Origin of the sequence: Streptomyces yatensis (assembly GCF_018069625.1) — a bacterium.
Lineage (GTDB): Bacteria > Actinomycetota > Actinomycetes > Streptomycetales > Streptomycetaceae > Streptomyces > Streptomyces yatensis.
The window spans coordinates 4,071,737-4,129,053 of sequence record NZ_CP072941.1 but is presented as its reverse complement, the minus strand read 5'-3'; the positions used below and the strand labels follow the sequence as shown (position 1 = coordinate 4,129,053).

General features: G+C 70.5%; 52 protein-coding genes (2 of these 52 running past the window's edge). 34 read left to right on the top strand and 18 right to left on the bottom strand.

The window, feature by feature from the left end; genetic code table 11:
• The 12 genes from J8403_RS16835 to J8403_RS16780 all read left to right on the top strand — a co-directional run.
• Positions 1-753, top strand: partial view of a sugar kinase gene (locus tag J8403_RS16835; RefSeq protein WP_211123905.1) — the 3' portion only. It extends 438 nt beyond the left edge of the window; 753 of the gene's 1,191 nt are visible here — the last part of the coding sequence; the start codon falls outside the window, past its left edge; its stop codon occupies positions 751-753.
• Positions 750-1,583: an IclR family transcriptional regulator gene (locus J8403_RS16830; protein WP_211123904.1), complete on the top strand. Its 834-nt coding sequence runs from the start codon at positions 750-752 to the stop codon at positions 1,581-1,583. The genes J8403_RS16835 and J8403_RS16830 overlap by 4 nt, the downstream gene beginning before the upstream one ends.
• Positions 1,580-1,993 carry a RidA family protein gene (locus J8403_RS16825; protein ID WP_211123903.1) on the top strand — a complete coding sequence of 138 codons (414 nt, stop codon included), beginning with the start codon at positions 1,580-1,582 and terminating at the stop codon, positions 1,991-1,993. Before J8403_RS16830 ends, J8403_RS16825 begins: the two co-directional genes overlap by 4 nt.
• A gap of 180 nt (positions 1,994-2,173) precedes the next feature.
• Positions 2,174-3,646 (top strand): GntP family permease, encoded by a 1,473-nt coding sequence (locus tag J8403_RS16820; RefSeq protein WP_211123902.1) that lies wholly within the window; start codon positions 2,174-2,176, stop codon positions 3,644-3,646.
• A 316-nt stretch (positions 3,647-3,962) separates the two neighbouring features.
• Positions 3,963-4,904, top strand: a complete 942-nt coding sequence (locus tag J8403_RS16815; protein WP_211123901.1) for an ABC transporter ATP-binding protein — start codon at positions 3,963-3,965, stop codon at positions 4,902-4,904.
• Entirely contained in the window at positions 4,901-6,277 is a 1,377-nt protein-coding gene (locus J8403_RS16810; RefSeq protein WP_211123900.1) for an ABC transporter permease, read from the top strand. The genes J8403_RS16815 and J8403_RS16810 overlap by 4 nt, the downstream gene beginning before the upstream one ends.
• A 6-nt stretch (positions 6,278-6,283) precedes the next feature.
• The gene (locus tag J8403_RS16805) at positions 6,284-9,034 is read left to right on the top strand and encodes a bifunctional YncE/alkaline phosphatase family protein (protein ID WP_211123899.1); all 2,751 of its coding nucleotides are present in this window, start codon (positions 6,284-6,286) and stop codon (positions 9,032-9,034) included.
• A 935-nt stretch (positions 9,035-9,969) separates the two neighbouring features.
• Positions 9,970-10,308 (top strand): MerR family transcriptional regulator, encoded by a 339-nt coding sequence (locus J8403_RS16800; RefSeq protein ID WP_100806344.1) that lies wholly within the window; start codon positions 9,970-9,972, stop codon positions 10,306-10,308.
• Positions 10,309-10,724: 416 nt separating this feature from the next.
• Complete coding sequence (locus tag J8403_RS16795) at positions 10,725-10,928, top strand: cold-shock protein (RefSeq protein ID WP_020868774.1); 204 nt, start codon at positions 10,725-10,727, stop codon at positions 10,926-10,928.
• 326 nt (positions 10,929-11,254) lie between these two features.
• The gene (locus J8403_RS16790) at positions 11,255-12,766 is read left to right on the top strand and encodes a DEAD/DEAH box helicase (protein ID WP_211123898.1); all 1,512 of its coding nucleotides are present in this window, start codon (positions 11,255-11,257) and stop codon (positions 12,764-12,766) included.
• A 46-nt stretch (positions 12,767-12,812) separates the two neighbouring features.
• Positions 12,813-13,211, top strand: a complete 399-nt coding sequence (locus tag J8403_RS16785) for a CBS domain-containing protein (RefSeq protein WP_211123897.1) — start codon at positions 12,813-12,815, stop codon at positions 13,209-13,211.
• A 49-nt stretch (positions 13,212-13,260) separates the two neighbouring features.
• Positions 13,261-13,572, top strand: coding sequence for an SCO5918 family protein (locus J8403_RS16780; protein ID WP_211123896.1), 312 nt, complete (start codon positions 13,261-13,263; stop codon positions 13,570-13,572).
• A gap of 343 nt (positions 13,573-13,915) precedes the next feature.
• On the opposite strand, the gene J8403_RS16775 is transcribed toward J8403_RS16780, so the two are convergent.
• Both J8403_RS16775 and J8403_RS16770 read right to left on the bottom strand, forming a co-directional pair.
• On the bottom strand, positions 13,916-14,149 hold the full coding sequence (locus J8403_RS16775; protein ID WP_211123895.1) for a DUF397 domain-containing protein: 234 nt from the start codon (positions 14,147-14,149) through the stop codon (positions 13,916-13,918).
• Positions 14,136-14,960, bottom strand: a complete 825-nt coding sequence (locus J8403_RS16770; protein ID WP_211123894.1) for a helix-turn-helix domain-containing protein — start codon at positions 14,958-14,960, stop codon at positions 14,136-14,138. Before J8403_RS16770 ends, J8403_RS16775 begins: the two co-directional genes overlap by 14 nt.
• Positions 14,961-15,128: 168 nt before the next feature.
• Between J8403_RS16770 and J8403_RS16765 the strand changes: the two genes are divergently transcribed.
• Positions 15,129-15,446 (top strand): hypothetical protein, encoded by a 318-nt coding sequence (locus tag J8403_RS16765; protein ID WP_211123893.1) that lies wholly within the window; start codon positions 15,129-15,131, stop codon positions 15,444-15,446.
• 61 nt (positions 15,447-15,507) lie between these two features.
• Here J8403_RS16765 and J8403_RS16760 read toward each other — a convergent pair whose 3' ends face one another.
• Complete coding sequence (locus J8403_RS16760) at positions 15,508-16,860, bottom strand: M14 family metallopeptidase (protein ID WP_211123892.1); 1,353 nt, start codon at positions 16,858-16,860, stop codon at positions 15,508-15,510.
• A 126-nt stretch (positions 16,861-16,986) separates the two neighbouring features.
• Between J8403_RS16760 and J8403_RS16755 the strand changes: the two genes are divergently transcribed.
• Positions 16,987-17,859, top strand: coding sequence for a S1 family peptidase (locus J8403_RS16755; protein ID WP_211123891.1), 873 nt, complete (start codon positions 16,987-16,989; stop codon positions 17,857-17,859).
• An 84-nt stretch (positions 17,860-17,943) separates the two neighbouring features.
• Here J8403_RS16755 and J8403_RS16750 read toward each other — a convergent pair whose 3' ends face one another.
• Positions 17,944-18,954: a chitinase gene (locus J8403_RS16750; RefSeq protein ID WP_211123890.1), complete on the bottom strand. Its 1,011-nt coding sequence runs from the start codon at positions 18,952-18,954 to the stop codon at positions 17,944-17,946.
• 270 nt (positions 18,955-19,224) lie between these two features.
• Positions 19,225-20,937, bottom strand: coding sequence for a chitinase (locus tag J8403_RS16745; protein ID WP_211123889.1), 1,713 nt, complete (start codon positions 20,935-20,937; stop codon positions 19,225-19,227).
• A gap of 281 nt (positions 20,938-21,218) precedes the next feature.
• Here J8403_RS16745 and J8403_RS16740 point away from each other — a divergent pair, with 281 nt between their 5' ends.
• The 12 genes from J8403_RS16740 (at position 21,219) to J8403_RS16685 (ending at position 33,113) form a co-directional block, all read left to right on the top strand.
• Positions 21,219-22,121: a hypothetical protein gene (locus tag J8403_RS16740; RefSeq protein ID WP_211123888.1), complete on the top strand. Its 903-nt coding sequence runs from the start codon at positions 21,219-21,221 to the stop codon at positions 22,119-22,121.
• Between the two features lie 26 nt (positions 22,122-22,147).
• Positions 22,148-22,852 (top strand): Flp pilus assembly protein CpaB, encoded by a 705-nt coding sequence (gene cpaB, locus J8403_RS16735; RefSeq protein WP_211123887.1) that lies wholly within the window; start codon positions 22,148-22,150, stop codon positions 22,850-22,852.
• A gap of 16 nt (positions 22,853-22,868) precedes the next feature.
• On the top strand, positions 22,869-24,611 hold the full coding sequence (locus tag J8403_RS16730) for an AAA family ATPase (RefSeq protein ID WP_211123886.1): 1,743 nt from the start codon (positions 22,869-22,871) through the stop codon (positions 24,609-24,611).
• A 589-nt stretch (positions 24,612-25,200) separates the two neighbouring features.
• Positions 25,201-25,812, top strand: coding sequence for a TadE/TadG family type IV pilus assembly protein (locus J8403_RS44585; protein WP_343245300.1), 612 nt, complete (start codon positions 25,201-25,203; stop codon positions 25,810-25,812).
• Complete coding sequence (locus J8403_RS16720) at positions 25,809-27,320, top strand: TadA family conjugal transfer-associated ATPase (RefSeq protein WP_211123885.1); 1,512 nt, start codon at positions 25,809-25,811, stop codon at positions 27,318-27,320. Before J8403_RS44585 ends, J8403_RS16720 begins: the two co-directional genes overlap by 4 nt.
• Positions 27,321-27,328: 8 nt before the next feature.
• Positions 27,329-28,267 (top strand): type II secretion system F family protein, encoded by a 939-nt coding sequence (locus J8403_RS16715; RefSeq protein ID WP_211123884.1) that lies wholly within the window; start codon positions 27,329-27,331, stop codon positions 28,265-28,267.
• Between the two features lie 70 nt (positions 28,268-28,337).
• On the top strand, positions 28,338-29,225 hold the full coding sequence (locus tag J8403_RS16710) for a DUF5936 domain-containing protein (protein ID WP_211123883.1): 888 nt from the start codon (positions 28,338-28,340) through the stop codon (positions 29,223-29,225).
• 290 nt (positions 29,226-29,515) lie between these two features.
• Positions 29,516-29,665, top strand: a complete 150-nt coding sequence (locus J8403_RS16705) for a hypothetical protein (protein ID WP_211128724.1) — start codon at positions 29,516-29,518, stop codon at positions 29,663-29,665.
• A gap of 8 nt (positions 29,666-29,673) precedes the next feature.
• Complete coding sequence (locus J8403_RS16700; protein ID WP_211123882.1) at positions 29,674-30,411, top strand: pilus assembly protein TadG-related protein; 738 nt, start codon at positions 29,674-29,676, stop codon at positions 30,409-30,411.
• A gap of 42 nt (positions 30,412-30,453) precedes the next feature.
• Positions 30,454-31,041 carry a hypothetical protein gene (locus tag J8403_RS16695; protein ID WP_211123881.1) on the top strand — a complete coding sequence of 196 codons (588 nt, stop codon included), beginning with the start codon at positions 30,454-30,456 and terminating at the stop codon, positions 31,039-31,041.
• A gap of 8 nt (positions 31,042-31,049) precedes the next feature.
• Positions 31,050-31,685 (top strand): OmpA family protein, encoded by a 636-nt coding sequence (locus J8403_RS16690; RefSeq protein WP_211123880.1) that lies wholly within the window; start codon positions 31,050-31,052, stop codon positions 31,683-31,685.
• A 165-nt stretch (positions 31,686-31,850) separates the two neighbouring features.
• A complete protein-coding gene (locus tag J8403_RS16685; protein WP_211128283.1) occupies positions 31,851-33,113 on the top strand; it encodes an SLC13 family permease in 1,263 nt (420 codons plus the stop codon).
• A 50-nt stretch (positions 33,114-33,163) separates the two neighbouring features.
• Here the strand turns inward: J8403_RS16685 and J8403_RS16680 are convergent, their stop codons facing one another.
• Entirely contained in the window at positions 33,164-33,571 is a 408-nt protein-coding gene (locus J8403_RS16680; protein ID WP_211123879.1) for a cold shock domain-containing protein, read from the bottom strand.
• 102 nt (positions 33,572-33,673) lie between these two features.
• Entirely contained in the window at positions 33,674-34,147 is a 474-nt protein-coding gene (locus tag J8403_RS16675; protein ID WP_211123878.1) for a DUF192 domain-containing protein, read from the bottom strand.
• Positions 34,148-34,230: 83 nt separating this feature from the next.
• Between J8403_RS16675 and J8403_RS16670 the strand changes: the two genes are divergently transcribed.
• From J8403_RS16670 to J8403_RS16650, 5 genes are all read left to right on the top strand, one after another.
• Positions 34,231-34,974, top strand: a complete 744-nt coding sequence (locus tag J8403_RS16670; RefSeq protein WP_211123877.1) for a prepilin peptidase — start codon at positions 34,231-34,233, stop codon at positions 34,972-34,974.
• Between the two features lie 283 nt (positions 34,975-35,257).
• A complete protein-coding gene (locus J8403_RS16665) occupies positions 35,258-36,019 on the top strand; it encodes an isoprenyl transferase (RefSeq protein ID WP_211123876.1) in 762 nt (253 codons plus the stop codon).
• 395 nt (positions 36,020-36,414) lie between these two features.
• A complete protein-coding gene (phoH2, locus tag J8403_RS16660; protein WP_137967222.1) occupies positions 36,415-37,749 on the top strand; it encodes an RNA 5'-3' helicase PhoH2 in 1,335 nt (444 codons plus the stop codon).
• 430 nt (positions 37,750-38,179) lie between these two features.
• Positions 38,180-38,893 carry an aggregation-promoting factor C-terminal-like domain-containing protein gene (locus J8403_RS16655; protein WP_211123875.1) on the top strand — a complete coding sequence of 238 codons (714 nt, stop codon included), beginning with the start codon at positions 38,180-38,182 and terminating at the stop codon, positions 38,891-38,893.
• 146 nt (positions 38,894-39,039) lie between these two features.
• On the top strand, positions 39,040-40,704 hold the full coding sequence (locus J8403_RS16650) for an AI-2E family transporter (RefSeq protein WP_211123874.1): 1,665 nt from the start codon (positions 39,040-39,042) through the stop codon (positions 40,702-40,704).
• 151 nt (positions 40,705-40,855) lie between these two features.
• Here J8403_RS16650 and J8403_RS16645 read toward each other — a convergent pair whose 3' ends face one another.
• Together J8403_RS16645 and J8403_RS16640 are read right to left on the bottom strand one after the other, a co-directional pair.
• Complete coding sequence (locus J8403_RS16645) at positions 40,856-41,395, bottom strand: alkyl hydroperoxide reductase (protein WP_014054603.1); 540 nt, start codon at positions 41,393-41,395, stop codon at positions 40,856-40,858.
• A gap of 11 nt (positions 41,396-41,406) precedes the next feature.
• Positions 41,407-41,961, bottom strand: a complete 555-nt coding sequence (locus J8403_RS16640; protein WP_093464336.1) for a peroxiredoxin — start codon at positions 41,959-41,961, stop codon at positions 41,407-41,409.
• Between the two features lie 139 nt (positions 41,962-42,100).
• Between J8403_RS16640 and J8403_RS16635 the strand changes: the two genes are divergently transcribed.
• Entirely contained in the window at positions 42,101-43,066 is a 966-nt protein-coding gene (locus tag J8403_RS16635; protein ID WP_211123873.1) for a hydrogen peroxide-inducible genes activator, read from the top strand.
• Positions 43,067-43,187: 121 nt separating this feature from the next.
• Here the strand turns inward: J8403_RS16635 and J8403_RS16630 are convergent, their stop codons facing one another.
• From J8403_RS16630 to J8403_RS16610, 5 genes are all read right to left on the bottom strand, one after another.
• Positions 43,188-45,602: an ABC transporter permease gene (locus J8403_RS16630; protein WP_211123872.1), complete on the bottom strand. Its 2,415-nt coding sequence runs from the start codon at positions 45,600-45,602 to the stop codon at positions 43,188-43,190.
• The gene (locus J8403_RS16625) at positions 45,599-46,285 is read right to left on the bottom strand and encodes an ABC transporter ATP-binding protein (protein ID WP_211123871.1); all 687 of its coding nucleotides are present in this window, start codon (positions 46,283-46,285) and stop codon (positions 45,599-45,601) included. Before J8403_RS16625 ends, J8403_RS16630 begins: the two co-directional genes overlap by 4 nt.
• Positions 46,282-46,806 (bottom strand): PadR family transcriptional regulator, encoded by a 525-nt coding sequence (locus J8403_RS16620; protein WP_211123870.1) that lies wholly within the window; start codon positions 46,804-46,806, stop codon positions 46,282-46,284. The genes J8403_RS16625 and J8403_RS16620 overlap by 4 nt, the downstream gene beginning before the upstream one ends.
• Before the next feature lie 128 nt (positions 46,807-46,934).
• The gene (locus J8403_RS16615) at positions 46,935-47,255 is read right to left on the bottom strand and encodes a type II toxin-antitoxin system antitoxin (protein WP_425519897.1); all 321 of its coding nucleotides are present in this window, start codon (positions 47,253-47,255) and stop codon (positions 46,935-46,937) included.
• Complete coding sequence (locus J8403_RS16610) at positions 47,201-48,157, bottom strand: SPFH domain-containing protein (RefSeq protein ID WP_211123868.1); 957 nt, start codon at positions 48,155-48,157, stop codon at positions 47,201-47,203. The genes J8403_RS16615 and J8403_RS16610 overlap by 55 nt, the downstream gene beginning before the upstream one ends.
• 231 nt (positions 48,158-48,388) lie before the next feature.
• Here J8403_RS16610 and J8403_RS16605 point away from each other — a divergent pair, with 231 nt between their 5' ends.
• On the top strand, positions 48,389-50,617 hold the full coding sequence (locus J8403_RS16605) for a transglycosylase domain-containing protein (protein WP_211123867.1): 2,229 nt from the start codon (positions 48,389-48,391) through the stop codon (positions 50,615-50,617).
• A gap of 82 nt (positions 50,618-50,699) precedes the next feature.
• Here J8403_RS16605 and J8403_RS16600 read toward each other — a convergent pair whose 3' ends face one another.
• The 3 genes from J8403_RS16600 to J8403_RS16590 all read right to left on the bottom strand — a co-directional run bounded on the left by J8403_RS16600 (position 50,700) and on the right by J8403_RS16590 (position 54,942).
• Positions 50,700-52,142, bottom strand: coding sequence for an Nramp family divalent metal transporter (locus J8403_RS16600; protein ID WP_211123866.1), 1,443 nt, complete (start codon positions 52,140-52,142; stop codon positions 50,700-50,702).
• A 92-nt stretch (positions 52,143-52,234) separates the two neighbouring features.
• Positions 52,235-54,031: a bifunctional sugar phosphate isomerase/epimerase/4-hydroxyphenylpyruvate dioxygenase family protein gene (locus J8403_RS16595; protein WP_211123865.1), complete on the bottom strand. Its 1,797-nt coding sequence runs from the start codon at positions 54,029-54,031 to the stop codon at positions 52,235-52,237.
• A 2-nt stretch (positions 54,032-54,033) separates the two neighbouring features.
• Positions 54,034-54,942, bottom strand: a complete 909-nt coding sequence (locus J8403_RS16590) for a shikimate dehydrogenase (RefSeq protein WP_211123864.1) — start codon at positions 54,940-54,942, stop codon at positions 54,034-54,036.
• A 114-nt stretch (positions 54,943-55,056) separates the two neighbouring features.
• On the opposite strand from J8403_RS16590, the gene J8403_RS16585 reads away from it, so the two are divergent.
• Positions 55,057-55,704, top strand: a complete 648-nt coding sequence (locus J8403_RS16585) for a TetR/AcrR family transcriptional regulator (protein WP_211123863.1) — start codon at positions 55,057-55,059, stop codon at positions 55,702-55,704.
• Positions 55,705-55,759: 55 nt separating this feature from the next.
• Here J8403_RS16585 and J8403_RS16580 read toward each other — a convergent pair whose 3' ends face one another.
• Positions 55,760-57,317, bottom strand: partial view of a SpoIIE family protein phosphatase gene (locus J8403_RS16580; RefSeq protein WP_211123862.1) — the 3' portion only. It continues 899 nt past the right edge of the window; only the last 1,558 of its 2,457 coding nucleotides appear in the window; the start codon falls outside the window, past its right edge; it ends in the stop codon at positions 55,760-55,762.

Below are 57,317 nucleotides of genomic sequence, written 5' to 3'. Positions count from 1 at the left end.
GCCGGATCCGCCGCCGCGGCCATGTCCCCGGCGCTCATCCCCCGGGAGCGGGCCTGGTCCGGCCGGGTGCTCCATCTGACCGGGATCACCCCCGCCCTCTCCGCCGACTGCCGGGCGCTGATGCGTGAGCTGACCGCCCGCGCCCCCGGCCGCCCCCTCGTCTCCTTCGACCTCAACTACCGGGTCTCCCTCTGGCAGCGGGAGCAGCGGGAGCAGCGGGAGGGCGACGCAGAAGAGGGCCCGGCCGTCCTGCTCGGCCTCGCCCGCGGCTGCGACCTCGTCTTCGTCGGCGAGGACGAGGCCGAGGCGGTCTGGGGGCTGCGCGGCCCGGCGGCGATCCGGGCGGCGCTGCCCGAACCCGAGATGCTGGTCGTCAAGCAGGGCGGCGCCGGGGCCACCGCCTACGCCCGCCGCCCGGACGGCACCGACGCCGTCACCTTCGAACCGGCCCCGCGCGTCGAGGTCGTCGCCCCCGTCGGCGCGGGCGACGCCTTCGCCGCCGGTTTCCTCTCCGGCACCCTGCGCGGACTGCCCATCGCCGAACGGCTGCGCCACGGCCACCTCATGGCCGCCGCCGCCCTCACCGTCCCCGGCGACCTCGGCACCCCGCCCTCCCGCGAACAGGCCGACCAATTGGTGGCACTCGATGCCACGCGGTGGGGCACACTGCGGTTCGGCCCCGGTTGGACAGATCTGCCGACTCCCGCCGAAAAGTGGGCCGAGACCGCAGTGGTGGAGGTATGCGACCCATGAGCCAGACCGTCGACCGAGCGCTGAGCATCCTGCCGTTGCTGGCGGAGGGCCCGGCCAATCTGGAGCAGGTCGCCACGCGGCTGGGCGTGCACAAGTCGACCGCGCTGCGGCTGCTGCGCACCCTCCATGAGCACGGCATGGTCTACCGCCAGCAGGACCAGCGCTACCGCCTCGGCGCCCGCCTCTTCGCACTCGCGCAGGAGGCGGTGGAGAACCTCGACGTCCGCGAGATCGCCCACCCGCATCTGATGGCGCTCAACGAGCGGTGCGGGCACACCGTCCATCTCGCGGTGTACGAGGAGAACGAGGTGCTCTACATCGACAAGGTGGAGAGCCGCTACCCGGTGCGGATGTACTCGCGGATCGGCAAGCCCGTCGCCATCACCGTCGCCGCCGTGGCCAAGCTGCTGCTGGCCGATCTGCCCGAGCCCGAGCTGCGGACGCTGGCCGAGCGGCTCACCTACCCCGCGTACACGTCCCGTTCGACGCCGAACGCCGCCGCGTTCCTCAAGGAGCTGGCGACCGTGCGCGAACAGGGCTGGGCCACCGACTTCGGCGGCCACGAGGAGTCGATCAACTGCGTCGGGGCGCCGATCCGGGGAACGGACGGGCGGGTCGTCGCCGCCTGCTCGGTCTCGGCGCCCAACGTCGTCGTCAGCGCCGAGGAACTCCTCTCCCTGCTGCCGCTGGTGCGCCGCACGGCGGACGAGATCAGCCGGGAATACTCGGGCGGCGCCCCGGTGTCCGCATCGGTGTCCCACGCCTCGCAGAACCCCTCCCAAGTAACAGCGGAAACACCCGAGAAGAAAGCCGAGGAGCCCTCCTCATGACCGAGAAGCCGCAGAAGACCCCGATCACCCCGGCCACCCACACCACCCCGCCCGCCAAGTTCTCCCACGGCGTGAAGAAGGGGAACATCCTCCAGGTCGCCGGTCAGGTCGGCTTCGGCCCCGCCGTCCCGGGCCAGGCCCCCACCCCCGTCGGACCGACCCTGCGCGAGCAGACCCTGCAGACCCTGCGCAATGTGCAGGCCGTGCTGGAGGAGGGCGGCGCGAGCTGGGAGGACGCCATGATGGTGCGCGTCTACCTCACCGACACCGGCCACTTCGCCGAGTTCAACGAGATCTACAACGAGTTCTTCGCCGACCTCAAGGAGGCCCCGGCCGCTCGTACGACGGTCTACGTCGGCCTCCCCGCCGGTCTGCTCGTCGAGATCGACGCCCTCGCCGTCCTGGGCTGACCCCGAAACCCCGCGGCGGGCGGGAGCGCCTTCCGCCCGCCGCGGGTTCCACCCCTGACTCGTCCTCACCGTCCCCGTCGCCGGAAGCTCGAGCCCTGATCAACCGCACCCACCACGCTCACCCAGCGCGCGGCCCCCCGCCGTGCGGCGGTACCCCCTACCCACAACCCGGAGTTCCCCATGCTGCTCGCGGCCGCTCCCGCTGCCGAGACACCACCCCACACCGGTGGTCTGCTCGCGCTCATCGACGGCACCGCCGGTCTGCTGACCGTCGCCGCCCTCGGCATCGCGCTACTGCTCTACCTGATCATCAAGGTCCGGCTGCAGCCCTTCGTGGCGCTGCTCGGCGTCTCCATCGCGGTCGGTCTGGCCGCCGGTCTCTCGGTCACCGAACTCTTCGGCACGGTCCAGAAGTCGGACGCCGTCTCGCTCATCGAATCCGGGATGGGCGGCATTCTCGGCCACATAGCCATCATCATCGGCCTGGGCACCATGCTCGGCGCGATACTCGAGGTCTCCGGCGGCGCGGAGGCCCTCAGCGCCCGGCTGCTCGGCATCTTCGGGGAGAAGCGCTCACCGCTCGCGATGGGTCTGACCGGCCTGATCTTCGGCATACCCGTCTTCTTCGACGTCGGCATCTTCGTCCTCGCACCGATCGTCTACGCGGCCGCCAAGCGCAGCGGCAAGTCCATCCTGCTCTACGCGATGCCGCTGCTCGCGGGCCTGTCCATGACCCACGCCTTCCTGCCGCCGCACCCCGGCCCGGTGGCCGCGGCCGGGCTGTTCCATGTCGACCTGGGCTGGGTCATCCTGATGGGCATCGTGGTCGGCATCCCGTCGGTGCTCGCCGCCTGGGGCTACGCCGCCTGGATCGGCAAGCGCATCTTCGTCCCCGTACCGCAGGACATGGTCGAGGCGGCCGAGGAGTCCCGGGAGGCGGTCGCGGCCGAGCAGCGCTCCTCCGGCGTCACCCCGGCCGAGCGGCCGGTCTCGGTGGCCACGGTGCTCGCCATCATCGGCACCCCGCTCGTCCTGATCCTCTGCGCCACCTTCTCCTCCGTCGCGCTGGACCCGAGCACCGGCCGCTCGGTCATCGAGTTCTTCGGCCACCCCTTCGTGGCGCTGACGATCGCCCTGCTCCTCGCGTACTACCTGCTGGGCATCCGGCGCGGCTGGTCCCGCAAGTCCCTGGAGACCGTCTCCACCGCCTCCCTCAAGCCCGTCGGCAACATCCTCCTGGTCGTCGGCGCGGGCGGGGTCTTCGGCGCGGTCCTCAAGGGCAGCGGTGTCGCCCAGGCCCTGGCCGACGCCTTCGACAGCGCGGGCCTGCCGGTCATCGTGCTGGCCTGGCTGATCTCGGTGGTGCTCCGGGTGGCCCAGGGCTCGGCGACGGTCGCGATCGTCACCACGGCGGGCATCGTCACCCCGATGCTCTCCGAGGGCCACTACTCCCAGGCCCATCTGGCGCTGGTCATCATGGCCATCTCGGCGGGCTCGATCTTCGCCTCGCATGTGAACGACGGCGGCTTCTGGATGGTGGCGAAGTACTTCGGCATCTCCGAGAGCGACACGCTGAAGTCCTGGACGGTGCTGGAGACGGTGCTGTCGGTGGCCGGTTTCGTGGTGGCGGCCCTGCTGAGCATCGTCATCTAGCGGACGGCGCCCGCATCACGACGGCCCCCGAATCCCGGTCGAAACCGCCGGGATTCGGGGGTCGTCGCTTCCAGCTCAATTCCGCTCCGCGCCCCGTTGGCATTCACCGCAGCATTCACCATGGCAACTCATTCATGGGAGCATCCGATTTTGATCAAATGATGGCAAAGAATGCCGGCCAAAAGGGAGAGCCGGCACTCGGCGTCGATGTTACGAATGCCAAGTCGTTTCATGTTCTACGTAGATTCAACTCTCCACCCTCACGCTCGGCATGATCAATCCATAGGGTCCTTGAAGCATGTGAAGGAAGGGACCCATGGAAGAACTCCGCGCGATCCGGGCTCGCGGTATCACGAAGAGCTTCGGTGATGTCGTCGCCCTGGACGGCATCGATATCGATGTGACGCCGGGTCGGATCCACGGCCTGGTCGGACCGAACGGCGCCGGAAAGACGACGTTGCTCGGCCTTCTGCTGGGGCTCGCGGTGGCCGACAGCGGTCGCCTGGAGGTCCTGGGTGCACCGGTCGAGCGGGCACTCGACGCTCCCGACGGTGTCGCCGGCTTCGTGGACGGCCCCGCCCTCTACCCCTCGTTGACCCCACGGCAGAACCTCGCCGCGCTGGCCGCACTCCGCGGCCACGACGCGCGCACGGCGGGGATCGACGACGTACTCGCCGAGGTCGGTCTCACCGACGTCGCCGACGACCGTACCCGCGGCTTCTCCCTCGGCATGCGCCAGCGGCTCGGGCTCGCCGCCGCCCTGCTGACCAAGCCCCGGCTGCTCGTGCTCGACGAACCGTCCAACGGCCTCGACCCGGCGGGCAAGAAGCACGTGCACGGTGTCCTCAGCCGGCTCGCGGCCGACGGAACCGCCGTCGTGCTCTCCAGCCACAACATGGACGACCTCGAGGCGCTGTGCTCCGAGGTGACCATCCTCGCCGCCGGACGCGTCGCCTTCTCCGGCCCGCTGTCCAAGCTGGCCACCGAGAACCGTGAACTCGACTACCGGCTGCTCACCTCCGACCCGCGGGCCGCGCGCCGGCTGGCGGACGACGCGCCGGGCATCCAGGTCGTCGACGGCGCCGGGGCACGTCAGGACACCGAACCGCTCGTCGTACGCGCCCTGATGCCGGCCCTCGACCAACTCGTGGTGCGGCTCGTGGAGAGGGGTGTCGCGCTGCGCGAGCTCACTCCCGTGGTGTCGCCGCTCGAAGCCGCGTTCCTCGCCCTCACCGATCAGCAGGAGGCGGGCAGATGACCGCGGCCCTCACCCGGAGCACGGAACGGGAACCCGAGCAGGTGACCGGGGGCCGTCGCGTCCCCCTCACCCGCGCCTGTCGCTTCGAGCTCGTCAAGCTCGTCTCCCAGTGGCGGATCCGCCTGCTGGTCCTCGCCTGCTGGATCGCTCCCGCCCTCTTCGTCGCCGGGGTGAGCCAGCAGAGCACGCTTCCCGTCGACACCCTCTTCGGGCGCTGGATGCTCGCCTCCGGGTGGGCCGGGCCGCTGGTGATGCTCGGTTTCGCGGGGACCTGGGCGCTCCCGCTGCTGACCTCGGTGGTGGCCGGTGACGTGTTCGCCTCCGAGGACCGGCTCGGCACCTGGCGCCATCTGCTCGTCGCGGTCCGCTCGCCCCGGCGGATCTTCGTGGCGAAGACGGTGGCCAGTCTCACCGTCCTGCTGCTGCTCGTGGCCGGGCTCGCGGTCTCCAGCACCGTCGGCGGCCTCCTCGCGGTCGGCGACCAGCCGCTGGTCGGTCTCGACGGCCATCTCCTGGCACCGTCGGACGCCGCCGCCTCGGTCCTGCTCTCCTGGGTCTGCGTCCTCGCCCCGACCCTGGCGCTCGCCGCACTCGGCCTTCTCGGGTCGGTCACGCTGGGACGGTCCCCGATGGGGCTGCTGGTGCCCGTGCTCGTCTCGCTCGCGATGGCGGTCGCCCAGATGCTGCCGCTTCCGGTGGCCGTGCGCGTCGCCCTGCCGAGCTACGCCTTCATCTCCTGGAACGGTCTGTTCACCAGCCCCCGGCAACTCGGCCCGCTGCTGATCGGCATCGTTGTCAGCCTCGTCTGGGCCATGGTCGCGACGGCGCTGGCGTATGTGCTGTTCGTACGGCGCGACTTCACCAACCTGGCCCACGACGGTTCCGGCCGCCGCGCCATCACCATCGGAGTCCTGCCGCTCGTCGGGGTGGCCGCCGCGTCGTTCGCGGTCGTCGCCGCGACGACCTCGGCGACGGGCTCCGGGATCGAGCAGGACAAGGTGCAGCGCTCGCTCGCCACGGCGTTCGCGCACCTGTACCGCATGCAGACCGACCAGCTCAACCGGCCTGCCGTCACCGAGGACCGGTTGAAGGCCACGGCGTCGTGCAACAAGGGAAGCGTCAGGGTCGCGGCACAAGGCCCGGGCAACGACTGGCGCTGCGTCGTGACCTGGCACCTTCCCGGCGTCGAGGCCACCGGACAGGCCATCTACCAACTCGACGTGACTCCGGACGGGCGGTTCATGGCCGATGGCGATGGACCGAAGGAAGTGAACGGCTACTTCCTGGTGAGGACCCCCGACGGGGACGCACCGAACCCGCTGTGGCAGTTCGACGGCAACGTCGAACTGCTCGACACCACCCCGAAGGGATAACCCTCAATGCAGGTGACTCGCCGCCGCAAACTCGTCGAGGAAGCCCGGATCAACCTCATCCGCAGACGCATCGGCCGCCGGATACCGCTGCTGACGGCGGGCACCACCGCTGTCGCCCTCGTGGCCGCCGGCACGGCGCTCGCGCAGACCCACCAGTTCGGCACGGAGCAGGTCGGTCAGGTCACCAAGAACGGCCAGGTCGTCTCCAGCAACCAGTACATCGCCCCGTACGGCGACCGTCTCGTCATCAACCAGGGCAAGATCATGTCGTCCTCGGTCAGCCCGGACGGCACGCACATGGCCGCCTCGGTCACCGACGGTGGCGCGGCCCTGGCCATCGTGGACCTGAAGAGCTGGAAGACGCAGCAGCTCGTCAGCAACGCCGCGTCGTCCAACCCCCGCATCAGCAGCAACAACGTGGGCCAGGAAGGCCCGACGTACTCGCCCGACGGCAAGCAGCTGTGGCTGGGCCAGCCGGACGGCTACACCGTATTCACCGTGAACGCGGACGGCGGCGTCTCCAGCCCGCGGACCGTCAGCATCCCGGCGGACGGCTCCAAGCGCGCCCTGGTGGGCGCGGCCGTGTTCTCGGCCGACGGCAAGACCGTGTACTCCGCGGTCAACGGCCAGAACCGGGTCGTCTCCATCGACGCCGCGACCGGGACCATCAAGCGGAGCTGGGCGGTGGGCAACGCCCCGCGGGGCATGGCCGTCGTCGGCGACAAGCTCTACGTCAGCAACGAGGGTGGCCGCCCGGCCAAGCCCGGCGAGCCCACGATCAACTCGTACGGCACGCAGGTACTCGCCGACCAGAAGACCGCTGCCACCACCAGCGGCACGGTCAGCGTCATCGACCTGGCGAACCAGGACGCCGCGGTCGCCGGCATCGAGGTCGGTCTGCACCCGACCGCCGTCTACGCCAAGCACGGCGTGGTGTTCGTCACCAACACCGCCGACAACAACGTGTCGGTCATCGACACGGCGAAGGACAAGGTCGTCCAGACCATCTCCACCCAGCCGTGGGCCAAGGCCCGGGTGGGCTACGAGCCCAACGCGGTGACCCTCACCGACGACGGCCACCTGCTGGTGACCCTCGGCCGCGCCAACGCCGTCGCCGTCTACAAGTTCACCTCCGCGCAGGAGCCGGTCAGCTACGTCGGTCTGCTCCCCACGGACTACTTCCCCTCGGAGATCACCACCTCCGGCAACCAGGTGTACGTCTCCAACACCCGTGGCATCGACGCCCGCCGTAAGGCCACCGGCGGTCACGGCACCCACGACACGACCTCGAGCGTGCAGAAGTTCACGCTGCCTGGCGACAGCGTGATCAGGTCCTACACCGGCAAGGTCTTCAAGCAGAACGGCTGGAACGGCGAGTCCCTCAAGAAGGCAGACGGCACCCCGGCCAAGCCGGTGCCGGTCCCGGTCAAGCTCGGCGACCGCTCGACGATCAAGCACGTCTTCCTGCTCGTCAAGGAGAACCGGACCTACGACCAGGTCTTCGGTGACCTGCCGGAGGGCAACGGCGACCCGTCGCTGACCGAGTTCGGCGAGAACGTCACGCCGAACCAGCACGCCCTGGCCAAGCAGTTCGGCCTGTACGACAACACGTACGACATCGGCACCAACTCCGCCGAGGGCCACAACTGGCTGATGCAGGCCGACGACCCGGAGTACACCGAGTCCTCGGCCGGTGAGTACACCCGCAGCTACGACACCGAGGACGACGCCCTCGGCCACCAGAAGACCGGCTTCATCTGGACCGGTGCGCAGGCGGCCCGCAAGTCCGTCCGGAACTTCGGTGAGTTCCAGCAGTTCCTGACCAAGCCGTCGGACGCCAGCTGGCAGAACCTGTACTGCGACAGCAAGAACATGGCGGCGACCGGTCAGGACACCGCCTACCCGCTGAACTCGACCTCGCCGATCCCGTCGCTCAACGACGTGTCGGTGCACGGCTTCCCGAAGTTCGACACCAGCGTCCCGGACGTCTACCGGGCACAGATCTGGAAGAAGGACTTCAAGAAGAACGGTCCGGCGAACCTGAACATGTTCTGGCTCTCCAGCGACCACACCGGTGGCCCGGTGAGCCCTGCCTCCCAGGTCGCGGACAACGACCTCGCCGTGGGCCAGATCGTCGACGAGATCTCGCACAGCACGTACTGGAAGGACTCGGCGATCTTCGTCGTCGAGGACGACTCCCAGGCGGGTCTCGACCATGTCGACGGCCACCGTGCCCCGGTCCAGATCATCAGCCCCTGGGCCAAGCACGGCGTGGTGGACAGCCACTACTACTCGCAGATCAACATGATGCGGACCATCGAGCAGATCCTCGGGATCCAGCCGATGAACCAGAAGGACACCGCGGCCACCCCGATGGCCTCGGCGTTCACCCAGCGCCCGGACTTCAGGCCGTTCAAGGCGCTGCCCAACCGGACCTCGCTGACCGACGGGGTGAAGACCCCGCCGTCCTGTGGTCTGGACACCCCCGCGGCGCAGAGCCCGAAGGCGGCGGCCGTGCCGTCGGCCAAGGTGCCGACCGACATGAGATACGTCGCCACCCAGTGGAACCAGTGGAAGTCGAAGCAGCGGCTGACCGGTCCCAACGCCGTTCCGGACTACGCTCCCCCCGCCCAGATGAACCACCTCACGTGGTACGAGACACACAACTGGGCGAAGCCGTACCCGGGTGAGAAGAAGATCTACGCTCCTCGGGACGTACCGGGTGCCTACATCCCGTCGGCGGAGAACGACGGCTGACGCCAGCTCATGTGACAGGTGGCCCCTGGCCGGCATCATCGCCGGTCAGGGGCCACCTAGGTGATGGCCCGCACCCTCTGCGACGAGGCCGGCGCCTGGTCACACCACGCAACCCTCACCGCCCGAGATGGTTGACCATGGGCCAGCCGAAACCTCCGGTGCCACCGTGCAGGTTGGCGCCGGGCCTGGCTGTAGCGGGACCGCCGGGCACCCGTCCCGTGGCCCGTGCCGACTATCTCTCCACCTGGGTCACGAAAATCTATCCTGGCTGGAGTAGACATTGGGCGGTGGCGTGGTTATGGTTTCTCTCGTAGCCAGAGAGACAGCAGGGCCCGGAGACACGAACTGCCGGGCAGGGTTAACCGCAGTTGCAGTACGCAGGACGGTGCGGCGGTGGAGTTTCGAAGCCAGGGTTGTTGCAGGACGGCGACGGGACTGGCGGCCGGACCGGGTGGCCCGCAGTGATCAGGAGCCGCCGCGAGCAGTACCGCAGTTCACGCAGTAGCAGTACTCAGCAGTGAGGCGTCGGCTGCGGACGCGCGCACTGGGAGGTTCGGCAGCGGGGTTCTAAGCCAGAGCAAACGCAGGACGGGCAACGGGGCTGGCTGCCGAAGAGTGGTGCTGTGACAGGCCACCGAGCAATGCGCAGGACAGTAGTAGGTAAGTGATTGATCCCAGAGGGAAGAACGGAGGGGCCAGGCGCCATCAGGATCGCCCGGGCGGAGTCTTGAGCCCGGGTACCGTAGGACATCGATAGTGAGGTGGTCTCCGGTCAAGCAACCGCGATCCCCGCAGCCCCGACAACTTCCAGGTCGGGTCGGCGGACACAGAAGGCCGGCGCAGTACCAGGGCCGGCAGATGGTGTAGCAGTTCCTTCGGGGCCCGGGTGCCGTACGGCACCCGGGCCCCTCCACCCGTTCCACAGAGAGGTGCAAATGACAGCAGGCGAATCGTTCGACCGTCTCGACGACGACGACTATCCCGCCTACACGATGGGCCGGGCCGCCGAGATGCTCGGCACCACGCAGGGCTTTCTCCGCGCCGTCGGCGAAGCCCGCCTCATCACCCCGCTGCGTTCCGAGGGCGGCCACCGCCGCTACTCCCGCTACCAGCTGCGCATCGCCGCCCGCGCCCGGGAGCTCGTCGACCAGGGCACCCCCATCGAGGCCGCCTGCCGCATCGTCATCCTCGAAGACCAGCTCGAAGAAGCCCAGCGCATCAACGCCGAATACCGCCGCGCCGCCGCTTCAGAGAACCCGACGACCGCAGGCTGAGGTGGCCCGGTCCCGCCTGCGCGCGGAGCATACTGAGGGCCGGCCCCCGGGCGGAGGAGGGCGCCGCCGCAGTAGTCGCGCCCGCCGAGCCGTATATGACGACCGCTCTTGCTGGAACACTGTGTCGCGTGTGGGTCAATATCTATTGCCGCGAGACGAGGGTTAAATATGTCGCGCGGGCAGCGTGTTTATCGCAGCGAACGAATTTGCTCCATCGGCCGTACGCGGGCCACTGCCGCATGCTACTGTCGATCTCAGTTGCAGTTGTGGTTCCCAAAAACTTCAACGCTTGCGCCAGCATTTAGCTGCGGGAAGCGTTTTGTATTTCCGGTTGTTCTCCGGGCGGGGCATCATTGCGGCGACCCGGTGTCCGTGGATCGCGGGTACCGGCGTACTGCCCCACAAGGAGATATGACATGGCGTCTGGCACTGTGAAGTGGTTCAACGCGGCCAAGGGCTTCGGCTTCATCGAGCAGGACGGTGGAGGTCCTGACGTGTTCGCCCACTTCTCGAACATCGCCGCCCAGGGCTTCCGCGAGTTGCTCGAAGGCCAGAAGGTCACCTTCGACATCGCCCCGGGCCAGAAGGGCCCGACGGCCGAGAACATCGTTCCCGCCTGACGCTGACGCGCACTTCGTAGCTGGGGCCCGCATCCCTCGGGGTGCGGGCCCCAGCTACGGGGATTTCCCTCAGTGATGCCTCCTGTGGGACAGAACCGCTCCCAGCTCTTCTCCAGGAGTGCGCGCCTCTCCCGGGCCGCACCCATCGACGTCCGGCATCTCACGCCGATATTACGTCACCCATTTCATCACCTGCGTCCCACAGCGGATTCACTGCATGGCGTCTTCGCTTTCGCATTCCCTTTCGGCCCGTTCTCGTGATTCCCCGCACTGCACTTCCGCTGCGGGAATTCCTTGATACGTGCCGTATCAAGGAAGGTTCTCAAATGAACCCCACACGTACGAACGACCGCTCCTCCCGGACCCGCCGCACCAGCGGCCCCGCTTTCCACTCCGGCACTGGTTCGGGCCGGGGCAGTCGCTTCGGCTCGCCCGTCCCGAGCCGTTCGGGTGGCCCGAGCCGTTCGGGTGGCCACGGTCGGCGGTCCGCCGCGGCCTCGGGCGAGTTCGCCCTGCCGGAGACGATCACTCCCGCGCTGCCCGCGGTCGAGGCGTTCGCCGACCTCGACATGCCCGCCCAGCTGCTGGCCGCGCTGACCGCGCAGGGCATGAGCGTCCCGTTCCCGATCCAGGGTGCGACCCTGCCCAACACTCTCGCGGGCCGCGACGCCCTGGGACGCGGACGCACCGGATCCGGTAAGACCCTCGCCTTCGGCCTGGCTCTGCTGGCCCGCACCGCCGGACAGCGTGCCGAGCCCCGCCAGCCGCTGGCCCTGGTCCTCGTACCGACGCGTGAGCTGGCCCAGCAGGTGACCGACGCACTCACCCCCTACGCCCGCACGGTGAAGCTGCGCCTGGCCACCGTCGTCGGCGGAATGCCGATCGGCAGGCAGGCAGGCGCGTTGCGGGGCGGTGCCGAAGTCGTCGTCGCCACGCCGGGCCGGCTCAAGGATCTCATCGACCGCGGTGACTGCCGGCTGAACCAGGTCGCGATCACCGTCCTGGACGAGGCCGACCAGATGGCCGACATGGGCTTCATGCCCCAGGTCACCGCGCTCCTGGACCAGGTGCGCCCCGAGGGCCAGCGGATGCTGTTCTCCGCCACCCTCGACCGCAACGTCGACCGCCTGGTCCGCCGCTACCTCACCGACCCCGTCGTCCACTCCGTCGACCCGTCGGCGGGCGCCGTCGCCACGATGGAGCACCACGTGCTCCACGTGCAGGGCGCGGACAAGCACCGCACGACCATCGAGATCGCGGCCCGCGACGGCCGGGTGATCATGTTCCTGGACACCAAGCACGGCGTCGACCGGCTCACGCAGGACCTGCTGAACAGCGGAGTGCGGGCCGCCGCCCTGCACGGCGGCAAGTCGCAGCCCCAGCGCACCCGGACCCTGGCCCAGTTCAAGACCGGACACGTCACCGTGCTCGTGGCCACGAACGTCGCCGCCCGCGGTATCCACGTCGACGACCTCGACCTCGTCGTCAATATCGACCCGCCGACCGACCACAAGGACTACCTCCACCGCGGCGGCCGCACCGCGCGGGCCGGCGAGTCGGGCAGCGTCGTCACCCTGGTCACCCCCAACCAGCGCCGCGACATGACCCGCCTCATGACCGCCGCCGGCATCGTGCCCCAGACCACCCAGATCCGCGTCGGCGAAGAGGCCCTCAGTCAGATCACCGGCGCCCAGGCACCCTCCGGCATCCCCGTCACGATCACCGCGCCGGCGGCCGAGAAGCGCAAGCGCAGCGCATCCACACGCGGTCGACGCAGCCCCGCCTCGGCTGCCCGACGCAGGACCGTACGGCAGACCTCCTTCGACGCGGCGGCCTAGAAACTCCGTGATCAGGAAACTGACCCACCACTGCCGGAGGCACCTTTTGACGCTGGTTCAGATGCAGCCCCGCTCGACGAACGTCACCCAAGCACACCAGACTGCGGCGGACGCCGTGGACACGGGCCCACTGCAAGTCAGCGACGACATGACCATCGAAGTCGCCCTGTCCGTCATGGCCGGCGCCCGCACCGGGCAGCTGTTCGTCTGCGACAACGACGGCCTGTGCACCCAACTGGTCACCCAGGCCCAGCTCACCGCGGTCCGTGACAGCCCCGCGTACACGGACCGGGTCCAACTGCGCGACATCCTCAGCGGCGGTGGGCCGTCCACCTCACCCGTGACCACGACCGCCGAAGCCGAGTACGCAGCCCTGGACCGCCGACACGCCGCACTGCCGGTCGTCGAAGACCGGGACAGCGCTCGGGGCGTCCTCGCCCACTGAACCGCCTTACCGCGGTAGAACTATCCCCTTCTTCTCCCTGTGAGGCATCATGCGCTGTATCATCGCCCGCTTCCCGTTCGACCTCACCAAGAGCGGCGTTCTGGAATCCATGAAGGGCATCAAGCCCGAACAGGTCATCGGCGAGTCCGTGATCATCGGCCGCCGCACCTACCCGGTCAAGCAGGTCGGGCAGGCCATCACGCGCCAGGACCGCCGCGATTTCAGCGCCGGTGAAGTTCTCCGGGCCATGACTCAGCTCGGCTTCACCTGCCCCGGCCTCCGCCAGACAGCCGCGCCCACGCGTGTCCCCAGCCCACTCCAGCAGGCTTCCGCGATGCTCGGCGCACCTGCCACCGTCTGACCGACGAGGGGGTGCGAGCCGCCACCGGAACAACAGTGAGGGTCCGACCGACACGTGCCGGTCGGACCCTCGCCGCGTTGCCGCGCGGTCCGTTAACTCGCAGCGCCGCTTCGGGAGCCAGCCGCCCCGTGATGACAGCACCACCGGCGACCACAGTCAGAGTCATCTGGTTGCTGTGCCCGGACTCCACCAAGGCCGCGACATCAACAAGCAGTGCGTCAGGCTTCGACATGAGAAGCGATTCTCATCAACGCCGCTCGGTCCGCCTGAGTGGTGGCGCTGGTGCGAAATGCAAGATCGAACTGCGCAGACGAGGACGGCGCGAACCACACTGTTGGGTGGCTCAGGTGGTGGGGAACTCCCCGCGCTTGACGGCGGAGACGAACGCCGCCCACGCGGACGGCTCGAAGATGAGCGCCGGGCCGTGTGGGTCCTTGCTGTCGCGGACGGGTATGTCGGCGTGGCCACGGGCTACTTCGAGGCATTCGCCCTGGGGCGTACTTCCTCCGCTGTAGCTGGACTTGTGCCACCCGGCGAGGGTGGACGCGTCTGAGACGGTGTGCTCACTGCTGACCATGTGCGTGTTCCTCCGCTGCCGCCTTGATGAGGGCCAGTGACTCCTGCTGTGACAACGCGTCGCTCAGGGCCAGAGAGTAGGCGGTCTGGCTGGCGGCCACCAGCGCAGGATCGTCCATCAAGTTGCCGGTGAGAAAGCCTTCGACGTAACCCACCGGAGCGGAGTCCGGGAAGCTCATGAGCGTGAGCAGACTTTCCAGGAGCGCATGCGCCCCCACGTCGTACGGCAGTACGTGCAGCCGGATTCGTCCCGCCTCGGCCATGTCCCCGATCCTGCGCAACTGCTCGGCCATGACCTGTGAGCCGCCGACGCGCCGCCGGATGACGGCCTCGTCGAGCAGCGTCCAGACGACGGGCTGAGCGGGTCCGTCGAGCATACGGCGGCGTTTAGTCCGGATGACGACCGCCTCGTCAAGTTCCTCGGCCGTGTAGTTCGGCCGATAGGCGCGGAAGAGAGCGCGCGCGTAGTCGTCGGTCTGAAGCACGCCCGGAACCAGCGACAGCGCGAACTGCTGGATCACTGTGGCTTGCTGCTCCAGGTCGGCCACGGCCGCGAAGTGGTCGGCGAACTTCGACTCCAGATCCTCCAGCCACCGCGCGAAGAACCCGTCCGTTCCCAGCGCCTGGTCGATCCGCGCCGCGTCGTCGGGTTTCGGTAACCGCCTGCCCGCCTCGAAGTGGCTGATCAGCGTGGGCGAGCAGACCACGCGCTCACTCAGCGCTTCCTGCGTCAGGTCGGCCGCTGTGCGCCGGATCCGCAACTCCTCCCCGTACTTCTCCCTCGGGGTGCGGGGCCTCCGATCCATCTCCATGGCTGACTCCCTGAGTTGAAACCTGTGCTGTCAGACCCGCCCTCCTAGCAGCGTAGCCAGAACGCCCCCACTCTGTGAGGGAGCCGCCACACAGCGTGAAGAAACGCAAGACCCTCGCGACCGGGGTGCACCGGCCCGAGGGCGTGGCCCACCAGCTGAACGGAGCTGATGAGCGTGATGACCGGGCTGCGCCTGCTGCCGTGGACCGACCCCGAGGGGAAGCCGTGTTATCTGGCGTCGGACGACGGGAACAGCCCGCTGAGCCGACGTGCGGACGCGATCGAGGCCGTACAGATGTCCATGGGGACCGAACTCCTCCGGCACGCCCGAGCACTGCTGGACGCCCCCAAGGCGGACAGACGAGAACTGCGCTACCTCGCGGAGCGGTTGTGTGAGGCGCTGCGCGATGTGCTGCGGGTCGCCGAGAGCAGGGGCGCCCGCCTGCCCTCGTACGGCGGGGACGACGTCCCGGACGGGGGGTCGTGAGGGGTGCCGTCCCGGCGGGGCTACCGCCGGGACGGCGCCTGGCGTGCCATACGGCCCCGGCTCAGGCGCAGTACTGCGCCGCCTTGCCGATCGACCGGTACATGCAGTCCGCGTTCTCCACGAGTTGGAGCACCGCGTCGCGGTTGCGGCTGGTTTCGCGGTCGATGACCTCGTCGGGCGGGTAGAAGCCGCCGTCGCCGGAGTCGGTCGGGTACATCTCGAAGGTGTAGGCGAAGACCTTCTGGGTGCCCCACAGATAGTCGTCGATCGCCCCGTCGGTGATGTACAGCTCGCTGGACTGCTCGGGGGTGTAGCCGTTGCTCGCGGCCATCTTCCTGCCGACCGCCGCGAAGGCGTCGTAGTCGTCCCGCGTCATGCCGGTGGTGGTCTCGTCGTCCGTCCAGCCGAAGGGCCACAGCACCAGTTCGCTGTAGGTGTGGAAGTCGATCGCGGCCTTGATCTGCTGCTTGCCGCCGACGACGCGGCTGCGGGCGAAGTCGGCGACGACCTTCACCTCGGGGGCGGAGCCGGCCTTGGGGCCGCGGTAGGTCTCCGAGCCGGGGGAGCCGGAGGAGCCGCCGCAGCAGCCCCATTTGAAGTCCCAGTTGCGGTTGAGATCGGTGCCGACGGAGGAGGAGCCGGAGTTGGGCTGGCGGTTCTTGCGCCAGCTGCGGTAGGAGCCGGTGGCGATGTCGTACTCGCCGCCGTCCGGGTTCACATCCGGGACGATCCAGATTTCCCGGCCGTTGACGGCATTGGTGATCCGGGAGTCGCTGCCGTAGCCCTCGGTGAACTGCCGCACCAGATAGAGCGCCATCTCCACGGTCAGGTGCTCACGCGCGTGCTGATGGGCGGTGAAGAGAACCTCGGGCTCGTTCTCGTCCGTGGCCACATTGTCGCTGATCTTGAGGGCGACGATGTCCCGGCCCTCGTACGACTTTCCGATGACACGCTTGCTGAGGATCGACGGATACTTCGCCACCGCCGCGTTGATCTCGGCGTTCGCTTCGGCGTAGTTGTGGTACTTCGCATCGGCCGAGGGGAAGTCGAAGGGCTTGGCCGACCTGCCCTGGCTGCGGTCGGGCGGGCCCTGGAGCGCGGTGAGCCGGTAGCCGAGCGCGCGCAGCTGTTTGGCCTGCGCCGCGTCGGCGGTGACGACCAGGGAGCGGGCGTCCACCTCGTCGATGGACACGCCGGTGGCGGCGACGGCCGAGCGGTCGGCCCGGGTGGCGGGGCCGGAGACCTCGTACTGCCGCACGCTCTCGTCGGCGCTCCGGGCGGTGGATGACGCGGTGCGATCGGTGCCGGGCCGTGGAGCGGGATCGTCGGCCTGAGCTGCCATGGGGGCGGCGAGTGCGAGGGTGAGCAAGGCGGTGAGGGCGGTGGCCCGTCTACCGCTGATGCGACGTCGCATGACATCTCCTGGGGGGTGAAGGGAGGGCGACTGCTGCGCCAGTGTTCGGCCATGCGCATGACATGCGCAAGGGTGGGAAATGGTCGAAGCCGAAGGAATCTCTCATCGAGGGAAGGAACCCCCCGCATGAACAGATCTCTCGTCGGTGCGTTCTCGGCCCTGTTACTGGGCGGCGCGACCCTCGTCGGCGCGGGTGCGGCGCCCGCGGCGGCCGCATCCCCCGCCAAGGCCCCGGCCCCCGTCAAGGTCTCCACCAAGGCCCCGAAGGCCGTCACCTTCGCGGGCACGGTGGCGCTCAGCAACTGCTCCGGCTCCGTCGTCCGGACGCCGGGATCGGCTGACACCGACCCCGCGCTCGTGCTCTCCAACGGCCACTGCCTGGAGAGCGGCTTCCCCGGCGCGGGAGAGGTGATCGTCGACCAGCCGTCGAGCCGGAGCTTCACCCTGCTGACCGCTTCGGGTGGCAGCGCCGGCACCGTGCGCGCGAACAAGGTCGCGTACGCGACGATGACCGACACCGACATCTCGCTGTACCGGCTGACGTCCACGTACGCCCAGATCCAGTCGTCGTACGGCATCAAGGCGCTGACGCTGTCGGACAGCCACCCGACCCAGGGCTCCGCCATCAATGTGGTCTCCGGCTACTGGAAGAAGATCTACTCCTGCAATATCGACGGATTTGCATACCGGCTTAAGGAGGGGGACTGGACCTGGAAGGACTCGGTCCGCTACACCTCCGCCTGTAACACGATCGGCGGAACGTCGGGCTCTCCCGTCGTCGACCCGGCGTCCGGCAAGGTCGTGGCCGTCAACAACACGGGCAACGAGGACGGCGGCCGCTGCACCCTGAACAATCCGTGCGAGGTGGACGAGAACGGCACGGTGACGGTGCGCCAGGGCATCAACTACGCCCAGGAGACCTACGGCATCACCAAGTGCGTGACCACCGGCAACAAGATTGACCTGAACCTGGCGGGATGTGCGCTGCCCAAGCCGTAGCGAACACCAGTACGCCGGTGCGCCCCGCATGGTGTGGGCGGGGCGCACCGGCGTACGTCGAACTGTCGTTCGCGCCTTGAGGGTCTACAGCCCGTGGACGTGCGCGCCGACCGCCTTGGACCAGGCGTTCCCGCCGGCCGCGTCCCAGTTGGTGGACCAGGTCATCGCGCCGCGGATGCCGGGGTAGGTCTTGGACGGCTTGAAGGAGCCGCAGCCGGTGCCCTTGGCGAGGCAGTCGAGAGCGTCGTTGACCACACCCGGCTCGACATAGCCGGAGCCGGCGCCGCTGGTGGAGGCGGGCACGCCGATGCCGACCTGGGACGGGTCGAGGCCGTTCTCCAACTGGATGCAGGCGAGAGCGGTGAGGAAGTCGACCGAGCCCTGGGAGTAGACCTTGCCGTCACAGCCCAGCATCGAGCCGCTGTTGTAGTACTGCATGTTGACCACGGTCAGGAAGTCCTTGATCCCCAGGGCGGTCTTGAAGTACTCGGTGGACGCCGACTGCATGTCGATCGTCTGCGGCGCCATGGTGACCACGACATCGCTCTTCTTGTCGTGGACGGCCTTGAGGGCCTTGGTCATGTAGGTGGAGTTGACGCCGTTCTCCAGGTCGATGTCGACCCCGTTGAAGCCGTACTTGTCCATCAGCCCGGTGATGGAGGAGGCGAAGGCGTCGGCCGAGGCGTCGTCGCTGACCGAGATGGTGCCCTTCTCGCCGCCGACGGAGATGATCACGGACTTCCCGGCCGCCTGCTTGGCCTTGATGTCGTCCTTGAACTGCTGCTCGTCGCTGTAGCCGGTGGCGGGGTCGAGCTTGAAGTCGACTGCCCCGGGGGAGCCGGTGGCGTCCGCGAAGGCGACCGCGATGATGTCGTAGTCGTCCGGGACGTCCGAGAGCTTCTGCTTCGTCGCGCCGTTGTCGAAGTTCTGCCAGTACCCGGTGACGGCGTGTTCGGGGACGGCGGCCGCGTGCTGCTTGGCGTCGGGGTGGTCCTCCGACGCGTTGGCCGAGCCGGCGGATATCAGCCCTCCGGCGGCGATGGCGACGACTGCGGCGGCTCCGAGCAGCCGCTTGGTGAACTGTGCGCGTACCACGACAGCCTCCGTACGTGGGGGGAGAGGTGTGGGGGTGGTGTTGCGAATGCGCGTTCAGGGGCCCCTGTGGCGTGCGTATAAGGTGGTCCAGACCAATGCCGTTGTCAACCCCAGGCGTCATCTTCGCTGCCCGTGCGGGTGATAAATGCGGATGAGGGGGCCGAGCGCTTGCGCCCCGGCCCCCTTGGCCCATCCCCCCGGGAGGGATATCCCCCCGGGAGGGGCACCCCCTCCCGGGAGGGACATCCCCCCGGGAGGGGCCGCGTCACGCTACGGCAGACCGTGCACCTTGGGGCCCACCGCGTTCGACCACGCGTTGCCCGCGGTCGCGTCCCAGTTGGTGGACCAGGTCATCGCGCCGCGCAGCCCCGGGTAGGTCCGCGCCGGTTTGAAGGAGCCGCAGTTCGTGCCGCGGGCCAGGCAGTCCAGGGCGTTGTTCACGACCGCCGGGGAGACATAGCCGCTGCCCGCGCCGCGGGTCGAGGCGGGCAGGCCGAGGCCGACCTGGGACGGCGACAGACCACCCTCCAGCTGGATGCAGGCGAGGGCGGTGAGGAAGTCGACCGACCCCTGGGAGTACACCTTGCCGTCGCAGCCCAGCATCGAGCCGCTGTTGTAGTACTGCATATTGACCACCGTCAGGATGTCCTTGATGTTCAGCGCCGTCTGGAAGTAGGCGCCCGAGGTGGACTGCATGTCGATGGTCTGCGGGGCCATGGTGATCACCAGGCCGGATCCGGCCTTCGCCGACAGGGAGCGCAGCGCCTGGGTCATATAGGTCGGGTTGAGGCCGTTCTCCAGGTCGATGTCGACGCCGTTGAAACCGTACTCGCGCATCAGGGCGTAGACCGAGTTGGCGAAGTTGTTCGCGGAGGCCGAGTCGTTGATGGACACCGTGCCGTTCTGGCCGCCGATCGAGATCACGACAGACTTCCCGGCCGCCTGCTTGGCCTTGATGTCGTCCTTGAACTGCTGCTCGCTGCCGTAGCCGACGGCCGGGTCGAGGGTGAAGTCGACGGCTCCGGGGGTGCCGGTGGCGTCGGCGAAGGCGACCGCGATGATGTCGTACTGGTCCTGGACGTCACGCAGCTTCTGCACGGCAGCGCCGTTGTTGAAGTTCTGCCAGTAGCCGGTGACCGCGTGCTTGGGCACGGTGCCGTCGCCCCCGCCGCCCCCGGCCGTCGTCGTGCCCGTGACGGCGGACGACCTGGGCGACTCGCCCGCCGCGTTGGTCGCGGTGACCTGGAACTGGTACGAGGTGGCGGCCGCCAGACCCGTCACGGTCGCCGAAGCGCCGCTCACCGACTGCACCCTGGAGCCGTCGCGGTAGACGTTGTAGCCGGTCGCGCCGGTCACCGGGGACCAGGACAGATCGATGGAGGACGAGGTGGCGCCCGCGGTCCGCAGTCCGCTGGGCGCGCCCGGCACCGGGTCGCCGGGGTCGCCGCCGGGGCCGGCCAGGCTGATGTCGTCGGCGTAGTAGGCGGGCTGGCCGTACCAGCCGTGGGTGTAGACGGTCACCGAGGTGGTGGCCGCGCCGGTGGTGAAGCTGGTGCTGAGCTGCTGCCAGCCGGGCGCCGACGGCGTCCACGTCGAGACGTCGGTGGTGCCGGTGCCGCCGGCGCCGAGGTAGACATAGCTGCCCTGGACCCAGGCGCTCAGCGTGTACGAGGAGTTGGGCTTGACGGCCACGGTCTGGGCGCAGCGGGCGTTGTCGGTGCCCGCCGGGGTGGCTTTGAGCGCGGCCGAGCCGCCGTGGACGGGGCTCGCGACCGTGGTGCCGCTCCCGGCGGAACAGGTCCAGCCGCTGAGGCCGGACTCGAAGCCGGGGTTCTGGGCGAGGTTGGCGGCGGCGGCGCCCTCGGCGGTGCCGCCGAGGGCGACCAGTCCGGTGGCGCCCAGGGCGATGGTGGCGAACGCGCTGGTCAGCCGGGCGAGGGTGCGTCTGAGTCGGGTGGGGCGGGGGTGTGGGGCACGGTCCATGACTGCCTCCGTGGGGGAATCCGTTGGGAAGCCGGTGTGAAGGAGGAGGTTGCGGACGGTGGCCACCGTATGAACGTAAAGTGGTCCAGACCAATAACCTTGTCAAGGGGATGCGCGGACTCCGCATCGGACCCGGGGTGCGTAACCCAGAGGAACTGTTCTCTCACGCCGTTTTCGTGGATAAAGTGACGACGCACCAGGACAGGGGCAGTAATGAGACAGGGGCAGTAGAGACCTGTGGCCGCCGCCGCTCGGCGCCGATGTGAGACGGGGTAGCCGACGTGCCCACCGCGATAGCAGTCACCGGCCGTGAGCTGGTGCTTCCGCCGCCCGACGGGCAGACCCCGTCGGCCGTCGTGCTCCGCCCGCCGGACGCACAGTCACTCGACGACGCCCTCGCCGAGGTCGGGACCCTCCTCGACCAGCAGGGCTATCTCGTCGTGCTCTATCCCGCCGCGACCCCTGCGGCCGTGGTCCGCCGCCTCCATATCGTGCGCTCCGTCCTGGAGAGCGACCGGATGGCGCTGCTGCCGCTCGAACTGCCCCCGCTGGCCGTGGCCGTACTGGCCCGTCAGCTGCGCCAGCTGTCCATATCCGACTTCAGCCCCGGCGTTCTGGCGTGCGCCGCCCGGCTGCTCTCCCACTACGTCCACGCGGGCGCCCTGCTGGGCAGCGTCGCCCGGCTGGACCGGGTCCCGGTCAGCCTCACCTCGCACGTCAAGTCCTGGGTGCCCGGCGCCCACTTCGGGGTGCTCGCCCACCCCACTCCGCAGTTGGTCAAGGTCGGCGGCGCGGCCGAGCTGCCCGCCCCCGGGTACGTCACCTCCATGACCGTCGCCCGGGGCCAGCTCAACAGCCATGGCTACGGGGGCGGCGCGGGCCACGACGACTGGGTCACCGGCGCCCTCGCCCCCGCCTGGGGCGTCCGGGGCGTGGAGGAGGTGCCGCTGCCCGCCGAGTCGGGGCGCTGGTGGGGCACCCCGAAGCTGATCGAGTTCGCCGCGGCCATCCCCGACCTCTCGGTCCTCTACCAGCTCGTGGCCTCCGTAAGGAGAGAGGAATGCCACTGGTGCGGTTTCGAACTCATCGGTGACCGCTGTGCCTTCTGCTCCTGCCCGGTGGCCCGCGGCGATGAGATCCCCGCACTGCTCACGTCCCAACGTCCCGCCCTGACCAGCCGGTAACGTCCCCGAACGAGGTTGTGCGTCCCATGAATTCACGCCAGCGCCGCGGAGTCATCCTGCTGCTCCTGTCGGTCCTGTGCGCCGTCGGCGCCTTCGCCGGAGTGCTCTCCGTCGTCAACGACGTGGAGTCGAAGGTCGGCCCCGAGACCACCGCCTACAAGCTCACCTCGGACGTCCAGCCCTACAAGGCGCTGGACGCGGGGGAGTTCGAGAAGGTCTCGATGCCCAAGCGCTATGTGCCCTCCACCGCCGTCACCGATCTCGACGAGCTACGCGGGAAGATCGCGGTGGCCCAGCTCGCCAAGGGGTCGCTGCTGCAACGGGACATGATCGCGAACCGGCCCGCCCTGAAGCCCGGGCAGCAGGAGATCGCCATCATGATCGACGCGGCCACCGGCGTCGCGGGCAAGATCACCCCGGGTGCGAAGGTCAACATCTACGCGACCTTCGAGGGCAAGTCCCAGGGCGAGGAGTCGGTCTCCAAGCTGATCGTCGCGGGCGCCGAGGTGCTCGACCTCGGCAAGATCACCGCCCTGGAGCCCAACCAGGACGACAAGCGGCGGATCAACGAGGCCGTCCCGATCACCTTCGCGCTCGACACCAAGAACGCACAGCGCGTGGCCTACGCCGAGTCCTTCGCCTCCCATGTGCGACTCGCGCTGGTCGCCCCCGGCGGAGGCACCTCCATAGGGCCCGGCGACCGCACCTACACCCTCGACGGCGACAAATGAGTGAGGAGGTGCCGCGGTGACGATCAGGATTCTGCCGGCCGTCGGCGACCCCGACGCCGCCCGCTCCCTGAGCGGGCTGCTCGGCCAGCTGCCCGGTGTCGAACCGTCGGCGCCGGTCGGCGACTCGACCCAACTGCTCGACACCCTCGCCTCGCTGGCCGCCGCCTCCCTGGAGGAGCTGCCGGAGGTCGTCCTCGTCCATGAGCGCATCGCCCCGGCCCCCGCGCTGGAGCTGATCCGCGAGATCGCGCTGCGCTTCCCGGCGGTGGGCGTGGTGCTGGTGACCGCCGACGCGGGGCCCGCGCTGTACTCGGCCGCCATGGACGCCGGGGCCCGCGGCATCGCCGGGATACCGCTGTCGTACGACGAACTGGCGGCCCGCGTCCAGGGCGCCGCCCAGTGGGCCACGGGCGTGCGGCGCCATCTGGGGGGCGGCGGCGATCCGTTGGCCGCCGGACCCGGCGGCAAGCTGGTCGCGGTCGCGGGCGCCAAGGGCGGGGTGGGCACCACCGTGACCGCCGTACAGCTCGCGCTCGCCGCGCGGGCCGCGGGCCGTAAGGTCGCGCTCGTCGACCTGGACCTGCAGTCCGGGGACATCGCGTCCTACCTCGACGTCCAGTTCCGGCGCTCGATCGCCGACCTGGCGCAGATCAGCGACATCTCGCCCCGGGTGCTCCAGGACGCCGTATTCACCCACCAGACCGGGCTCGGGCTGCTGCTCGCGCCGGGCGAGGGCGAGCGCGGCGAGGAGGTGACCGACCGCACCGCCCGCCAGGTCATCGGCGCGCTGCGGTCGCGCTTCGAGCTCGTGGTCGTCGACTGCGGTACGCAGATGACCTCCGCGGGCGCGGCCGCCGTGGAGATCGCGGACATCGCGCTGCTGGTGACCACCCCGGACGTGGTCGCGGTGCGCGCCGCCAAGCGCATGGTGCGGCTGTGGGACCGGCTCCAGATCCGCAAGGCGGAGGAGACCGTGACCGTGGTCAACCGGCACACCCGCAGCGCGGAGATCCAGCCGCAGCTCGTCCAGCGGGCCACCGGGACGACCGTGGCGCGCACGGCGATCCCGGCCGGCTTCAAGGAGCTGCAGCCCGCCGTCGACTCGGGACGGATGCAGGACCTGGACGCCAAGTCGGCCGTCAAACAGGCGCTGTGGGGGCTGGCCGGTGAGCTGGGCCTGGTGGAGGCCGCGCCCCCGGGCGGCGGCCGCCGCGCCGCCCACCGGGGCGGCCACGCGGCCCAGGGCGGCGGCGAGCGCGTCCTGCCGGGGCTGCGGCGGCGCCATGCCATAGAGGCGGGCGGCGACCCGGCGCAGGGCAGCGTGGGCGACGGCACCGACGCGCTCAACGAGATCGCCCCGCCGTCCACCAAGGGCTTCCTGCGCAAGCGGGGCGGCGACCGCGGCCAGGTGACGGTCGAGTTCCTCGGCGTCCTGCCGCTGGCGCTGATCGTGCTCGCGGTCGTCTGGCAGGTGGTGCTGGTCGGCTACACGTACTCGCTGGCGGGCAACTCGGCCGACAAGGGAGCCCGCGCGGGCGCCACCCAGGGCGCGGGCGCCTGCCAGGACGCGGCGAGCAAGGACATCCCCGGCTCCTGGAGCGCCGACATCAGCTGCTCCGGCGGCGACGGCTCGGTCTACAAGGCCACGGTCAAGCTCCACGTCCCGATCCTCTTCCCGGGCGCCGCCGACTTCCCCTGGACGGTCACGGGGACGGCGGGCGCGGCGGACGAGAGCGACCTGGCGGGCGGAGGGGAGTGACATGAGCCGTCGTCACCCCGCCCACACGCGCACCGACTCCGGCAACCCCGCGATGACCGACCACCGCCCCAGCCGCCCGGTGGCGGCCACCGCGCCGGGCGACGGCCCCGCGGCCCCGGGGGACGGGCGCACGCCGCCGAGCGGCGGCCCCTCCGGCCATCCGGCGACGCCCGGACCCACCGCGGCGCCGGACGCAGAGCTCACCGCGACGGCCGCCGCGCGGCGATGCGGTGGGGCGGTGGACGTGCCGCGGCCGCGCGGGATGACCGCTCACATGTCGCCGCTTCGCGCCGTCGCCGTGCCACGGGGCGGGGCGACGGACCGGCGGGGAGCCCGCCTCTCGCCCGCCGCCGCGCGGCCCGGGGGCCAGGGCTCGGCATCGGTGGGACTGCGCGGTGCGGCGGAGGCCGCCGGACGGTGGGGCCGTTGGGTCGTGTCACGAGGCGTCCGGGGTGCGGCCGGAGCGGCGGTGCGCCCCCTGGGCCCCGGCTCTGCGCGTGCGCGTGGGCGCGCGGCTGACCGCCCGGGGTCAAGGGCGCCGTTGGGCGAACGGGCGGGGGGACAGCGGCTGCCCGGGGGGAGCTTCGGGTTGGCGGGCCGGCGCCCCACCGCGGCGCGCCGGGGCGGGGCGACGGCTTGGCTGGGCGACGGCCGCTTGCCCGCCGCCGCGCGGCCCGGGGGCCGGGGCTCGGCATCGGTGGGACTGCGCGGTGCGGCGGAGGCCGCCAGGCCGCGCGGCCGCCCGGCTGCGGGCTCGGGCCGGGCGGGGGGCCGGCGCCCCGGCGCGTCGCGCCGGTGGCGGGGCGACGCGGGTTCGGCGTCCATCGAGTTCCTGGGGTTCCTGCCGATCCTCATCCTCGTCGCGCTCGCCGCCGTGCAGCTCGGCATCGCCGCGTACGCCGCCCAGCAGGCCGGGACCGCGGCGCGGGCGGCGGCGCGTACGGCGTCACTGGACGAGCCGCGGACCAGCCCGCAGGCCGCCGGGGAGGCCGCGATAAGCGGGTGGCTGGCGGACGGCACCGGTATCAGCAGCGGCGGCTGTGGCGGCGGGCAGGCACAGGCCACCGCGACCGTCGAGATCCCCTCCGTCATCCCCGGCTTCCACTTCGGCAGCGCCGAGAAGAGCGCCACGATGCCCTGCGACGACGGAGACGGCGGTACGGACAGTCCGGGGGCGGCCGCGATGGGAGGCGACCGATGAGCCTGCGGGCCCGTATCACCGCGCCCGAGGGGCCCGGCGAGGGAAGCGGCGGACGCCAGGACGGCCATCTGGTCTCCGCCTACCGCGCCAAGCTGCTCGAGGAGATCGACCTCGCGGAGATGTCCTCGCTCTCCACCGCCGAGCGCCGCTCCCGGCTGGAGCGCGTGCTCGGCCACATCATCAGCCGCGAGGGCCCGGTGCTCTCGACCACCGAGCGTTCCCAGCTGATCCGCCGGGTGGTGGACGAGGCGCTCGGCCTCGGGGTGCTCGAACCCCTCCTCGAAGACGCCTCCATCACCGAGATCATGGTCAACGGCCCGGATCAGATCTTCGTGGAGCGCTCCGGCCGGGTCGAGCAGGTCCCCGTCCGCTTCGCCTCCGAAGAGCAGCTCATGCAGACCATCGAGCGCATCGTCTCCACGGTCAACCGCCGGGTGGACGAGTCGAATCCGATGGTCGACGCCCGGCTCCCGTCCGGCGAGCGCGTCAACGTGATCATCCCGCCGCTCGCCCTCACCGGCGCCACGCTCACCATCCGCCGCTTCCCCCGCGCCTACACCCTCCATGAGCTGATCGGCATGGGCACGCTGGACGAGCAGATGCTGATGCTGCTCGCGGCGCTGGTGCGGGCCAAGTTCAACGTGGTGGTCTCCGGCCCCACCGGCTCCGGCAAGACCACGCTGCTCAACGCCCTCTCCGGGCTGATCCCCGACGGGGAGCGCATCATCACCGTCGAGGACGCCGCCGAGCTGCAGCTGCAGCAGACCCATGTCATCCGGCTGGAGTCCCGGCCGCCCAACGTCGAGGGCAAGGGCCGTATCACCATCCGTGACCTGGTCCGCAACTCGCTGCGGATGCGCCCCGACCGCATCATCGTCGGCGAGGTGCGCGGCGGTGAGACCCTCGACATGCTGCAGGCCATGTCCACCGGCCATGACGGCTCGCTGGCCACCGTCCACGCCAACAGCGCCGAGGACGCGCTGATGCGGCTGCAGACGCTCGCCTCCATGTCGGAGGTGGCGATCCCCTACGAGGCGCTGCGGGACCAGATCAACAGCGCCGTGGACTGCATCGTCCAGCTCGTCCGCAACGCCGACGGCTCCCGGCGGATCAGCGAGATCGCGCTGCTCGACAGCCACGGCCACGAGGCGTACCGCATCGCCACCGTCTGCCGCTTCGACGCCCAGCCCATGGGCGCGGACCGGGTGGTGCACGGACGGTTCGGCTACTTCCCGCTGCCGGAGCGGGTCGCGGAGCGGCTGCGGTTGGCGAGCGAATCGGTGCCGCCGGCCTTCGGCGTGGCCGCCTTCCCGGCGCAACTGGCCACCCGCGCGGCCGGATACGACCCGTACGACCGGCCGCCGCACGACCGGCCCCCGCATGACCGGCCGCCGTTCGGTCGGCACCCGAACGACCGACCCTCGTTCGACCGACCCTCGGTCGACCCACCCCCGTTCGAGCCACCCCCATTCGATCCACCCCCGTTCGACCCCAGGGACCGGAGGTAGCAGGGCCCATGGACCATCTCGCGACGGCCGCCCTCGGCGCGACGCTGGTGTGCGGCGCGCTGGGCGTCGTGGGCGTGCACACTTACGTCCGCGGCAAGGAGCAGCAGCGCGCGCTGATCGACCGGCTCTCGGAGACCGGCCCGCTGCCGGGCACCGGCCGGGCGCGCCGCTTCTCCGGGGTCGACCGGCGGCTGCGCGCCACCTCGCCGGGCCGGAAGCTGGAGCTGCGGCTGGCGGCGACGGGCCTGGAGATCACCCCGGGGGAGTTCTTCGTCTACACGGCGGGGGCGGCGGCCGGGCTGTGGCTGATCGCGGCGTCCTTCCTCGCGGCGTTCTTCGGTCCGATAGCGGCGGTGGTCGCCGTCTGGGGGGCCTTCGCGTTCCTCAACTGGCAGCGGCAGAAGCGGATAGAGCGCTTCATCAACCAACTGCCCGAGCTGTCACGGATCCTGGCCAACGCCACCCAGGCCGGGCTGGCGCTGCGCACCGCGCTCGGCATGGCGGCGGACGAGATGGAGGCGCCGGCGGGCGAGGAGCTGGCCAAGGTCGCGGCCAAGCTGGCCGTCGGCCACTCGATCGACGACACGCTGGAGGAGCTGGCCGAGCGGCTGCCCTCCCGGGAGCTGGTGGTGCTGGTCACCACGCTGGTGCTGTCCAACCGCGCGGGCGGGACCGTGGTCAGCTCGCTGCGCAACCTCACCCAGACGCTGGAGGAGCGCAAGGAGACCCGGCGGGAGGTGCGCACCCAGCTCTCGCAGGTGACCGTCACCGCCTATGTCGTACCGCTGCTGGGGATCGGGACGCTGCTGCTGATGAACCGGATCTCGGCCGGTTCGCTGGACCGGATGACCTCGTCCTTCTGGGGGCAGGCGGCGGTGGTCGTGGCCTTCTGCCTGTACGGGATCGGCTTCTTCCTCATCCGCCGCATGTCCAAGATCGATGTCTGAGAGCGTCCGCGACCGTCCGAGACCGACGCACGAGCGAATCCAGGTAGACAGGTAAAGGGGACTCAGGGAGATGGCACTGCTGCTGGCGCTGGCGGCCGGTCTCGCGGTGGCGGGCATCGCCTACGGCATCGCGCTGTACCGCAGCGAGGCCAAGCTGCCCAGCGACCTGGCGGTGGCCCTGGAGTCCGGCTCCAGCCGGACGACCGCGGTCGGCTCGGCGGTCGATCGGCTGGGCATCCGCTACGCCCCGCTGGTGCTGCGGCTGATGGGCGAGAAGCGGGTGGCCAGGGTCCGCCGCAGGATCGATCTGGCGGGCAATCCGGGCGGTCTGACGGTGGACCGCTACGCGGCCCGGCGGGCGGTCTACGGGGCGCTCGGCTTCGGCGGGGCGCTGGTGATGCTGATCAAGGGTCAAGTCCTGCTGGCGCTGGTGCTGGTGGCGTTCGGGCTGTTCTGGATCGAGGTGGGCATCTGGGCCGCGGTGCGGGAGCGCAAGGACGCGATCGAGCGGACACTGCCGGACTTTCTGGACGTGCTGGCCGTCGTGGTGAGCGCCGGATTGAGCTTCCGTCAGGCCCTGGACCGGGTCGCGGAGAAGTATGAGGGTCCCTGGGCGGATGAACTTCGCATCACACTTCGGCAAATGGACATGGGCGTCAGTCGCCGCCATGCGTTCGAGGAGCTACGTAAACGTAATGACTCGGAACAGGTCGCGCAGTTCGTCACCGCCCTCCAGCAGGGGGAGGAGCTGGGCGCTCCGATTGTCGAAACGCTGATCGCCATTGCGAACGACATGCGCCGTACGGACGCCCAGAACGCGCGGCGGCGCGCGGCGCGCGCCGTACCGAAGGCGACCATGGTCATCACGACCTTCATGGTGCCCGGAACCATGGTGCTGCTCGTCGCGGGGTTCTTCATCGGCTCGGGCACCGACTTCGGCTCGGTGACCGGGGACTGACGGTCTCTTTTAGGTGAAGCTCCTTCGCGGCTGCAATTGAATGTGGGACAGTCGTCGACGGAGAACTCCTCGGTGGCGGGAGGGGGTGAGACGGATGCACGACCGGGGCCGGTCGTCACGTCCACGGTTCGAACGTGGTGAGCGGGGAAGGCAATGCTTCCTGGGGCACTGTTCCGAGACGGCTGTTTCGGCGTACTTTGCTCGTGTCGCGAGCGACACCACGGGGGTTGAGTCGCCGGACCATGGTGGGCCGGCAGCCCATGGAGGGGAACACAATGGGGAAGCGCGTCATGCGGAACGATCGGGGACAGACCTCGATCGAATATCTGGGCATCATCGCCGTGGTGGTCGCCATCGTGCTGGTCCTGTCGACCACGGACTTCGGCAGCGTGATCGCGAACGCCATCTCCGACAAGATCTCACAGGTCGTCGGCATCTGACCGGTCTCGTGACAGCGCGCCGAGATCTCAGGAGCGACGCGGGGCAGGCGTTTCCGATCTACATCACCGCGGTGGCGGCCCTGCTCTTCCTCGCGCTCGCCCTCTTCGCCGTCGGCCAGGCCGGAGCCACCCGCAACGGCGGACAGACCGCCGCCGACGCGGCGGCCCTCGCGGCCGCCCAGGACTACCGCGACCAGCTGCGCAAGGGGTTCCTGGAGGCGATCGCGAACGGCAGCGTATGGGACGACCTGCTGAACGGGCGGGGGATCGGCACGGGTGACGCCTGCGAGCGAGCCCAGTGGTTCGCCCAGCAGAACGGTGCGGACCTCACGGGTCCGCGGTGCGTCCCGGGCTATCTCCCCACGTCCTTCACCGTCACCGTCAGGACGCAGAAGCCCGTGGGCAAGACCGTCATCCCCGGCACGGAGACCAAGCACGCGACGGCGACCGCCAAGGCGGTCGTCGCCCCGCGCTGCACGGCCGAGCCGCCCGCCCCGCCGACCAAGGGGCCCGGCGACGACGGCCAGGGCGGCGGCGGTAAGGACGACGGCGGTAAGGACGACGGCGGTAAGGACGACGGCGGTAAGGACGACGACGAGGGCGGGGACGGCGGTAAGGACGACGGCAAGGACGACAAGCCGCCCATCGACCTCCGCTGCGACGGACTCGACCTGACCATCGACCCGACGCGTCTCGACCTCTTCCCCGACGCCAAGGACCTCTTCTCCGTGCACCTTGCCGACTGACGGCCGACTGACGAGCGAACGAAGAGCAAAGGACAGCGAGCGATGAGCATTCGGCACACGACGAAGGCCCGGAGGGGGGCCGCCGCGACGGCGCTCGCCGCGGCCCTGGCCCTCGCCGTGGCCGGGTGCGGCAGCGGTGACGGCGACGGCGACAAGAAGCCCGGCGACGGCGCGGACCGGACGTCGACCGCGCCCAACGACGACGGCGGGGACCAGGAGCCCGCCGCGGACTCCTCCAAGACCATCGGCGAGATGAAGGGTCCCGGCGGGATCGTCGTCACCCTGCACTCCGCGGAGCGCGACGACGGCGGTTTCGTCACGGTGAACGCCACCGTCACCAACCACGGCAGCCGGCTCTTCAACGCGATCGACTGGCGCTCGAAGGAGACCGAGGTGAAGTCCCTGTCGTCCGTCTCCGGCGCCTCCCTGGTCGACGAGAAGGGCAAGAAGCGCTATCTCGTCCTCCGGGACACCGACGGCCAGTGTCTGTGCACCACGGGGCTCTCCGGGATCAAGCCCAATGAGAGCCGGCCGCTGTTCGCCCAGTTCCCGGCTCCGCCGAAGAGCGTCAAGGACGTCGACTTCCAGATCCCGACCATGCCGTCCGTCGGCATCACCCTCTCCGGATGAGCCGGGCCATGACACCGCAGACGACGGCCCACCGCCCCGCGCGTCGCGGCCCCGTGCTCGCCGCGCTGGCCTCCACCGCGCTCCTGGTCACCCTCACCGCCCCGGCGCCGCCCGCCCATGCGGAGAGCGGCCCCGGCGCGCCCGCCGACACCACCCCGCCCCTGAAGATCGACGCCAACGACTCCGATCTGCGGATGCCCGAGGGCGCCAAGCTGGCACCCGGCCGGGTCCTGGACATCAAGTCCGTGGTCGAGACGGACGACGGCGACGAGCGGCGGGAGGACACCAACGCCAAGGTGAAGTTCGCCCTCCAGGCCGAGGTGCTCTTCGGCAAGGACAGCGCCAAGCTGGGCGGCGACGCCAAGGCCCGGATCAAGGAGATCGCCTCCGAGGCCGAGCGGCAGAACGCGAAGAGCGTCCGCGTCTTCGGCTTCACCGACAACCTGGGCTCCGCGGGCCATGGCATCGTGCTGTCGAAGCAGCGGGCCAACGCGGTGCAGCAGGCGCTCGCCGAGGACCTCGACCCCTCGGTCAACTACGAGATCCGGGGTTACGGCGAGCAGTACCCGATCGCGGACAACGCGAGCGAGGAGGGGCGCAAGCGCAACCGCCGGGTGGAGGTCAGCTTCCCCAGGACCGGGTGAGCGGTCCCGGCTGCCCAGGGCGGGCTGAGCGGTCCCGGCTTCCGGCTCCCCGGGACGGGCGAGCCGGCGGTCCCCGCTTCCGGCTCCCCGGGACCGGCTGAGCGGCCGTGTCGGCGCGATGCCGCATCATGGGTGTGCCGATCACACCATCTGCCGGAGTCCGTTCTGAGTACCGCCGTCGCCGAGTCCCTTTCCGTCGTCTTGCTCCTCGGCGTCCTGGCCTTCGCGGTGGTGCGCCCCCGGGGCCTGCCGGAGGCGGTCGCGGCCGTGCCCGCCGCCGGGATCGTCGTGGCCACCGGGGCGGTCTCGCCCGCCCGGGCCTGGACGGAGACCCAGGAGCTGCTGCCCGTCGTGGGCTTTCTGGCCGCTGTGCTGCTGCTGGCCCGGATGTGCGCGGACGAGGGGCTCTTCGAGGCGGCGGGCCAGGCCGTGGCGCGGGCCTGCGCGGGGCGTACGGACCGGCTCATGGGCGGGGTGTTCGCCGTCGCGGCCGTCGTCACCGCCGTACTGAGCCTGGACGCCACCGTCGTGCTGCTCACGCCCGTGGTGTTCGCCACGGCGGCCAAGCTCGGGGCGCGGTCCCGGCCGCATGTGTACGCCTGCGCCCATCTGTCGAACTCGGCGTCCCTGCTCCTCCCGGTCTCCAACCTCACCAATCTGCTCGCCCTGCAGGCCGGTGGGGTCTCCTTCACCCGGTTCGCCGTGCTGATGGGGCCCGCCTGGGTGGTGACCATCGGCATCGAGTATCTGGTCTTCCGCCGCTTCTTCGCGGCCGATCTGGCCGCCGGGACCACCGAGCCCCCGCCCGCCGACTGGCCTCGGGTGCCGGTCTTCGCGCTGACCGTGCTGCTGCTGACCCTCGCCGGGTTCGTCGGCACCTCGCTGGCGGGCCTCGACCCCCAGTGGGCGGCCTGGGCGGGCGCCCTCGTGCTCACCGTAAGGGCGCTGCGGCGGCGCGAGACGACGGTAAGGGGGGCCATCGGCGCGGCCGGGCCGCTGTTCTGCCTGTTCGTGCTGGCGCTCGGAGTGGTGGTCCAGGCCGTGCTGGCGGGCGGTCTCCAGGACGCGCTGACCCAGGTGCTGCCCACCGGGACGAGCCTGCCCGCACTGCTCGGGATCGCGGCGGTTGCGGCGGTGCTGGCCAACCTCATCAACAATCTGCCCGCCGTGCTGGCGCTGCTGCCGATCGCCTCCGCGGGCGGCACCGGGCCGGTGCTCGCCGTGCTGATCGGCGTCAACCTGGGCCCGAACCTCACCTATGTCGGCTCCCTGGCCACCCTGCTGTGGCGGCGCATAGTGCACCACCATGAGCCGGACACCGGCTCCGACCTGGGGGTGTTCACCCGTCTGGGGCTGCTGACCGCACCGGCGACCGTGGTGGCCGCGACGGCGGCGATGTGGATGATGCTGAAGGTCACCGGTAGCTGAGAGCCGCCGCCGCGACGGTCCGTCGCGGCGGCGGCTCTTTCAGTCCGCTGTCAGGATTCGATCCAGTTGTGCGCCTGGGCGAGCTCGATGACCCGCCGGCGCACCTGCTTGATCTGGTCGGCGGTCAGGCTGCCGCCCATCTCGACCAGCGCCTCGGTGAGCTCCTGCCGGAGCTCGGCGGCCGACAGCACATCGCACATGGTGTCGTCCCCGTCCGGCCCGGAGGAGGGGCGTACGGCCGGCGCGGCGGCGCGCTCGAGGACGCGGACCTCCGACGCCTTGGGCCCCTTGTCGCCGTACTCGGGGACGAACCGCACCTTGGACCCCGGCTGGAACAGGTGCTTCTCGTCCAGCAGGTCGTTGGCGTGCATGAAGACGTCCTCGCCACCGTCGTCCGGAGCGATGAAGCCGTAGCCGCGGAACTCGTCGAAACGCAGAATCTTGCCCGTGGTCGTCACCGTGCCACCCCTACCCCTACTACCTCTACCTCGATGATCCCGACCGCCACCTCGATGAATCTCGACCGCGACCGAGGGCGTCCCAACCATGACACCGAGAAGTCAGCGTACAGAAGGAGGGGGCGGCGCTGAAGGCCCGGGGGCGATCACGACGCGCACGCCCCGCCGCACGCCCCAGCGCTCCAACGCGCCCGCCTCCGCCTCCAGGACATGGCGGGAGCGCAGCCTGGGGCGCCCGAGCCGGCCGGGGCGCAGGGTGTGGACGTCCACGACGGTGAGCCGCCGGTCCAGATACGCGACGTCGATGGCGAACCGCATCCGGAAGGTGTGCACCCCGCTCGCCGGGGTGAGCAGGAGTGCGCCGGTCAGGCCGTCCCGGCCGAGCAGACCGCGGGCGCGGGCGCGGTAGGAGGCGGCGATGGTGAGCGGAATGCCCGCCGCGCGCCCTGCGCGCAAGCCCTCCGCGCGCCCCGCGCTGCCCTTCGCGCCCTCCCGGTCCTCCTCTGCGCCGTCCGCTCCGTCCGCGCCGCCGACCACGTGCAGCGTCCCCGTACCGTCCCGCCAGCGGCCCACCATCCGGCCCCCCTTCGGCCCTTCCCGCGCCGTCCGCCCTTCCCGCGCAGTGTTCCACCGGCCGGGCGCTTCCGTAGGCTCGGCCCGTGCAACCGCTGCTGATCGTGCTCGCCGCCGCGTACGGCGCGGCCGCCGGGCTGCTCGTACCGCGCCCGCTCTACCGGCTGGCCGTCGATCCGGAGGAGCCCTGGCGCGGCGCCTGTCCGCGCGGGCACGCGCTCACCGGCCCGGCGCGCGGCTGGCTGGGCCCCGCCCGCTGCGCCGGCTGCCGGGGCGGCGAGCGCGACTACGGGGCGGGTCCGGTGCCCGCGGTGCTCACCGCACTGGTGTGCGCGGGCCTGGCGGCGGCAGTCGGCGCGCGCCCGGAGCTGGCGGTGTGGCTGCTGCTGGTGCCGCTGGGGGTGCTGCTCACCGGTGTGGACCTGGCGGTCAACCGGCTGCCGGACGTCCTCACCCTGCCCATGGCCGGCGGGGCCGCGGTGCTGCTCGGCGCGGCGGCGCTGCTGCCGCACAGCGCCGGGTCCTGGCCGCGGGCGCTGCTGGGCGGCGCGGTGCTGGGCGGGGCGTATCTGGTGCTCTTCCTGATCAGCCCGAGCGGGATGGGGTTCGGTGACGTCAAGCTGGCGCTGACGCTGGGGGTCGCCCTGGGCTGGTACGGCTGGGACGTGCTCTTCGTGGGTGCCATCGCCGGACTGCTGCTGGGCTCCTGCTGCGCCGTGGCCCTGGTGCTGACCCGGCGGGCCGGGCGCCGGACCGCGATGGCGTTCGGTCCTTTCATGATCCTCGGGGCCGGCGCGGGGCTGGTGCTGGGGGCGCTCGGGGCCGGATGAGACCGGCGCGCGAATTGTCGGCCCGCCGATGCATGGACATCCCCTCACGAAGCGTTATGGTGGAAGCCCCCCCTCGGGCCGGTCCGTACTCCCCCCCACGGACCGGCCCGCTCTATTTCGGGCATCCGAGGCCCCGGGGGCGGCACGTATCCCGCACGGTCGGCTACGAAGCGTGACGCAGTGCGGTCTTTTGGCCGTCCCGGTTAGCCAGCCCTCCCGCCCCGCAGTAGGGTGTCGGCCTTGGGGCGGACCGCCATGGCGAGGCACTGAGGGGCTGGAAGACGTGAAGTTGCGCGACCTGGTGTACGGGCTCTACGCACGCCGGGTGGAAGGCCGCCTCGATCACGCCCAGGTGCCCAAGCACATCGGCGTCATCCTCGACGGCAACCGCCGCTGGGCCCGCGCGGCCGGTGGCACCGCCGAGCAGGGCCACAAGGCGGGCGCCAGCAAGATCCAGGAGCTGCTCGGCTGGTGCAGCGAGACGGACGTCGAGGTCGTCACCCTCTGGCTGCTCTCCACCGACAACCTGGACCGCCCCGAGGACGAGCTGGGCCCGCTCCTGAGCATCATCGAGGGCGCGGTGCGCGATCTGGCCACCGACGGCCGCTGGCGGGTGCACCACGTCGGCAACCGCGATCTGCTGCCCTCCCGGACCCAGACGGTCCTCAAGGAGGCCGAGCGGGACACCGAGCACATCGACGGAATACTGGTCAACGTGGCCGTCGGCTACGGCGGACGGCAGGAGATCGCCGACGCGGTGCGGTCGCTGCTGCTGGACCACGCCACCAAGGGCACCTCCTTCGAGGAGCTCGCCGAGGTCGTCGACATCGACCTCATCTCCGAACACCTGTACACCCGTGGGCAGCCCGATCCCGACCTGGTCATCCGCACCAGCGGTGAGCAGCGGCTCTCGGGCTTCATGCTGTGGCAGAGCGCCCATTCGGAGTACTACTTCTGTGAAGTTTTCTGGCCCGCTTTCCGCAAGGTCGACTTCCTCCGCGCACTGCGTGACTACGCCGCCCGTCATCGCAGGTACGGCTACTAGTTCCGGTCTGTAGCACCGCAGTTCACCGGCCCGGGGCCGGACGCCGCTCGGCGTCCGGCCCCGGGCCGTGTAGCACGCTGGTTTCACAACGTTCATATCCGCGCCGTCATATGCCGTTGCATGCCCCCGCACGTTCGAGGGAATATCCCTTCCAGGTCGACGCCCTGTCCCACCTGTCCAGTTGGGTGTCGAACTGCCAGCGGACGGCATGGGCCGTCCGTCCGGGAGGCCCTTTGCACACGGACGACTGTGCGGATCGTGCGTATGACGCGGAGGGCCGGCGCTCGGCCCTCCCAGTAGGGCCTGAGCCCGGTCCGTTCCCCGTCTACGGCGGGGATACCTCACTCCCGCGACGCCGTCGCACCCCAACCTCTCCCGAGGGGGTACGTCCACCCGTGGTGACCAGCAAGAAACGCCGCGAGCACGACCGGCGCACCTATGTCCTCGACACCAGCGTCCTGCTGGCCGACCCCAATGCCATGGCCCGCTTCGACGAGCACGAAGTCGTGCTGCCGGTCGTGGTGGTCACGGAACTGGAGGCCAAGCGGCACCACCCGGAGCTGGGGTACTTCGCCCGGCAGGCGCTCCGCCTGCTGGACGAGTACCGCGTCCGTTTCGGCCGCCTGGACGCACCGATCCCGATCGGCGATCTGGGCGGGACCCTGCGTGTCGAGCTCAACCACTCCGACCCGGGTGTCCTGCCCGCGGCCTTCCTGAATCACGGCCGTATGCCGGACAACGACGCGCGGATCCTCGCGGTCGCCAGAAACCTGCAGGCCGAGGGGTACGACGTCACCGTCGTATCGAAGGACCTGCCACTGCGCATCAAGGCGTCCTCGGTGGGGCTGCTCGCCGAGGAATACCGCGCGGAGCTGGCGATCACCGACTCGGGCTGGACCGGGATGGCGGAGCTCGCCGTCTCGGCCGAGCAGGTGGACGACCTGTTCGCCGCCGAGACCGCGTATGTCCCCGAGGCGGCCGGACTGCCCGTGCACACCGGTCTGGTGCTGCAGTCCGAGCGTGGCAACGCGCTCGGCCGGGTCACCCCGGACGGGCAGGTGCGGTTGGTGCGCGGCGACCGGGAGGCGTTCGGGATCCACGGGCGCAGCGCGGAGCAGCGCATCGCGCTGGACCTGCTGCTCGACCCGGAGGTCGGCATCATCTCGATGGGCGGCCGGGCCGGTACGGGCAAGTCGGCGCTGGCGCTGTGCGCGGGTCTGGAGGCCGTGCTGGAGCGGCGTCAGCACCGCAAGGTGATGATCTTCCGCCCGCTGTACGCGGTCGGTGGCCAGGAGTTGGGCTATCTGCCCGGCACCGAGGCCGAGAAGATGAGCCCTTGGGCCCAGGCGGTCTTCGACACGCTCTCCGCGGTGACCAGCGCCGAGGTGATCGAGGAGGTCGTGGGGCGCGGGATGCTGGAGGTGATGCCGCTGACGCATATCCGCGGCCGCTCGCTCCATGACGCCTTCGTCATCGTCGACGAGGCCCAGTCGCTCGAGCGGAATGTGCTGCTCACCGTGCTCTCCCGGATCGGCGCCAACTCCCGGGTGGTGCTCACCCACGACGTGGCGCAGCGGGACAACCTCCGCGTCGGGCGGTACGACGGTGTGGTGGCGGTCGTCGAGAAACTGAAGGGGCATCCGCTGTTCGCGCATGTCACCCTGACCCGCTCCGAGCGTTCGCCGATCGCGGCGCTGGTGACCGAAATGCTGGAGGACGGCCACATCTGAGCCGGTTGAGTCGTTTGCGGCCACAGGGCGCCGCGCGGAAAGGCCAATGAGCTTAGCCGCGCGGCGTCTTGGTGCGCGGGGATTTCCAGAAATCCTAGGGCGTAAACGGGATGTGAGCTTTCACACCTGGCGGGGAATTGCCTCGGAGGCTCCGCGTCCGGCAGTGTGTGGGTTCTGTCAGGCCCCGCATACGGCACACCGGTACCCCCAGCGGTACAGAACCACAGCAGTACCAGAATTGAAGAGAGTTCGCCGTATGCCGCCCGAGCACCTCGAGGATCTCCCGCGGGGGATCCCCACCGGGCCCGTGCCTCCCGTGACCAGCCGACCCCACCGTGTACCACCGGGGACGGAACAAGGGGAGGTCAGCGTCAGGGGCACGATTGCGCCCGCGAGGTCACCTAAGCGGGCGATGCTGGAAGGAAACCGAGTGAGCCGGATTTCGGTCCGGGGATTCGCAGTGGCCTCGGCCACCGCGGTCACCACTGTGGGCGCCGTTGTCGGCGTCGCCGCGGGCGGACAGCAGCAGGGCTCGTCCGACCCGATCGAGGCGACTGCCGCCGACTCGACGCTCCTTGCGGACATACCCGCCGGGCAGCAAGCCGTTGCCCAGACCGCATCCCTGACGCAGCAGGCGGACGTTCAGTCCACCGCGGCCGACGCGGAGGCGCGCAAGTCCGCCGAGGAGGCAGCCCGCAAGCAGGCGGCCAAGGACGCGAAGGCCAAGAAGGCCGCCGCGGACAAGGCAGCCGCCGAGAAGCTGGCCAAGGAACGGGAAGCGAAGAAGAAGGAGGATCTCGCGAGCCGTTCGGCCACGCGTGACGCCGGCGACTTCCCCCAGCAGGCTTCGTACACCATCGCCGAGGTCCAGGCGATGGCGCGGCAGATCGTGCCGAGTGGCCAGTTCCAGTGCTTCAGCAACATCGTGGACCACGAGTCCACCTGGAACTACCAGGCCAGCAACCCCTCGTCTGGTGCCTACGGTCTGGTACAGGCGCTGCCCGCCTCCAAGATGTCCTCGGCGGGCTCCGACTGGCAGACCAACCCGGCGACCCAGATCAAGTGGGGCGTGAACTACATGAACGAGCGCTACGGCAGCCCGTGTGACGCCTGGTCGTTCTGGCAGGCCAACGGCCACTACTGAGCCGATCGGACCGGGCCAGCCCGGCAGCGGCGCACGCTCGCACACTTCATGAAACCCCCGGCCCCATGGGCCGGGGGTTTCGTGCATCCCCAGCAGGTAACGTCTCCTTGACGGCCGAGGGGGAACCTGGGGGTAGGAAACGAGAAATGTCCAAATTGCCGCAGTGGGTCGGCAGGCTGGGAACCGGACTTACCCGGCTCGCCCACCGGCTGGAATCCCAACAGGCCGAAATGCGGGGGCGCGAGGGCGAAGGCGACGCCGGCCCGAGGCCCCCATCGGGGCCCGAACCATCAGACGAGCGCCCACGGGGGGCACGGCCGTCCGGCGGCGCGCCCGGCACCGGAGCGGGCCAGGAGCAGGGCGCCGGGGCCGCGCAGGGTGGCGCCGAGAGCGCCAAGGGGACTGAGGGCCCGGAGAGTTTCGCGGGCCCGGGGAAGCCCGAGAGCCCCGCCGGCCCGGGAAGCCCCGAGAGTCCCGGGAGCCCCGCGGGTCCCGCCGGCCCGGGAAGCCCCGAGAGCCCCGGGAGCCCCGCGAGTCCCCAGAATTCCGCGGGCGCCGCGGGGAAGGGCGCGGAGGGCGAGGCCCCCCGGCCCGAGCCGTCCAGCGTGCCCGCCCCGCCCTCCTACGCCCCCGCCGTCTCCGCCAGACCCGATCCGGTGGCCGCCGTCCCCTGGGGCGTCCGCGTCGCCGCCGAGGCGGCCTGGCGGCTGCTGGTGCTCGGCGGCACGGTGTGGGTGCTCATGAGGGTCATCAGCTCCGTCCAGCTGGTGGTGCTCTCCTTCACCGTCGCGCTCCTCATCACCGCGCTGCTGGAACCCACCGTGACCCGGCTGCGCCGGCGCGGTGTGCCGCGCGGGCTGGCCACCGCGCTCACCTTCATCGCCGGCTTTGTCGTCATGGGCCTGGTCGTGTGGTTCGTGGTCTGGCAGGTCATGGAGAACATCGACGAGGTCTCGGGCGAGGTCCAGGCCGGTATCGACGATCTGCGGCGCTGGCTGCTGCACAGCCCGTTCCATGTGACCGAGAAGCAGATCAACCATGTCGCCAAGAGTCTGCGCGAGGCGGTCGGCGCCAACACCGAGCAGATCACCTCGGCGGGGCTCGAGGGCGTCACGGTCGTCGTGGAGGTGCTGACCGGCCTTCTGCTGACGATGTTCTCCACGCTCTTCCTGCTGTACGACGGCCCGAAGATCTGGAACTGGACCCTCAAGCTGGTCCCCGCCGCGGCCCGCGAGGGCGTGGCGGGCGCGGGTCCGCGGGCCTGGGCGACGCTGACCGCCTATGTGCGCGGCACGGTGATCGTGGCGCTGATCGACGCGATCTTCATCGGCGTGGGTCTGTTCTTCCTCCATGTGCCGATGGCGGTGCCGCTCGCCGTCTTCATCTTCCTCTTCGCCTTCATCCCGCTGGTGGGTGCGGTGGTCTCCGGCGCGCTCGCGGTGGTCGTGGCGCTGGTCACCCAGGGCGTGTTCACGGGGGCGATGGTGCTGATCGTGGTGCTGGCCGTGCAGCAGATCGAGGGCCATGTGCTGCAGCCCTTCATCCTCGGCCGGGCGGTGCGGGTCCATCCGCTGGCCGTGGTGCTCTCGGTCGCGGCCGGTTCGCTGATCGGCGGCATCGGCGGCGCGGTGGTGGCCGTCCCCCTGGTGGCGGTCATCAACACGACGGTCGGCTATCTGCGCAGTTACAGCCAGGAGAACGCGCTGCGCGCCATCCCGGGCCCGCACGGCGCCACCGCCTCCGCCGCCTCCGGCGCGGCGCCCACCGACCCGCCGGGCGCGCCGCCGGAGAAGGGCACCGAGCCCCGCTGACCCGGGACGGGCCCCTTGCCGTGGAACGCCGAAGGGCGCCCCACCGACCGGTGGGGCGCCCTTCGGGTCTCCGCGACCGTTCTGGTCTCTGCGACCGAGCGGTCTCGTCACCGAGTGGTCCGGTGACCGGGTGGTCCGGTGACCGAGCGGGTCAGCCGTTCGCGGCCAGGACGCCCTCGGCGTCCAGGGTCGCGCCGACCGCCTGCAGCACAGAGGCGATCTTGAAGGCTTCCTGGATCGTCTCGCGGTCCACGCCCGCCTTGCGGAGCACCTGCTCATGCGAGTCGAGGCACATTCCGCAGCCGTTGATCGCGGACACGGCCAGCGACCACAGCTCGAAATCGACCTTCTCGACACCCGGGTTGCCGATGACGTTCATCCGCAGCCCGGCGCGCAGGTTGTTGTACTCCGGGTCGGACAGCAGGTGCCGGGTCCGGTAGTAGACGTTGTTCATCGCCATGATGGCGGCCGCCGACTTGGCGGCGGTGTACGCCTCCGGCGAGAGGTTGGCCTTGGCCTCCGGCTCCAGCTCGGTCAGCACCCGCGCCGAGCGCGAGGCGATCGCGCAGGCCAGCACCGTGCCCCACAGCTGCTGCTGCGGGAGCTCGGAGTTGCCGATCACCGAACCGAGGTTCAGCTTGAGGTCCTTGGCGTAGTCCGGCAGTGCGGACTTCAGCTCATCGAGTGCCATGGGGAATCAGCTCACTCTCCGGAGAGGAGGGCCACCGGGTCCAGGGTGTCCTCGCCCTTGCTCCAGTTGCAAGGGCACAGTTCGTCGGTCTGCAGGGCGTCCAGCACCCGCAGGACCTCCTTGGGGTTACGGCCCACGGAACCGGCCGTCACCATGGTGAACTGGATCTCGTTGTTCTGGTCCACGATGAAGACGGCGCGCTGTGCGAAGCCGTCCTCGCCCTCGATGCCCAGGTCGCGCATCAGCTCGTGCTTGGAGTCGGCCAGCATCGGGAACGGCAGGTCGCGCAGGTCCGGGTGGTCCTTGCGCCAGGCGTGGTGGACGAACTCGGAGTCGCCGGAGAAGCCCAGGATCTGGGCGTCACGGTCGGCGAACTCGTCGTTCAGCTTGCCGAAGGCGGCGATCTCCGTCGGGCACACGAAGGTGAAGTCCTTCGGCCACGCGAAGACGATCTTCCACTTGCCCTCGTAGGTCTTGTGGTTGATCTGCTCGAACTCCTTGCCGCTCTCCAGCGACACGCAGGCGGTCAGGTCGTACTCGGGGAACTTGTCACCGACGGTGAGCACGCACACTCCTTGCAGGTTTTGCGTAGGAAAGGCCCGGTCATCCGGGTTTTCCTGGGGTTGGACGGTTCCTACCCTGGCACAGAGTGCATTGATCAGTGAAATAGCTACACTCGGTGGGGTTGATTGGAGGTGGCTATCAGTGGCCACATCAGCCACACCAGCGGGCAAACCACGGCAGCCCAGCATTTCCCAGCTCAGAGCCTTTGTCGCGGTCGCCGAGCAGCTCCACTTCCGCGATGCCGCGGCCGCCATAGGGATGAGCCAGCCCGCGCTCTCGGGCGCCGTCGCCGCGCTCGAGGAGACACTCGGTGTCCAGCTCCTCGAGCGTACGACGCGCAAGGTGCTGCTCAGCCCGGCGGGGGAGCGGCTGGCCGCCCGGGCACGCACCGTATTGGAGGCGGTCGGGGAGCTGCTGGAGGAGGCCGAGGCGGCGCGGGCGCCCTTCACCGGCGTACTGCGGCTCGGGGTCATCCCGACCGTGGCGCCGTATCTGCTGCCGACCGTGCTGCGGCTGGTGCACGAACGCTACCCCCGGCTCGACCTCCAGGTGTACGAGGAGCAGACCGCCTCGCTGCTGGACGGGCTGGCCCACGGCCGCCTCGATCTGCTGCTGCTCGCGGTGCCGCTCGGCGCCCCCGGGGTGGTCGAGATGCCGCTGTTCGACGAGGACTTCGTCCTGGTCACGCCGCGGGACCACTGGCTGGGCGGACGCGATGACATCCCCCGCGAGGCGCTCAAGGAGCTGGATCTGCTGCTGCTCGACGAGGGCCACTGCCTGCGCGACCAGGCCCTGGACATCTGCCGCGAGGCGGGCCGCGCCGAGGGCACCCCGGTGACCACCAGCGCCGCCGGGCTCTCCACCCTGGTGCAGCTGGTCGCGGGCGGTCTCGGGGTGACGCTGCTGCCGCGCACCGCGCTGCGGGTGGAGACCGCGCGCAATGACCATCTGGCCACCGGTGACTTCGCCGATCCGGCGCCCGCCCGCCGGATAGCCCTGGCCATGCGGGCGGGCGCGGCGCGCACGGAGGAGTTCGAGGCGTTCGCGGAGGCGCTGCGGGAGGCGCTGCGGCCACTGCCGGTACGGGTCGCCGGCCGGTCCGCCTGAACCCGCCACCGGGGCCCTTCCCCCTGAACCCGCCACCGGGGCCGGTCCGCCCGGACATGCCGACGGGGGCCGTTCCCGCGGTGGGGAACGGCCCCCGGTGAGGTGGGGCGGTACCTGGGGCCTACTCGGTCCGCAGACCCTCCGGCCGCATCATCCGCCACAGCGGCGGCAGGCTGACCAGGGTCACCAGCAGGATCACGCCGCCACCGATACCGGTCATGGTGCCGAGCCCGGCCCAGTCCACGGCCAGCGGCTGGCCGACCATCTTCAGCAGCAGCACGCCCAGCGCCAGCCCGCCCGCGATCGACAGCGCCAGGCCCAGCACTACCGGGACCGCGGTCTGCCACAGCACCGACCAGCTCAGCGTGGTGCGCCGGGTGCCGAAGGCGACCAGGACGGACAGCAGCCGCTTGCGTTCGCGCAGCTGCTCCAGGGTGGTCACGATCATGCTGGCCCCGATGAGCAGCAGGGTCGCGGTGGCGCCGATGAACAGGGCCTTGCGGATGACCGTGAACTCATCCGACTGCGAGGTGCTGCTCAGCCGCATGACATCCATCGCCGGGGAGAGCGCCGCGCTGGTGTTGCGCACGTACTCGGTGGCGTCCGGCACCTTCGTATCCATCCGGATCATGGCCACCGCGGTGGGTGCCGCCAGCTTCGCGACGTCGAAGGCGCCGGGGGTGGCGAAGACGCCGATGCGCTCACTGCCGATCGGGTCCACCCGGGACTTCACCAGCTTGGCCGAGGCGGGAATCGTCCACAGCTTCTTGTGCCGCAGGTCCGGCAGGCCCTCGTGGTCGAAGGCGAGATTGACCTGGGCGCCCGCCTTGGCGAACTTCGCGCCGTCCTCGTAGTAGTCCGGCGGTGCGTCGACGAGGAAGACGTCGCCGTCCTCGCAGCTTTCGATGCCGGCGACCTCGCGCAGCGACGGGCAGTCGGCGACGGTGAGGGACTCTTCCGGGGCCGTCGACGGGTCGTCCTTGCTGTGGTGCAGAGCGGAGACGTAGCCCTCGGTGACACCGAGCATGTCGCGCACGCCCTTGGTCGCGCGGTACCGCTCGAAGGCGTCGCGGGCCTCGGCACCGGTGGTCACCGGCACGTTCGCCATCAGCTGGGCGCGGTGCGGGTCCTGGCCGGTCGACTCGCTGTCCTGGGCTTCCACACTGGCGAACAGCATCTGGAGCGCGAGGGCCCCGGCCACGGCGACCGTGATGCCGCTGACCGCGCGCGAAGCGGTGCCGCTGCTGAGCTGGAGCCGGCGGGTGGCGAGCTGCCAGGGCACCGAGCCCTTGCCGCCGAACCGCTCCACCACGGCCTCGACGATCCAGGGCAGCAGCGCGGTGACGCCGACGAGCAGCAGCACGGCGCCGGCCGCGGCCTGGTACGCCTTGGTGTCACCGCCCCCGCTGCCCGCCTGGAAGCCGCCCGCGAGCGGCAGCAGCAGGGCCATGCCCAGGAGCGGCAGCGCCAGCCGCCACCACAGCCGGCGGCGCTTGGGCCTGGCGTTCCGTACGACGCCCAGCGGCTCGATGGCGATACCGCGCAGGGCGAGCAGGGTGACCATGACGGCCGAGGCGGGCACGGCCACCGCGATCGTCAGGGCGAGCGGCGCGGTCGGCACGATGTCGGAGGCGAAGAAGCTGATGTCCCAGACCACGACGCCTTCGATGAACTGGCGCACCAGCAGGAACAGTCCGGTGCCCACGGCCAGTCCGAGGAGGGAGCCGAAGAGCGACTCTCCCGCGGCGATCCGCCGGGTCATATGGGTGTCGGCGCCGACCAGCCGCAGCGCGGCCAGCCTCCGGTCGCGCCGCTCACCGCCGAAGCGGGCGGCGGTGGCGATGAAGATGAGCACCGGCAGCAGCAGCACCACACAGCCCACGGTGATCAGCAGCAGCAGCGCGGGATCCAAGGGCTCCTCCTGGCCCTTTTTCTGGTTGCCCCACTGGGCGAGGTGGAAGTCGGAGCCGATGTGGTCGAACGCCTTCTCGGAGATCCCCGCGTAGTAGCGGAGCTCGTTCGGGCCGGACAGGCCGCTGTCGCCGATCACCCCGGCGGTGCGGTACGGGAAGCGGTCCCGGAGCAGCTTCCCGTCATCCGAGTCGAGCAGCTTCTTCAGCGCCGGGGACACCCACATCTCACCGGCGGCCGGAAGCCGGTCGACGCCCGGTGGCGAGGGCGGTGAGCCGTCGCCGTCGGGGGCCATGACGGTGCCCGCGATGTCCTGGTCGCGAAAGGTGGTCTGCGCGTCGCTGAGGTGGAGCGTATCGGGGCCGGGCTTCACCTGGTCGCCGACGACGAGCGTGGAGCGGGCGTCGCCCCGCTCGTTGCGCTGCTGGTACGCGGTGGGGACCGAGGAGGCCACCAGCAGCAGCACCACTCCGAGGCCGACACCCACCGCGGTCATGATCGTCCTGGCCCAGCTCTCCCGGCCGCCGGTGACCGCGAACCGGGCGCCCATGGCCAGGTCGGCGGCCCAGCGGGCGACGGAGACGCGGGCGCGGGGCTCCTGCGCCGGGGCGTCCTGGCCGCTCATCGGACCCCTGCCATGTCCCGGGCCTTGCCGTCGCGCACCACGACCTCGCGGTCGGAGTAGGCGGCGACCCGGGCCTCGTGGGTGACCAGCACCACGGCGGTACGGGACTCACGGGCGGCCTCGGTCAGCAGCTCCATGACCCGCTCGCCGTTGAGCGAGTCCAGCGCGCCGGTCGGCTCGTCCGCGAACAGCACCCGCGGGCCGGTGACCAGCGACCGGGCGACGGCGACCCGCTGCCCCTGGCCGCCGGAGACCTCACCGGGCCGCTTGTGGGCCACGTCCGCGACCTCCAGCCGCTCCATCCAGGACGCGGCGCGGGCCTCGGCCTCCTTGCGCCTGGTGCCGTTCAGCCGCAGCGGCAGGGCGACGTTCTCCACACAGCTCAGCTCGGGGACGAGCTGGCCGAACTGGAAGACGAAGCCGAACTCGCCGCGGCGCAGACCGCTGCGCTCGGTGTCCGACATGGCGGTCAGCTCCCGCCCGTTGTAGTGGACGGTGCCGGAGTCCGGCCGCACGATCCCGGCCAGGCAGTGGAGCAGCGTCGACTTGCCCGAGCCGGAGGGGCCCATGACGGCCACGACCTCGCCGGGGTGGATGGAGAAGTCCGCACCGTCCAGCGCGGGGGTGTGACCGTACGTCTTGTTCAGGGACGTGGCGATCAGCAAGGAGCCTGCCGGGGTCATGAACGCACCGCCTTGGCGAGTTGGCCGAGGCGGGCGGCGGTGAGTTCCAGCCAGCGCAGATCGGCCTCGAGATGGAAGAGGGCATGGTCGCAGATGAGTTGGTCGGTGAGGTCGCCTTCGCGCTTGCGCTGGGTCAGTTCGCGCATCAGCCGCAGGTGTTCGGCGCGTTGGACGTCGAGGAGATCGGCCGCGTCGCGCCCGGTGAGCAGGGCGATGACGACCTTGGTGTAGAGGACCGACTGGAGATACGGCTCGGGCTTCTCGGGCTCCGTGAGCCAGTGCTCCACGTCGGTGATGCCCGCGTCGGTGATGGCGTAGCGCTTGCGCTCGGGGCCACCCCCGTGCTCGATGCCGTCGACCTCCACCAGGCCGTTCTTCAGCAGCCGGGACATGGTCGAGTAGACCTGCCCGTAGTGCAGCGGGCGGTCGTGTCCAAAACGTTCGTCGAAGGCTCTCTTGAGGTCGTAGCCGTGGCGCGGGCCGCCCTCGAGGAGTCCGAGCAGGGTGTGGCCAATTGACATGCCCAGCACTCTACACCATGCGTATACCTGGGGTGTATAGACGCGCTGTAGAGTGCGTTACCGCAGGTCAGGGAGGTGTGGGCAAGGTCAGGGTCGATGCGGTGCGCGGCTGGGGCCCCTCGGGCCCCTCAGGGCCCCTCGGAGGGGCCCGCGCCCTCGGCGCCCTCGGCGGACCGCCGCGGCGGACGGCCCCGGCGCGGGATCGGGCGCGCCGCGCCGGGCAGCCGGCCCGCCTCCGCGAGCGCCTTGCGCAGCAGGAACTCGATCTGCGCGTTGGCGCTGCGCAGCTCGTCGTTGGCCCAGCGCGCGAGGGCGTCATGGATGGCCGGATCGAGCCGCAGCAGCATCTGCTTGCGCTGCCGCGGCTGCCGTCCCTTCGGTCCGCTCTCGTCCGTCACTGGTACAGCGTGCCCGTGTTCAGAACGGGCTGCGGGGAGCGGTCCCCGCAGAGCACCACCATCAGATTGCTGACCATCGCGGCCTTGCGCTCCTCGTCCAGTGTCACGATCTCCTCCTCGGTGATCCGGGCCAGCGCCGCCTCGACCATGCCGACCGCGCCATCGACGATCTGCCGGCGGGCCGCCACCACCGCGCCCGCCTGCTGGCGCTGGAGCATCGCGGAGGCGATCTCCGGGGCGTAGGCGAGGTGGGTGAAGCGCGATTCGATGATGCGGACCCCGGCCGCCTCGACCCGGGCGTGCAGTTCGACGGCGAGCTTCTCGGTGATCTCCTCGGCGTTGCCGCGCAGCGAGAGGGCGTCCTCGTCATGGGCGTCGTACGGGTACTCGATGGCGATGTGGCGCACCGCGGCCTCGGTCTGGGTGGAGACGAACTCCAGGAAGTCGTCCACCTCGAACATCGCCTGGGCGGTGTCCTCGACCCTCCAGACGACGACCGCGGCGAGCTCGATCGGGTTGCCGTACGCGTCGTTGACCTTGAGTACCGGGGTCTCGTGGTTGCGCACCCGGGTGGAGATCTTCTCGCGGCTGGTGAGCGGGTTCACCCAGCGCAGCCCGTCGGTGCGGATGGTGCCGCGGTAGCGCCCGAAGAGCTGGACCACCCGGGCCTCACCGGGCGCGATGGTGTTGAGGCCGCACATGGTGAGGATCGAGGCGATGATCACCACGATGCCGGAGACGATCAGCAGGGTGGACCCGGCGCCCTTGTGGTGGGAGGCGACGGCGGCCCCCGCGAAGATCAGGCCGACGCCGCCCGCGAGTCCGGCCATGCCCCCGAGCAGGGCCAGCCCGCCGCTGACGTTGCGCGCGGGCCGCTCCCGGACGTGCGGCTCCGGAAGGGCCGGTATGTCGGCCTGGTCGGTGATGCCCTCGGTGGAGGTGGCGTCGGCCATGGGTGGGTCCCCGTTTCCGTTCGGTGCTGCGGGTGCGTTCCCGCTCCTATCAAAGTGATAGCACATTACGCGCTCCTGGCAACCCTTGGCGCCCGTAAGCCGTCAGTTCCCTTGGAGTGGGTGCTTTTTGTCACCTTCGGAAAAAGCGAGATCGATGAGCATTTGAGGGTTGTTGCGGTGTTAGCTTCATGAGCTGGCCTGGGGGGCTTATGGACTGGAGCGGCGGGAGCGATGGGTAGAGCGGAAGAGCGACGCGCGCGGCAGAAGGGCGCTCGCAGAGCCAAGCGGGCGGCGAAGTCGGGGGGCATACGCCGCTTCTTCACCTGGAAATGGGTGCTCGGCTACGTCCTGGGGTTCTGCGCGTTGCTCCTCGGGACGTTCTTCGTCCTCTATCTGTGGGTCGATGTTCCCCCTGCCAACGCCGCGGCCAAGGCGGAGGCGAACATCTACAAGTACAGCGACGGCACGATCATGGCGAAGACGGGCGACGTCAACCGTGAGTCCGTACCGCTGTCCAAGATCCCCAAGAAGGTGCAGCACACCTTTGTCGCTGCCGAGAACAAGGACTTCTTCAGCGACTCCGGCGTCTCGTTCACCGGCACCGCGCGCGGTCTGATCAACACCGCGCTGGGCCGGGGCAAGCAGGGTGGTTCGACCATCACCCAGCAGTACGTCAAGAACTACTACCTGAGCCAGGAACAGACCGTCAGCCGCAAGCTGAAGGAACTGGTGATCTCCCTCAAGGTCGACCAGCAGAAGTCCAAGGACTACATCCTCGCGGGCTACATCAACACCAGCTACTACGGCCGCGGCGCCTACGGCATCCAGGCCGCCGCCCGCGCCTACTACGACAAGGACGTCGAGGACCTCAGCGTCGCGCAGGGTGCCTATCTCGCGTCGGTGCTCCAGGCACCCAGCCAGTACGACTGGTCGGCGGCGGGGCCCAAGGGCAAGAAGCTGGTGAAGGCCCGCTGGAACTACGTCCTCGACAACATGGTGGATAAGGACTGGCTGCCGAAGAGCGAGCGCGAGGGTATGAAGTTCCCCGTGCCCGTCGGACCGCGCCCCATCGCCGGACGCGACGGCCAGGCCGGCTACCTCATCGACGCCGCCCAGAAGGAACTGATCAAGGCCGGGGTCTCGGAGAACGAGATCGAGGCCGGTGGCTGGACGATCACCCTCAACATCGACAAGAAGAAGCAGAAGGCGCTGGAGAAGGCGGTCCGCACCGAACTGACCGACAAGCTGGACCCGAAGAAGCGCACGGTCGACAAGCACGCCCAGGTCGGCGCAACCTCGGTCGACCCGAAGACCGGCGGCATCGTGGCGATGTACGGCGGTGCGGGCTACACCGACCACTACTTCAACAACGCCACCCGCTCGGACTACCAGCCCGCCTCCACCTTCAAGCCGCTCATCCTCGCCTCGGCCCTGGAGAACGGCTCGACCACCCAGGACGGCACGCCGATCACGGCGAGCACCATCTACGACGGCACCAGCAAGCGGCCGGTCAAGGGCTCCCTCACCGGCTTCGCCCCGCCCAACGAGGACGACAAGTCCTACGGCCCCATCTCCGTCCAGAAGGCGATGAACAACTCCGTCAACTCCGTCTTCGCGCAGATGGCGGTGGACGTGGGCCTGGACAAGGTGAAGAGCACCGCCATCGACCTGGGCATGAGCAAGGACGCGGGCGGCTTCGATGTGCGCCCCGCGATGTCGCTGGGCGTGATGGGCGCCAGCCCCAAGGAGATGGCCGGGGTCTACGCGACGCTCGACAACCACGGCAAGACGGTCACCCCGGCGATCGTGAAGTCCGCCGAAAAGGGCGATGAGCGGCCCCAGTTGCCCGATCCCACCAACGGCCAGGCGATCAGCCGCGGCGCCGCCGACTCCGTCACCTCCGTCCTCACCGGAGTGGTCGACGACGGCACCGGCCAGGCGGTGCGGCAGCAGGGCCAGGCGGTCGCGGGCAAGACCGGCACCTCCGACGACAACAAGTCGGCCTGGTTCTCCGGCTACACCCCCGACCTGGTGACCTCGGTCGGCATGTTCGGAGAGGGCGACAAGCAGCAGGTCTCGCTCAAGGGCACCGCGGGCGGCGGCCGCGTCAACGGCGGTGGCTTCCCGGCCGAGATCTGGGCCGCGTACACCAAGGCCGCGCTGAGCGGCCAGGACGCCTCGAAGTTCGACCTGGACACCGACATGGGGGCGGCGGTCAAGCCGCCCCCGTCGCCGAGTTCGAGCGACACCTCGGAGTCGCCGTCGTCCAGTCCGTCGGCGAGCGAGTCCGCCAGTGAGTCGCCCTCGTCGTCGCCGTCGTCCTCCCCGTCCGACAGCGGGTCGCCCTCCGCCACGTCCTCGGGGTCGCCGTCCGCGCCAGGCTCCCCGAGCGCGCCCGACCCGTCGACTTCGTCCTCGGGTGACGACGCCGGCGGCGTTCTCCGCAGAGACCAGCAGTGACGGCCCGGTGCGGGCGTGCCCCTCGGCACGCCCGCACCGGACCGCCTGGCCGTAAGGCCGGAAGGCCGAAAGGCCCCGTGGGTCAGAAGTTCGCCTCGATCTGGCTCTTGAGCATCGCGAGGGCGAAGAAGCCGTAGAAGCCGATGGCCAGCAGCATCATGCCCAGCCGTGAGCCCCGCAGCCGTACGGCCGCGGGCAGATCGCGGCGGTTGAGCCGGATCAGCAGCACCGAGTAGACGAGGGTGACGACCGAGGCGGTGCAGGTGGAGATGGTCAGCAGCACGATCGGCTGGTTCACCCCGGACAGCAGGATCGCCGAGCCGATGCCCACCTCGGCCCATACGACCGCGAAATACAGCCGCCCCTCGGTCCAGAAGGCCGACTCCCGCAGGTAGTTGCGCCTGGCGAAGTCGCTGACCACCCGTCCGATGACGTCGAGCAGACCGATCGAGGCGGCCCAGAGCGAGACCGTGGCCACCGCGAAGAACACGATCTTGAGCCAGTCGCCCACCTGCTGCCCCAGCAGATCCCCCTGGATCCGCAGGAACGTCGGGCTGTTCTCCACATCGTCGCGTCCGAAGAGGGTTTCGTACGCGAGCATGCTCATCAGCCCGATCGTCACCAGGCAGACCACGAAGAACGACACGATGTGCTCGGTGTTGGCCCGGCGCCACCACACCCGCCAGCGGGCCAGGTTCGCCTCGTCCTGCGGGAAGGCGTAGCGGTCGGCGCCCGACGCCTCCGACTGGCCGGTGATGGGGGAGACCAGCTTGGGGACATGGGCGCCCATGCCGTAGCCCTTGTCCCGGATCCAGTTGCTGAGCACCAGATTGTGCACCCCGCCCGCCCCGGCCGCGCCGATCGCGCTGAGGATCATGGTGAAGGTGATGCGGTCCGGGATCCGCCCGGCGCCGGTGACGGTCTGCTCGCCCGCCGTGCTCCAGGTGTGCCAGCCGATGACGGCGACGGCGATGACCGCGAGGAAGAACAGCGTCAGCCCGACCTTGACCACCTCGACCTTCTCGATCGTGCGGTAGACCACCGGTGAGACGGTCAGCACCACCCCGAAGCCCACCAGCGAGCCCACCGTGATCCAGGTGACATCGCCGCCGCCGGTCAGATAGGTGAGCACCGTCGAGCCGGAGGTGGCCCAGCCCGGCCAGACGTACTGGAACGCGCCGGCCAGGCAGATCAGAATGCCCCATGCCTTGGACCAGCGGGAGAAACCGGCGACCACGGTCTGCCCGGTGGCCAGGGTGTAGCGCTCGATCTCCAGATTGATCACGGTCTGGATGACGAGGGTCACCACCGCGAGCCACAGCAGCCCGAGCCCGCCGATCGAGGTCAGATACGGCCACAGGATGATCTCGCCCGCCGCCATGCCGATCCCGACGGCGACGACCCCCGGGCCGACCATCGTGCGCAGCGGCGGTGGATCGGGCAGATCGAGCAGATCGGGTGGCGCGTCGGCGGGGTGGGCCGGGCGCTCGGCGGATGGTGACGGTGTCGACGGCGCTGACGACATGGCGGCTCCTCGGGGGGACGGCGAGGTCGGTACGGGGACGGGGAAAGGGGGTTGGCGCTACTTCAGCGGTGTGCAGCGGTGTGCAGTGGTGCTCAGCGGGTGCGGGCGTGCTGCGCGGCCAGGCGTACGGGGGCGTTGGCCGCGCCGTAGCCCTGGTAGCCGTCGATCCGCTGGACGATCTCGAAGAAGACCCGGCCGACGGTGGCCGTGTACAGATGCAGGAAGGTGCCGCTGTCGTCCTGGTCGTAGAGCAGGCCGAGTTCGCGCAGGGTGCGGTGGAGCCCGGGGTCGAGCTCATGGCGCGCTTCGAGGTCGTCGTAGTAGTTGTCGGGGATGGGCAGCAGGGGTGCGCCGAGTTCCCGCAGCCGGCGCGCGGTGGCGAGGATGTCCCGGCTGTGCAGCGCGATGTGCTGCCACAGGGAGCCGGAAGGACCCGAACCCGGCCGGACCTGGGCCACGTTGAGGGCGAGGCGCACCGAGCCGTCCGCGTTGGACACGGCCCGGCTGCGCAGCAGCCCGTACGGATCGGCCAGCTCCAGGGATTCGTGCGGCCGCAGCCCCAGGACGGCGCGGTAGAACAGCGACGCCTCGTCGAAGTGGTGCCGGGGCTGAGTGAGCGCCACATGGTCGATATGGGTGATGCCGGCGGGGGAGGCCGCGTGGGCGCGCGGGGTGAAGTCGCCGGTCCAGCTCGGGTGGTCGGGGTGTTCGGTGCGGCAGAAGAAGAGCTCGGTGGAGTCGGGTGCGGCAACCGCGTCCAGCGGGGCGTCCGCCACGGCGCGGTGGCGCGGCAGGACGGGGGAGAGCAGGGCCCGTGCCCGGCCCGTGGACGAGGCAGGGTCGGGGGTCTCCAGGCCGATGGCGGCGAGCGCGGGCTCGGGGTGGCCGGTGGTGGCGTCGAGGCCGGAGTTGAGGACGATCCGGGCCTCGCCCTGCTCCCACAGCTCCACGGGCTTGGAGTGGTGGCGGCCGGTGCGGGCGAAGCCGAGCCCGGTCAGCAGCGCGGACAATTCGGCTCCGCCCGAGGCCAGTTCGGCGAAGGCGAAGCCGGTGGGGACGACGGGGGCGGGAAGCTCGGTGCGGCCCGCGGCCTCCTCCAGGGCGATCAGCGAGCGCAGCGCGTCCACGGCGGTGCGGGCCGTATCGCCCTGCCGGAAGACGTCGTTGAAGACCTCCAGGGACAGCGGTCCGTCGTAGCCCGCCCGCAGCACGTGTTCCAGCAGCCCCGCCACGTCGAAGCCGCCCTGCCCGGGGAAGCAGCGGTAGTGGCGGCTCCACTGGAGGACGTCCATGGCCATCAGCGGGGCGTCGGCGAGCTGGAGGAAGAAGATCTTCTCGCCGGGGATCTCCTCGATGCCCTGGGGGTCCGAGCCGCGCGAGAGGATGTGGAAGCTGTCCAGGCAGGTGCCGAGCGCGGGGTGGCCGGCCTCCCGCACGATCCGCCAGGCGTGGTCGTAGGTGTTCACATGCCGTCCCCAGGCCAGCGCCTCGTAGGCGATGCGGATGCCGTGGGCGGCGGCCCGTTCGGCGAGCAGCCGCAGCTGTTCGGCGGCGAGGGCGTCGTCGTCGAGGGCGGCGGGGGAGACGCTGGAGCACACCAGCATCAGATCGGCCCCGAGCCGCTCCATGACCGCGAACTTCTTCTCGGCCCGGCGCAGATTGCGGGCCAGCAGGTCCTCGTGGACGGCCTCGAAGTCGCGGAAGGGCTGGAAGAGGTCGATGGTGAGGCCCAGTTCGGCGGCGCGGTCCCGGATCCGCTCGGGGGACAGCGGGCTGGCCAGCAGGTCGTTCTCGAAGATCTCGACCCCGTGGAAACCGGCGGCGGCGATGGCGGTGAGCTTGTCCTCGAGGGTGCCGCTGAGGCACACGGTGGCGATGGACTTGCGCATGATCAGCCTCCGGCGGGGAGCTCGAGCAGGTCGGTGAGGTCGGTGAGCATCCGCTCGGCGTCGGGTTCGCGGCCGGTGAAGAGCCGGAAGGCGTCGGCGGCCTGGAAGACGGCCATGCCGCCGCCGTCCAGGGTGCGGCAGCCGGCCGCGCGGGCGGCGGTCAGCAGCGGGGTGACCAGCGGGCGGTAGACCACCTCGGCGACCCACAGCCCGGGCCGCAGCAGCCCGGCGGGCAGTGGCAGCCCGGGGTGGGCGGCCATCCCGGTGGGGGTGGCGTGCACCAGCCCGTCGGCGGCATCGACGGCCGCCGGGAGCCCGCCGTCGGGCACGGTACGGACCCGGGCGGCGCCGAACCGTGCCGCCAGCGTCCCGGCGAGCCCGGTGGCCCGCGCCGGATCGGTGTCGGCCAGCGTCAGCCGGTCGGCGCCGACGGTCAGCAGCGCGTGGGCGACGGCGGCGCCCGCCCCGCCCGCCCCGAGCAGCACGATCTCGCCGGGGGGTGCGTCGGGCAGACCGCGGGCGAAGGAGCGGGCGAAGCCGGACCCGTCGGTGTTGTGGCCGATCGCCCGGCCGTCCTCGCCGAAGACCACCGTATTGACCGCGCCGAGCAGCGCGGCGTCCTCCGACAGCCCGTCGAGGTGACCGATGACCGTCTGCTTGCAGGGATGGGTGATGTTCAGCCCGTCGAAGCCCAGCCGGGCGGCGGCCCGCACCAACTCGCCGACCCCGTCCGGGCCGAGGCCCAGCGGATCGATGTCGATCGTGCGGTAGAGATACCGCAGCCCGTGGCGGTCGGCCTCGCGCTGGTGCAGGGCGGGGGAGAGCGAGGGGCCCACGCCGGAGCCGATCAGCCCCACCAGACAGGACTCCCGGCCCTTCGGTGACTCCCGCTGGTGTGCGCTGCCCCGCATACGGGTGACCTCCTGCGTTCCGGATTAATGTACGAACTGGTTCGTTAGTAGCTCGGACAGTAAAAACCCCGGGACGCCTTCCTGTGAACCCCCTGCACGTAGAGTGGGCCCAGCATGAGCGATCAGCCGCCGAAGAACAGCCGCCTCCGCGACGCCGTCCGCACCCAGGCCGAGATCCTGGACGTCGCGACCCGGGAATTCGCCGAGCGCGGCTACGCCGGGGCCCGCGTCGACGAGATAGCCGCCCTCACCCGCACCACCAAGCGGATGATCTACTACTACTTCGGCGGCAAGGAGCAGCTCTACATCAAGGTCCTGGAGCGTGCCTACACCGGTATCCGCGAGGCCGAACAGGCCGTGGACGTCACGGGTCTGGACCCGGCCGAGGCCATCCGGCACCTGGCCGAGCTGACCTTCGACCACCACACCGCACACGCCGACTTCATCCGGCTGGTGTCCATCGAGAACATCCACCGGGCCGAGCACCTGGTCAAGTCCGAGACGCTGGCCAAGGCCGGCACGCCGGTGATCGACCTGATCTCCGGGATCCTCGCCCGCGGCCGTGAGCAGGGCGTCTTCCGGAACGACACGGACGCCGTCGACGTCCACATGATGATCAGCTCGTTCGCCGTCTTCCCGGTGGCCAACCAGTACACCTTCGGCACCCTCTTCGGCCGCGACCCCCTGGACCCGGAGCGCCGCGCCCACTACCGCCGGATGCTCGGCGACATGGTGGTGGCCTACCTCAGCGCGAGGTCCTGAACCGTACGGCCCCGCACCGGGCGGCCCGGGACCGTACGCCTCACGACCGTGCGCCTCACGGCATCGCGAGCTCGAACCAGACGACCTTGCCCGTGGACAGCCGGGTCGCGCCCCAGCGCCGCGCCATCCGGTTCACCAGATACAGCCCGCGGCCGCCCTCGTCGGACGGCCGGGCCTGGCGCAGCCGCGGCAGCTGGGGGACGTCGTCGCCGACCTCGCAGCGCAGCACGTCCGTGCGCAGCAGCCGCAGCGTGATGGGCCGCTCGGCGTAGCGCACCGCGTTGGTGACCACCTCGCTGACCAGCAGCTCCACCGCGTCCGTCAGATCGTCCAGGTCCCAGCGGGCCAGCGCGCGGCGGGCCAGCCGGCGGGCCTGCCCGGCGGTCTGCGCCTTCGGGTCCAGGAACCAGTAGGCGACATCGCTGGGCGCGATGCCCTCGAAGCGGGCGGCGAGCAGCGCCACGTCGTCGTCGCGGTCGCCGGGGCCGAGCATGTCCAGCACCTCGTCGCACAGCGGCTCCAGCGGCGGCGGGTTGGGGCCGGTGAGCCGGGCGGTGGCGGTCAGCCGCTCCCGCAGCTGCTCGATCCCGGTCCACACATCGCGCATCCGCGATTCGACCAGCCCGTCGGTGTAGAGCATCAGGGTGGCCCCGGCCGGGGCGTCCAGCTCGACCGCCTCGAAGTCGACCCCGCCGACCCCGATCGGCGCCCCCGGCGGCACCCGCAGCACCTCGGCGCGGCCGCCCCGGTGCAGCAGAAGGGGCGGCGGATGGCCCGCGTTGGCGACCACGATGCGGTGCGCGACCGGGTCGTAGACCGCGTACAGGCAGGTGGCCATGCGGTCGGTGCCCAGCCGCTGGGCCTGCTCGTCGAGGTGGTGCAGCACCTCCTGCGGCGGCAGATCGAGCCCGGCCAGGGTCTGCGCGGTGGTGCGCAGCTGGCCCATGATCGCGGCGGAGGTCATCGAATGGCCCATCACGTCGCCGACCACCAGCGCCACCCGGTTGCCCGGCAGCGGGATCGCGTCGTACCAGTCGCCGCCGACCCGCGCGGTCTCGGCCGCGGGCAGATAGCGGCTGGCCAGCCGGACGCCGGTGGGCTGCGGCAGCGAGTCGGGCAGCATGGTGCGCTGCAGCTCGTCCGCGATGTACACCTCGCGCCCGTACAGCACCGCCTTGTCGACGCCGAGCGCGGTGTGGGTGGCGAGCTGCGCGGCCACCAGCAGATCGTCCGGTTCGAACGGCGGCCGGTCCGGGCGGCGTACGAACACGGCCGCGCCGATCACCCGGCGGCGGCCGCGCAGCGGCGCCAGCACGGTGCGCTGACCGGTCGCCACCGAGGGGCCTTCGCCGAGCAGTTCGGGCAGCGCGGCGCGGGCGGCCTGGGAGTCGCCGAAGACCGGCCGCACCCCGCGCAGCACCTCGGCCAGCGGACCGCCCGCCTCCACCTCGCACAGCTCGGCGGCCGGGCCGCCGCCCACGGCGGGCGACAGATCCGGCTGGGAGGGCAGCAGCGAGAGCCGGCCGCTGTCGGTGTCCGGGTCCAGCGGGATCCGGTCGGTGCGGCGCAGCCGCAGCACCACCGGGCCGACCGGGCGCTCGTCGCCGACCGGC

Bases quoted from the DNA above. Each gene is read 5' to 3' on its own strand.
- J8403_RS16830 (WP_211123904.1), top strand. From the start codon at position 750: ATGAGCCAGACCGTCGACCGAGCGCTGAGCATCCTGCCGTTGCTGGCG.
- J8403_RS16825 (WP_211123903.1), top strand. From the start codon at position 1,580: ATGACCGAGAAGCCGCAGAAGACCCCGATCACCCCGGCCACCCACACC.
- J8403_RS16820 (WP_211123902.1), top strand. From the start codon at position 2,174: ATGCTGCTCGCGGCCGCTCCCGCTGCCGAGACACCACCCCACACCGGT.
- J8403_RS16815 (WP_211123901.1), top strand. From the start codon at position 3,963: ATGGAAGAACTCCGCGCGATCCGGGCTCGCGGTATCACGAAGAGCTTC.
- J8403_RS16810 (WP_211123900.1), top strand. From the start codon at position 4,901: ATGACCGCGGCCCTCACCCGGAGCACGGAACGGGAACCCGAGCAGGTG.
- J8403_RS16805 (WP_211123899.1), top strand. From the start codon at position 6,284: ATGCAGGTGACTCGCCGCCGCAAACTCGTCGAGGAAGCCCGGATCAAC.
- J8403_RS16800 (WP_100806344.1), top strand. From the start codon at position 9,970: ATGACAGCAGGCGAATCGTTCGACCGTCTCGACGACGACGACTATCCC.
- J8403_RS16795 (WP_020868774.1), top strand. From the start codon at position 10,725: ATGGCGTCTGGCACTGTGAAGTGGTTCAACGCGGCCAAGGGCTTCGGC.
- J8403_RS16790 (WP_211123898.1), top strand. From the start codon at position 11,255: ATGAACCCCACACGTACGAACGACCGCTCCTCCCGGACCCGCCGCACC.
- J8403_RS16780 (WP_211123896.1), top strand. From the start codon at position 13,261: ATGCGCTGTATCATCGCCCGCTTCCCGTTCGACCTCACCAAGAGCGGC.
- J8403_RS16775 (WP_211123895.1), bottom strand. From the start codon at position 14,149: ATGGTCAGCAGTGAGCACACCGTCTCAGACGCGTCCACCCTCGCCGGG.
- J8403_RS16770 (WP_211123894.1), bottom strand. From the start codon at position 14,960: ATGGAGATGGATCGGAGGCCCCGCACCCCGAGGGAGAAGTACGGGGAG.
- J8403_RS16765 (WP_211123893.1), top strand. From the start codon at position 15,129: ATGAGCGTGATGACCGGGCTGCGCCTGCTGCCGTGGACCGACCCCGAG.
- J8403_RS16760 (WP_211123892.1), bottom strand. From the start codon at position 16,860: ATGCGACGTCGCATCAGCGGTAGACGGGCCACCGCCCTCACCGCCTTG.
- J8403_RS16755 (WP_211123891.1), top strand. From the start codon at position 16,987: ATGAACAGATCTCTCGTCGGTGCGTTCTCGGCCCTGTTACTGGGCGGC.
- J8403_RS16745 (WP_211123889.1), bottom strand. From the start codon at position 20,937: ATGGACCGTGCCCCACACCCCCGCCCCACCCGACTCAGACGCACCCTC.
- cpaB (WP_211123887.1), top strand. From the start codon at position 22,148: ATGAATTCACGCCAGCGCCGCGGAGTCATCCTGCTGCTCCTGTCGGTC.
- J8403_RS16720 (WP_211123885.1), top strand. From the start codon at position 25,809: ATGAGCCTGCGGGCCCGTATCACCGCGCCCGAGGGGCCCGGCGAGGGA.
- J8403_RS16715 (WP_211123884.1), top strand. From the start codon at position 27,329: ATGGACCATCTCGCGACGGCCGCCCTCGGCGCGACGCTGGTGTGCGGC.
- J8403_RS16710 (WP_211123883.1), top strand. From the start codon at position 28,338: ATGGCACTGCTGCTGGCGCTGGCGGCCGGTCTCGCGGTGGCGGGCATC.
- J8403_RS16705 (WP_211128724.1), top strand. From the start codon at position 29,516: ATGCGGAACGATCGGGGACAGACCTCGATCGAATATCTGGGCATCATC.
- J8403_RS16695 (WP_211123881.1), top strand. From the start codon at position 30,454: ATGAGCATTCGGCACACGACGAAGGCCCGGAGGGGGGCCGCCGCGACG.
- J8403_RS16690 (WP_211123880.1), top strand. From the start codon at position 31,050: ATGACACCGCAGACGACGGCCCACCGCCCCGCGCGTCGCGGCCCCGTG.
- J8403_RS16675 (WP_211123878.1), bottom strand. From the start codon at position 34,147: ATGGTGGGCCGCTGGCGGGACGGTACGGGGACGCTGCACGTGGTCGGC.
- J8403_RS16650 (WP_211123874.1), top strand. From the start codon at position 39,040: ATGTCCAAATTGCCGCAGTGGGTCGGCAGGCTGGGAACCGGACTTACC.
- J8403_RS16645 (WP_014054603.1), bottom strand. From the start codon at position 41,395: ATGGCACTCGATGAGCTGAAGTCCGCACTGCCGGACTACGCCAAGGAC.
- J8403_RS16630 (WP_211123872.1), bottom strand. From the start codon at position 45,602: ATGAGCGGCCAGGACGCCCCGGCGCAGGAGCCCCGCGCCCGCGTCTCC.
- J8403_RS16625 (WP_211123871.1), bottom strand. From the start codon at position 46,285: ATGACCCCGGCAGGCTCCTTGCTGATCGCCACGTCCCTGAACAAGACG.
- J8403_RS16620 (WP_211123870.1), bottom strand. From the start codon at position 46,806: ATGTCAATTGGCCACACCCTGCTCGGACTCCTCGAGGGCGGCCCGCGC.
- J8403_RS16610 (WP_211123868.1), bottom strand. From the start codon at position 48,157: ATGGCCGACGCCACCTCCACCGAGGGCATCACCGACCAGGCCGACATA.
- J8403_RS16605 (WP_211123867.1), top strand. From the start codon at position 48,389: ATGGGTAGAGCGGAAGAGCGACGCGCGCGGCAGAAGGGCGCTCGCAGA.
- J8403_RS16600 (WP_211123866.1), bottom strand. From the start codon at position 52,142: ATGTCGTCAGCGCCGTCGACACCGTCACCATCCGCCGAGCGCCCGGCC.
- J8403_RS16595 (WP_211123865.1), bottom strand. From the start codon at position 54,031: ATGCGCAAGTCCATCGCCACCGTGTGCCTCAGCGGCACCCTCGAGGAC.
- J8403_RS16590 (WP_211123864.1), bottom strand. From the start codon at position 54,942: ATGCGGGGCAGCGCACACCAGCGGGAGTCACCGAAGGGCCGGGAGTCC.
- J8403_RS16585 (WP_211123863.1), top strand. From the start codon at position 55,057: ATGAGCGATCAGCCGCCGAAGAACAGCCGCCTCCGCGACGCCGTCCGC.